This window comes from Cupriavidus sp. GW823-FHT07A04, from assembly GCF_058794615.1.
Window position 1 is genome coordinate 1 of record NZ_JBXAHA010000035.1, and the last position, 52,904, is coordinate 52,904.

Genomic DNA, 52,904 nt, shown 5'->3' on the forward strand with positions numbered 1-52,904 from the left:
CGATACTCAGACATGGGTCCCTCTTTTCCGCTCTTTTCGCCGAATCCCGAGGCGCCCCATACGGCCTTGGCACACCTACACGGCTCGCTTCGCATCGCGCAGGGGTGTTCCCCGCCTTGGCGGCGGGTCACACGGCTAAGACGTATGGGTGGGAGGCTTCATTGCCTGGCTGGTCAGATTTCCAGGTTGTCGATCAACCGGGTCGCGCCTAGCTTGGCTGCGGTCAGGATGACCAGCGGTTCGCCGGCTACATATTCTTCGCGGGTGGGGGCTTGCAGGTCCACGCGCTTGCGGATGGCGACGTAGTCGGGTTGCCAGCCGCGGGCTTGCAGGGCGGCCTTGGCGCTGGCTTCGATGGCGGCGAGGTCCGCGCTGGCGCTGTTGGCGGCCAGGACGGTGTCGCGCACTTCGTGCAGTGTCTTGTAGAGCACCGGGGCTTCGGTGCGCTCGTCGGGCGTCAGGTAGCGGTTGCGCGAGGACAAGGCCAGGCCGTCTTCAGCGCGCACGGTTTCGGCGGGGATGATGTCGATCGGCAGCGCGAACTGATGGACCATGCGGCGCACGATCATCAGTTGCTGGTAGTCCTTCTTGCCGAACACGGCCACGCGCGGCTGCGCGCAGGACAGCAGCTTCATCACTACGGTGCATACGCCCTTGAAGAAGCCGGGGCGGAACTCGCCTTCCAGGATGTCGCCCAGGTCGTGCGGCGGCTCCACGCGGTATTCCTGCGGCTCCGGGTACATGTCGCGCTCGGTGGGCGCAAACAGCACATAGACACCTTCCTTTTGCAGCTTCTCGATGTCGTCCTGCAGCGTGCGCGGGTACTTGTCGAAATCCTCATTGGGGCCGAACTGCAACCGGTTGACGAAGATCGACGCGACCACCGGGTCACCATGCTGGCGCGCCAGGCGCATCAGCGACAGGTGGCCTTCGTGCAGGTTGCCCATGGTCGGCACGAACGCCGCCCGGTTCTGCCCGCGCAACTGGTCCCGCAACTCGTGAATGGAGGAGATGACTTTCATGAAGTTGGTGTGCTGGTCGTGGTAGGAATGCCCTGGCGCGGGTGTGCGCCGGGAGGCCGGTCCGGTGCTCTAGGTGGCGCCGATTGTCGGCGGATTGTAGAGCATGTGGCCCGAGGCGGGCGGCGCTATTGGTGCGGCTTAGCTGGGAATGTACGCCAATCGCACATAAATCGGTGCGAAGGGTTCGGCCTGGGTGATCTCGACCAGGGCTTCGCGCGATAGCTCAAGCATGGCGATGAAGTTGACCACCACCACCGGCACGCCCTTGCCGGAACGCACCGCGTCTTCGAAGAGCTCGCTGAACTCCATGAAGCGGGCATGCTGCAGGCGGCGCAGGATGTGGCTCATGTGCTCGCGAACGGACAATTCCTCGCGCGAGATCTTGTGGTGCTGGTTGAGCCTGGCGCGCTTGATCACGTCGGCCCAGGCGGCCTGCAGGTCCACCACTTCCACATCGGGGAAGCGCGGCGCAATGCTCTGCTCGATGTAGACCTGCGAGTGCAGGAAATCGCGCCCGAGCTGCGGCACCTGGTCGATACGCATGGCCGCCAGCTTCATCTGCTCGTATTCGAGCAGGCGGCGGACCAGCTCGGCGCGCGGATCCTCTTCTTCGTCGTCGCTGTCGGACTTTTTCACCGGCAGCAGCATCCGCGACTTGATTTCGATCAGCATGGCGGCCATCAGCAGGTACTCGGCGGCCAGCTCAAGATTGCTCTTACGGATCTGCTCGATATACGTGAGGTACTGACGCGTCACTTGCGCCATCGGGATATCGAGGACGTTGAAGTTCTGCTTGCGGATCAGGTAAAGCAACAGATCCAGCGGCCCCTCGAACGCTTCCAGGAAGATTTCCAGCGCATCCGGCGGGATGTACAGGTCCTGCGGCAGCTTGAACAGGGGCTCGCCGTACAGGCGAGCGAACGCCATGCCGTCGACGGCGGCCGGCGTGGAATCCTGCTCGGGCGTCACGCTCGGCAGCTCGATCGCCGGCTTCAGCTTGTCCTGCTCGCTCTGGTTCATCTAGGGGCGCTCGCTCGGGGGTGGGGCGATGCGGCGGGTAAGGGCTTCAGTCCAGCGAGTAGACGTACGGCTTTTGCGCCACGCGCGAGGCGTCGGCACGGGCACGTTCTTCGAGGTTGATCGGGCTCTTGTCCCACAGCAGGGCGCGGCCCTGGCGTTGCTCCGCTTCCAGGGAAGGGCGCTCGTCCTTGAGCGACTTCAGGAACTGGGTGATATCCGATTCGTAGGCAGCCATGGCGGGAAACAGGGTGAAATTAACAAACAGCGGGGATTTTACCGTATCGGCGGGCCTGGCAACGGGATTGCGCGCGATTCTGCCGTTTTCATCCCGTGCTCTCGCCTTCGGCGACGGCTGTAGTGACGTTTGTGGCGGTCTTTTTGGCGGCGCCGGACAGGCCGGCCGCGCGGGTGTGGTCAAATATCGACTTTGCGTGACGTGCATCAATCGATGAGGATGGACCCAGGGAACCCGTGCACCATGCCCGCCGGCCTTGCCGCCCCTGCCGGCGGACGGCCGGTGGCGCCGGCCGTGCTGCGCCGCCTGATGCACCCGCTGCTGGTGGCCCTGACGCTATCCGCGGGGCCCGTTGCCGCCGCCTATAAAGTCGAGGTGGACGCGCCCAAGCCGATCAAGGAAATCCTGCAGGACCACCTGGACCTGTCGCGCTACCGCACCCGCGAGGATATCTCGCCCGACCAGTTCAACTATATGGTCGAGACCGTGGGCGAGCAGGTCCGCCAGTTCACTTCCACCGAAGGCTATTTCGATCCGCAGACCACCACCAAGGTGGACGGCAGCGGCGACGAGCGCACCGTGCGCATCACGGTGGAGCTGGGCGCACGCACGGTGATTCGCGCCGTCGACGTGAGCGTGACCGGCCCGGCCGCCAGCCAGTCGCCGGAGCGGATCGCCGAAATCAGGGCCAAGTGGGGCCTGCCGGTAGCCGCGCCGTTTCGCCAGGCGGACTGGGACAAGGCCAAGGAAGATGCCCTGGTGGCGCTGCAGAGCAACACCTACTACGGGGCCCGCCTGACCGGCTCGCAAGCCCGCATCGAGCCGGATGAGCACGCGGCTGACCTGAGCGCGCGCTTTGCCAGCGGCCCGGCCTACAGCATGGGGCCGCTGAAGATCAGTGGGCTGCGGCGCTATCCCGAGCAGATCATCCGCAACGTCAATCCGCTGTATGAGGGCGAGCCGTACCGCGTGGAGCGTTTGCTGGAATTCCAGCGCGCGATCCAGAACCAGCCGTATTTCTCCAATGTGCAGATCGACCTTGGCGAGCAGGAGACGACGGAGGACGGCAAGATTGTCGACACCAGTCCGGACCGGGCCGCCGAGCCCAAGGTTGACATGAGTGCCGACAAGGTCACCGTGCCGGTGTATGTCAGGGTGCGGGAGTATCCCGTCAATCGGCTGTCGTCCGGCGTGGGCTACACCACCGATACCGGCGCCCAGGTCGAAGGCCGATATTCGTACTACAACCTGTTCAACCGCGCCTGGGTGTTCGACTCGCAAGCGCGCATCGAGCAAAAGCGCCAGTACGCATTCGGCGAGATCGCGATGCCGCCGGACAGCAGGACGTACCGCAACAGTGCCTACGCCAGCTACGAACGCACCATCGACCTCGAAAGCACCGACCTGACCAGCCTGCGCACCGGCCTGAAACGATCCCGCTCGCGCGAGAAGTACGACACCACCATTTCGCTCGACTATTACTACGACAACCTGCAGCCCTTCGGCGAGGCGAACCAGCTCAGCCGGGCGCTGGTGCCTGCCTTTGCCTGGACGCGGCGCGACGTGGACAACCCGGTGTTCCCGCGCCGCGGCAACGTCATCAGCACGCAGGTGGGCGTGGCCGCCAAGCACATGCTGAGCGACGAAACCTTCTTCCGCCTGTACGGGCGTATCCGCCAGTATGTGCCCGTGGGCAAGCGCGACCTGGTGGTGGCCAGGCTGGAGCTCGGCGCGGATATCACCAACGGCGACGTGACCAAGATCCCCGCCTCGCTGCGTTTTCGGGCGGGCGGCACGGATTCGATCCGGGGCTACGGCTACCAGTCGATCGGTACCCGCAACGGCGCCAGCGTGCTGCCGGCCAAGTACCTCGGCACGGCGAGCCTGGAGTACCAGTACTGGTTCCTGCATGACTGGGGCGCCGCGATCTTCTGGGACGTGGGCACGGCCACCGACAACCTGACGGGCGTCAAGCTCTACAACGGCGTGGGCATCGGCGCGCGCTGGCGCAGCCCGGTGGGGCCGGTGCAGCTCGACGTGGGCTACGGCATCCAGGCAAAGCAGTTCCGCCCGCATATCTCGCTGGGAGTCGCGTTCTGATGATTGTTCTGACGATGACGATGCGGCCCGGCCGCCAGCACGGCGGCCTCCATGAACGCAGTTGCAGGGGTTTTGCCACATGAGCATTCCCGACATGCCTCCCGTGCCCGCCTCCGGCGATGTTCCGCCCGGGCCGGCACGGCCGCGCCGCACGCGCCTCGGGCGCTGGCTGGCCTGGTGCGTCGTGGTGCTGCTGTTGTTGGTGCTGGCGGCGCTCGCGGCGGTGGTGCAAGCCTTGCGTACGGAGGCCGGCACGCGCCAGCTGTGGTCGCTGGCCACGCGCCTGTCCTCAGGCGCGTTGTCTGGCAAGCTCGAAGGCGGCACGGTGGCGCATGGCCTGCGGTTGCGCGATGTGGTGTTTGCCAGCGGCGAGACACGGGTGACGATTGACCGTGTCGACGGCAGTTGGGCGCTTGGCTGGTCGCCGACCCGCTTGCATGTCAGCGCGCTGCGCGTGGGCGCCGTCACGCTGCACCTGCCGCCGTCGCAGCCTGACAGCGCGCCCGCCACCTTGCCAAAATCGCTCGAACTGCCATTGGCAGTGGACGTGGATACGCTCACGCTGGACCGCCTGACCTTGCTGCAAGGGCCGCCGGCCACGCCCAGCGAGATGGTGTTTAGCGACCTGGCGGGCTCGCTGCATTCCGACGGGCAACGCCACCGCATCAGCGTGGAACGGCTGGTCACGCCATACGGCAAGCTGGCCGCCAATGCGCAGATCGCCGGCCAGGCGCCGTTTGCGCTGAACGGCGCCGCGCTGCTGGAGGGCAGCTGGCAGAAGGAATCCTTTAGCATCAGCGCCAATGTGCGTGGCTCGCTTGCCATGCTGCACGCGCAAGCCGAGGCCAGCGGTGATCGCCTGCGCGGCCGCGCCGAGGCGGACCTGACGCCGTTTGGCAAGGTGCCGTTCACCCATGTGCTGGTCAATGGCGAGCACATCAATCCGCGCTTGTTCAGCCCCTCGGCACCGCGTGCCAATCTTTCCGTGCAGGCCGAGTTGCGCCCGGTGGATGGCGCGGCTACGCCGGTGCCGGGCGCAGCGGCCAGCGCCCCGGCGGCACCGCCGGCATCGGCATCGGCAGTTGCAACGCCGGCCTCCACGCCCGCCGCCAAGCCTGGCAGCGCCCACGACAGCGCGCCCCTGCGCGTGGCGGGCGACGTGCGCATCGTCAACCACGAGGCCGGCAAGCTCGACGCCGAGCGCCTGCCGGTGGAATCGGTGCAAGCGCATATCGAGGTCAGCGAGGCGGCGCAGATGGTGCGCGACCTGCACGTGGCGCTGGCCGGCGGCGGCGAGATCCGCGGCGGCGGTGCGCTGCGCGATGGCCGCGGCGGCTTCGACCTCGACGTGCGCGACCTCGACCCGCAGGCCCTCTATGGCAGCCTGAAGCGCGTGCGCTTGTCCGGGCCGGTGAGCTTGCGGATGGAGCCCGGCCGCCAGAGCGTGGCGCTGGACCTGGCCGGCGGCGAGTACAAGCTCTTTGCCGATGCGCATCTGGATGCCGAGGCAGTGACGTTGACCTCGCTGCGTGCCGGCATCGGCGCGGGCACGCTTAACGCCGATGGCAAGCTGTCGCTGAAGGACACGCAGCCCTTCAGCTTCAAGGGCAAGCTGATCAATTTCGACCCGGCCCGCGTGGCCGAGGTGGCGCCCGGGCGCATCAATGCGGACTTCACCGCCAGCGGCACGCTAGCGCCGGAGCACCGCGTGGCGCTGGACTTCGCGGTGCGCGACAGCGTCTATGCAGGGCTGCCGATGCGTGGCGAGGGCAAGCTGCGGCTGGCAGGCGAGCGCTTGCTGCCGAGCCAGGCCACGCTGGAGATGGCCGGCAACCAGGCCCAGATCAACGGCAGCTTTGGCGCGCGCGGCGACCGCCTGAAAGTGCATGTGGACGCGCCGCAGCTCGATCGGCTCAAGTTCGGCGTGGCCGGCGTGCTAAAGCTCGACGCGGACATCACCGGCACGCTGGCGCGGCCCGAGATCGTGGCCAGCTATGCCGCGCAGTCGCTGGTGGTGGGCCCGCACCACGTGGCCAGCGCCAGCGGCAGCGCCGAGTTGCGCGGGGGGCTGAACGGCACGCTCGCGCTGAAACTGAACGCCCGCGACTATCGCGGCCCGGTCGCCACGCTGCGCACGCTCGATGCCTCGCTCAGCGGCACCCAGGCCAGCCATGCCTTCGACCTGAAGGCGGCCGGCGCGTTGCACGACAAGCCGATGCAACTCGCCTTGTCGGGGCAGGGCGCCTGGCAGGGGGCGGCCGGCTGGAAGGGCACCATCGGCTCCTTGGAGGAGCGCGGCACGGTCAACGTGCGGCTGATCGCGCCGACGCAACTGCAGGTGGCGGACCAGCGCGTGCATCTCGGCGCGGCCAGCCTGCAGTTCGAGCGCGCCCGCGTGACTGTGGACAGCTTCGATTTCGACCACGGCCGCGTCCGCACCCAGGGCAACCTCGATGGCCTGCAGGTGGCCAACGTGCTGCGCCTGGCCGAGGCCTTGACGGGCGAGGCGCCGCCGGTGCGCTCGGACCTGGTCTTGGACGGCCGCTGGAACATCACGCTGGCCGAGTCTGCCTCCGGCTTTGCCGAGCTGCACCGGCGCAGCGGCGACGTCTCGGTGAGCGCCGGGCGGGGCTACACCGCGCTGGGCCTGGGAGAAACCGCGCTGCGCGCCGAGTTTGCCGGCAGCCGCGTCAACCTGAAAGGCGGCATCGAGGCCGCACGGGTCGGCAAGGTGGTGGTAGACGCCTCCGCCGGGCTGATCCAGGAGCAGGGCCTGATGACGGTGACGCCGGCTTCCACGCTGGCGGGCAAGGTCTCGCTGGATGTGCCGAAGATCAAGTCGCTGGAGGCGCTGAGCGGCCCGCAATACGCGTTCGATGGCAAGCTGGCGGCAGTCCTGCAACTGGCGGGCAGCGTCGGGCAGCCCCTCGTTACCGGCAACATCGACGGCACCGGCATCGCCATCTCGCTCTACGACCTGGGTATCCAGCTGACCGATGGCATCGTGCACGTGGTGCTCGACCAGAACACCATCGAGCTCAAGCAGGTGGAGTTCCGCGGCGGCGACGGCAAGATCGTGGCCACCGGCAACGTGAAACTGGGCGACACCGATCCCAACCTGACGGGCAAGATCGTGGCCGACAAGCTCCAGCTCTTTGCCAGCCCCGAGCGCACGCTGATCATTTCCGGTGATGCCAGCATCGCCAACGAGAATCGCCAGATCGTGATCCGCGGCAAGTTCCGCGTGGATCGCGGCTTGTTCGACCTGCCCAAGGCCGGCGCCCCGGAGCTGGGCGACGACGTAGTGGTGGTGCGCCGCCGCGACCAGCGCGAGATCAAGACCGCCGCCACGCCGGTGCCGGAGGCCAAGCCGGCCAGCCGCTTCAGCCCGCTGATCGACCTCACGCTCGACCTTGGCGACAATTTCCGCTTCCGCGGGGCCGGCGCGGACCTGCGCCTGGGCGGGCAGCTTGGCGTGCGCAGCGCCCCACTGACGCCGCTGCGCGCCACCGGCACCATCCGCGTGACCGACGGCACCTATGAAGCGTTCGGGCGCAAGCTCAACATCGAGCGCGGCATCGTCAATTTCAACGGGCCGGTGGACAATCCCAACCTCAATATCCGCGCCATGCGCCGCAACCAGGAAGTGGAGGCGGGGGTGGAGGTGACCGGCACGGTACGCCTGCCGCGCGTCAAGCTGGTGTCCGAGCCGAATGTGCCGGAGGAGGATAAGCTGTCATGGCTCATGTTCGGCTACGGCGCGGAAGGCGCCGCGGCCGGACAGCAGCAGCAACTGAGTGCGGGGGCCCTGGGCGGTGCCGCGCTGGGCATGCTGGGCGGGCGCGCGGGCAAGGGGATCGTGCAGCATCTGGGCATCGACGAGTTTTCGATCGGGCCAAGCACGGCCGGCCTCAACGACCAGCAGGTGGTCAGCGTGGGCAAGGCCGTGACCGAAAAGATCTCGGCGGGCTATGAGCAGAGCCTGACCAGTGCCAGCAACGTGGTCAAGCTGACCTGGGCATTCTCGCGGCGCTGGTCGCTGATTGCCAAGGGCGGCTCGATCAACGGGCTTTCGGTGCTGTTTAACCGCCGCTTCGACAGTTGGGGTAATTTGTTCACGGGCGCGTCCAGCCGCGCCGGAACCGCGAGGAGCCAGACCGATGCCAGCCAGGATGCCGACAGCAATGCAACGGACGCAGCCGCGCCCGCGCAGCCCTGAGACACGCGCCATGATCTGCGTGCCGCCCACCTCCGCCACCTCCGTCACTGCCGCGTCTTACCGACGCCTTGCCGCCATGGGACTGATTTCCTCCGTGCTTGCCCTGTTCGGGTGCGACCAGCAAAAGGTCGACGAAGCGATGAAGAAGGCGGGCGATACCGCGCACGCCACCTGGAACTCGGTCAAGCCCGACAGCCAGTTGTTCAAGGGCATCGTGGTGGGCGAATCCAGCGAGGACGACGTGCGCAAACAGGCCGGGCGCCCGGAGATCACCTGGGAAGAAGAGGACGGCGGCCGCCGGCTGGAATACCCGCGCGGCCCGGAAGGCGCCACCACCTGGATGGTGACGATCGGCGCCGATGGCAAGGTGCGCGCGATCGAGCAGGTGCTGACCGCGGAGAACTTCGCGCGCGTGCGCGCCGGCATGAGCCGCGACGATATCCGCCGCCTGGTCGGCAAGCCTACCAAGGTGGAAGCTTTCGCGCTCAAGAAGGAAGAGGTGTGGGGCTACCGCTGGTGGGAAAGCGCGCAGGAGAAGGCGTTCTTCAACGTGCATTTCAACGCTGACGGCAAGGTAACGCACACCTCGCGCAGCGACGAGAGGCTGCAGGGCGGTTAGCCTGCCGCGGGCCGCTCGGCCCGCTCTGCGAGCAAGACGCCGGCCCTGGCACAGGCTGCGGCCAGCGTGTCGCAATAGTTTGCCGTGCCCATCTGTTCCAGGAAGCCCGCGCGCCGCATCAGCGACATCACCTGTGCTGCCGCGGCGCACAGCACCAGCGTGCCGCCACGCCGCGCCAGCGTCTTGCGCAAGGCGTCCAGCGTGTCCAGGCCGGTGGTGTCCAGTGCCACCAGCTTGCCCACGTCCAGGATCAGCACCGCCGGTACCGGCTGCGTGCGGTCGCGGGGGTCGATCAGCGCTTCCACTTTGTTGACGGCGCCGAAGAAGAGCGCGCCGGTCATGTGATAGGCCGCCACCTCGCCGGCCGGCAGCGGCCTGCCGTCGGCCGCCGGGGGCAGCGCGGCTGGCGCGATCGCCTCGATCTGCGTGAGCGCGGCCATGCGGTAGATGAAGAACAGGCAGGCGAGCACCAGTCCCACCTGCACCGCCACGGTCAGGTCGAACACCACGGTCAGCACGAAGGTGCCGAGCAGGATGATGCGGTAGTTGTTGCTGTAGCGCTTCAGGTGCGTCAGCCCGAACACATGCCACTCGCCCATGTTCCACGCCACGTAGAGCAGGATGGCGGCCAGCGTGGCGAGCGGGATGGCGCTGGCCAGTGGCGCCGCCACCAGCACGATCAGCAGCAGTGTGGCGGCGTGGATCATGCCAGCCACCGGCGTGCGCCCACCGCTGCGTACGTTGGTGACGGTACGGGCGATGGTGCCCGTGGCCGGCAGGCCGCCGAAGAACGGCGTGACGATATTGGCGATGCCCTGCGCCATCAGTTCCTGGTTGGGATCGTGGCGGTCGTCGATCAGGCTGTCGGCCACGCGTGCGCAGAGCAGCGATTCGATGGCGCCGAGCAGGGCGATGGTCAGGGTGGGCGCCACCAGTTGCTGGACCAGTTGCCAGCTCAGTTGCGGCAGCGCAAACGGCGGCAGACCCTGCGGAATGCCGCCGAAGCGCGTGCCGATGGTCTCCACCGGCAAGTGCAGCAGGGCATTGGCCGCGGTGGCTAGCACCAGCGCTGTCACCGTGCCGGGAACGATGGCCAGCGCGCGGCCAAGGCGGCCGTGCGCATTGGGCGGGCTTGCCGGGTTTGCCGCAATCGTCGATACGGGGCGCCAGCGCTTGCCTGCCAGCAGGGCCAGGCGCGACCAGCCCGCCACCACCACCAGCGAGCTGACCGCCAGTGCCACCGTGGGCCAGGACACCGTGGGCAGGGCGCGTCCCAGCACACGCATCTGCGAAAGGAAGTTGCCAGGCAGCTTGCCGGTTTGCAGGCCAAGGAAATCGGCGATCTGCGAGACCATGATCAGCACGGCGATGCCGTTGGTGAAGCCGATCACGATGGCCACGGGGATAAAGCGGATCAGGGTGCCTAGCCGGAACAGCCCCATGGCGAACAGCAGGCCGCCCGCCAGGATGGTAGCGATCAGCAGGTTGGCCACGCCGTAGCGCGCCACGATGCCGTAGACGATGACGATGAAGGCGCCGGCGGGACCGCCGATCTGCACCGGCGAGCCGCCCAGCGCGGCGATCAGGAAGCCCGCGATGATGGCGGTGAACAGGCCGGCCTGCGGTGGCATCCCGCTGGCGATGGCAAAGGCCATCGCCAGCGGCAGCGCCACCACACCCACGGTGAGGCCGGCGGCGAGGTCCTTGAAGAAGAGGGCGCGGTTGTAGTCGCGCAGGCTGTCGAGCAGGCGCGGGTGGAAGGCGGCGAGGGGGAAGGGCTGGCGTAGGCGCGGCCTGCCGCCAGCGGGCGGCGCTGGCGTGCCAGCGGGGGCGGGGGCGTGGCCGGGAACGCTGTCGGGCATGCCAGGAAATCCCATCAACACCCTGTCGGGCATGGGTGCAGTATGGGCTTCCCGGGGGCGTGGCGTCAATCGGCGCCGGCGCCATGGCGCGTTGGCGGCTCAGCGCTGGCGCGCCTAACCGCCCCCGCGGGTCAGCCGATGCGCATGCCCGGCACAGCGCCTTCGTGCGGCTCCAGGATCCAGAGGCCCGGCGTGGCTTTCTCATCCGCTGCCGATGCGGCCAGCACCATGCCCTCGGACAGCCCGAACTTCATCTTGCGCGGAGCCAGGTTGGCCACCATCACGGTGAGCTTGCCCACCAGCTGCTCGGGCGTGTAGGCCGACTGGATGCCGGAGAAGACGTTGCGCGTCTTGCCTTCGCCCAGGTCCAGCGTGAGCTGCAGCAGCTTGCTCGATCCTTCCACCTTCTGGCAGTCCACGATCTTGGCCACGCGCAGGTCGATCTTGGCGAAGTCGTCGATTGTGATGGTGTCGGCGATGGGCTCGATCGACGCAGCGGCGGCATCCGCTTCACCGGCGGGCGCGGTGGCCTGCAGCGAGTCGCGGTTGGCGGCCAGCAGCGCGTCGACCTGCTTGGCATCCACGCGCGTCATCAGGTGCGAGTACGGCTGCACCGGGCGCGAAGCCGAGAGTTGCTTGTCGATGCCGCGCCAGTCCAGCGGCTCGATATTGAGGAATCGCTCCACGCCCGCGGCCATTTGCGGCACCACCGGCTTGAGGTAGACGGTGAGCAGGCGGAAGGCTTCCAGCGAGACCGAGCACGCAGCGTGCAGGGCCGCGCGCTTGCTTTCGTCGCGTGCCAGCTCCCACGGCTTCTCCGTGTCGACGAAGGCGTTCACCGAATCCGTGAGCTCCATCACCAGGCGCAGCGCCTTGCTGTACTCGCGGGCTTCATAGAACTGTGCCACTTGCGGCGCGGCTTCACGCAATTGCTTGAGCAGCGGGTTGGCCAGCGCGGCCTCGTCCACCACGCCGTCGAAACGCTTGACCAGGAAGCCGGCGGCGCGGCTGGCAATGTTGACGTACTTGCCGATCAGGTCGCTGTTCACGCGCGCAATGAAGTCATCGAGGTTCAAGTCGAGGTCTTCCATGCTGGCGTTGAGCTTGGCGGCGAAGTAGTAGCGCAGCCATTCCGGGTTCATGCCGGTGTCGATATAGCTCTGCGCGGTAATGAAGGTGCCGCGCGACTTGCTCATCTTGGCGCCGTCCACCGTCAGGAAGCCGTGGGCAAACACGTTGGTGGGCGTGCGGTAGCCCGAGAAGCGCAGCATGGCCGGCCAGAACAGCGTGTGGAAGTACAGGATGTCCTTGCCGATGAAATGATATTGCTCGGCGGTGGAGTGCGGGCCTACCCAGGCGTCGAAATCGATGCCCTTCTTTTCGGCCAGGTTCTTGAAGCTGGCGTAGTAGCCGATCGGCGCATCCAGCCACACGTAGAAATACTTGCCGGGAGCGCCGGGAATCTCAAAGCCGAAGTAGGGCGCATCGCGCGAGATGTCCCAGTCCGAGAGCGTGGAAGCCTCGCCTTCGGCGCCCAGCCATTCCTGCATCTTGTTGGCCGCTTCCGGCTGGGCCAGGTCGGCCACCCACTCGCGCAGGAAGGTTTCGCAGCGCGGGTCGGACAGCTTGAAGAAGTAATGCGCGGAGGACTTGCGCACCGGGGTGGCGCCCGACACCACCGAGTACGGGTTTTTCAGGTCGGTGGGCACGTAGGTCGTGCCGCAGACTTCGCATGAGTCGCCGTACTGGTCCTTGGCGCCGCACTTCGGACATTCGCCCTTGATGAAGCGGTCCGGCAGGAACATGTTCTTGACCGGGTCGTAGAACTGCTCGACCTCGCGCTCGGCGATCAGGTCCTCGGCCTTCAGCGCCAGGTAGATCTTCTCGGAGAGCTGCTTGTTCTCATCCGAGTCGGTGCTGTAGTAGTTGTCGAACGACACCATGAAGCTGTCGAAGTCGCGCTTGTGCTCGGTCCACACGCGATCGATCAGCTGCTTGGGCGTAATGCCTTCCTTCTCGGCCCGCAGCATCACCGGGGTGCCGTGCGTGTCGTCCGCGCCGACGTAGTAGACCTCGTTCGCCATCATGCGCTGGAAGCGCACCCAGATGTCGGTCTGGATGTATTCCACCAGGTGGCCGATATGGATCTGGCCGTTGGCGTAGGGCAGGGCAGAAGTAACGAGGATGCGACGTGCGGTCATGGAAAAATTGCCGGTCAGGAGGGGGGTGGACGGTAAGGCGGGGGGCGTCGCCACCAAAGTCGGGCGGGCACCGTGAGAGGGCTATTCTAACAAGCGGGGCGGGCAGCGCGTGCACTGCGGCAGCGCGCAGGCGGAAGAGAGGGCTTCGAGTGATATTTAGTGACGCAAGAGGCGCTCAATAAACTGAGGACAAAAAAAGCGCCGGTCAGAGCCGGCGCAGCTTTCCACAACGGAAAAGGAGGAGAAATCAGGTACCGCCCGGGAGGTCAGCCACCCATCGCGAGCCAGCAACGGTGACAAGCGGTACCTATTTCTATGACCGCATCATCTCTGAATTGGTTTCAAATAAATTTCGACCCGGCGATTTTGTGCGCGCCCGGCCTCGGTGGCGTTGTCCGCGACCGGCTGGGTCTGGCCCCGTCCTTCGGCTGCCAGGCGGGTCCGGGCAACGCCTCGGTCACCCAGGTAGGTTGCGACGCTCTGGGCGCGGCGCTGCGACAACTGCATGTTGTAGTTCGGGTTGCCGGTGCTGTCGGTATGGCCCACCACGGTGGCAGAGACGTCCTGTTGCTGGGCAAGGGTCTGCGAGACCTGGTCGAGCACCGATCGGAACGACGGCTTGATGGTGGCGCTGTCCGTATCGAAGGTCACCTGGCTCGGGATGTTCACCTTGAGCGAGCCGTCCGGCTGCTCGGTGATCTGCGTGCCCGTGCCCGCCGTGTCCTTGTTCAGCTTGCCGCGGATTGCGTTCCAGTTGTAACCCGTGGCCCCGCCCAGGGCCCCGCCGACCGCCGCGCCGACGAGCGTGCCGGTGGTATTGCCGCCGATCAGGTTGCCCAGGCCGGCGCCGACCGCAGCGCCCACGCCGGTGCCGACCGCGGTCTGGGTGCCTTGCTCTGTGGCGCAGCCCGCGGCAAGGGTGGCGACAATGGCAAGGCTGACGAGCTTGAGTTTCATGCTTTCTCCTTCAGGACGAAGCGTTTTGGCTGATTTTGAAGTGGTGCGCGCAACACCGCTAGAAATAACGCGGAAGACACCTGAATACAAGGGCCCGGACCGTATTCACCGGGCTCGCGTTCCTGGCGCACTACAATAAGGAGATGGTGCCGGGTGCACAAGCCTGTTGCTGTGACAGTTGTAAGTGCGTGTAATTCCACGTGTAGATCCTGGGCTTGCCGCTCTCGCATTACCCTCACGTTACCCTTGCGCCGCACTTCGCTCATACTTTGATAAAGTACGCGCCTTCCCCCATATTCCCATATTCAGTAGCGGAGATTGTCTTGAGCCTCACCGTCGACCAGGTTACCGAAGTCCTGCGCACCGTGATCGACCCCAACACGGGCCGGGATCTGGTGTCCACCCGTTCGGCTCGCAATGTGCGGGTCGAAGGCGGCGATGTGTCGCTGGAAGTGGAGCTGGGTTATCCCGGCAAGAGCCAGCTGGAACCGATCCGCAAACAAGTGGTGGATGCGCTGCGCCAGTTGCCTGGCGTGGCCAATGCCAACGTGGCCGTCAGCATGAAAATCGTGGCCCACGCGGTGCAGCGCGGCGTCAAGCTGCTGCCGGGCGTCAAGAACGTGATCGCCGTGGCGTCGGGCAAGGGCGGCGTGGGCAAGTCCACCACCGCCGTCAACCTGGCGCTGGCGCTGTCCGCCGAGGGTGCCCGCGTGGGCATGCTCGACGCCGACATCTACGGCCCGAGCCTGCCCATGATGCTGGGCATCGATGGCCGCCCGGAGTCGTCCGATGGCCAGACCATGGAACCGCTCGAAGGCCACGGCCTGCAGGCCAACTCGATCGGCTTCCTGATCGAGCAGGACAACCCGATGGTGTGGCGTGGCCCGATGGTGACCTCGGCGCTGGAGCAGTTGCTGCGCCAGACCAACTGGCACGATCTCGATTACCTGATCGTCGACATGCCGCCGGGCACCGGCGACATCCAGCTGACGCTGTCGCAGAAAGTGCCGGTGACGGGTGCCGTCATCGTCACCACCCCCCAGGATATCGCCCTGCTGGACGCCAAGAAGGGCCTGAAGATGTTCGAGAAGGTGGGCATCCCCATTCTCGGCATCGTCGAGAACATGGCTGTCTACTGCTGCCCGAACTGCGGCCACGTCGAGCATATCTTCGGCGAAGGCGGTGGCGAGAAGATGTGCGAGGACTACGGCGTGGACCTGCTGGGCAGCATGCCGCTTAACCGCTCGATCCGCGAGCAGACCGACACCGGCCGGCCCACCGTGGTGTCCGATCCTGATAGCCCGATCGCCGAGCTGTACCGCGCCATGGCGCGCAAGGTGGCTATCAAGGTGGCCGACCGCGCCCGCGATATGACCAGCAAGTTCCCCAGTATCGTGGTGCAGAACACCTGATCCCCATGGACACGCCAGCCGACTCCGCTGCAGGCAACCCGGCCCCCGACGCCGTGCCCGCTGGCCGGCCCGGCGTGACCATGGCCGTGGTGATGCGCCGCGTGCCGCTGGCCAGCCGCTGGCAGCCTTGGAAATGGGAACTCGGCGCCGTGCTGCCGGATCTTGGCGAGTTTGGCGCCGTGCCCCACTGCCTGGCGCAGGACGAACACGGCGCGCGCTGGCTGTACCCGGGCTACGCTGTCACGCTGTTCCGCGACGAGGCCGAGGGTTATTACCTCAACCTCACTTCCACCGCGCCCTGCTGGTTCGTGCTGTGGCGAATGGCAGAGGAGGGCGGGCAGACTGCCGTGCCGACATCGCGAGACGGCGAGCCGCTGCCGGTGCCGGTGACGGTGACACTGTCCTACAACGAGGCTGGACGCTGGCTCGACGCCGGCGAAACCGTCGAGAACGTGCCGCTGGCCCCTGAGCAGCTGGAGTGGCTGCAAGCCTACGTGGCCCAGTACTACCACCCCGAGCCCAAGAAACGCCGCCGCCCGGAATCATTCAAGGCGCCGGAGGACAGGGCGCGCTACTGATGCTGGCAGACCGCACATGAGCGATGCTTCCTTCCTGTCGCGCTGGTCCCGCCGCAAGGCCGCGGCGCGCGACGGCAAGCCGCTTGAGGCTGAGCCACCGCTGCCGGCGGAATCATCCGTGCCTCCCGGCAAGGATGCACCAGTAGCCCAGGCACTGCCAGACCCCGTTCCACCTACCCCACCCGCTGAACCGCTCCCCACGCTAGCCGATGCCGCCTTGCTGCAGCCGGGCGACAGCATCGCTCGCTTCGTCGCGCGCGGCGTGGACGAGAACGTGAAGCGCGCCGCGCTCAAGACGTTGTTCGCCGATCCGCATTTCAACGTGATGGACGGCCTCGATACCTATATCGACGACTACAGCCAGCCCGATCCGATTCCGCTTGATGTGCTGCGGCGTATGCGCCAGTCCGAGACGCTGGGGCTGTTCGCGCCCACCGATGAGGAACTGGCGGCGGCTCGCGCACAGCAAGAAGGGCCCGATGTGCAAGATGCCGCCCTGGTGACGCCCGAGCCGTTTGCTGCATTGCCGCAAACAGCCGGCGAGGCTGGGGAGGCCGGCATTGCCACCGCCACCGCAACTGCAACTGCAACTGCAACCGCCACCGATGCCGATGCCGATGCCGATACTGGCTTGCCTCCTGCCGCGTCCCCGGCCGGCACTTCCGCCCCAGGCAAACACGCGTAGTCGCTGCCCTTGGCGCGGCCTACAATAGGCTTCCCCCACATTCAGCTGGCGGCAAGACTCCCAACAAATGGAGCGGCCAGGCCGGCCAGCCGCACTCTCCATGCCGACGCTGATCTGCAATTGCAACGACACGATGCCGCTTGACGGGGCGGCATTGTCGGGCAATGTTCCCGCGCCCGCGGGTGGCGTGAAGACGCCACTCAAGGTCCATCATCTGCTGTGCCGCCGCGAGATTGGAGACTTCACCGCCGCGCTCGCCGGCACCGACGATGTCATCGTGGCTTGCACGCAGGAGCGCGCGCTGTTTACCGAGGTAGCCGCCCGGCGCCAGGCCGAGGGCACCATGACGGCGCCCGTGCGCTTCGTCAATATCCGCGAGACCGGTGGCTGGTCGCAGGGGGCGCGGCGCGACCCGAAAACCGCCAACGCCAAGATCGCTGCCTTGCTGGCCGCCGCCGCGCTGCCGGACCCGGATCCGGTGCCCGTGGTGGACTACCGCTCTGGCGGCGCTGTGCTGGTGCTAGGCCCCGCCGACCGTGCGATTCCCTGGGCCGGCAAGCTGGCCGAAGCCGGCATGGATGTTTCGGTGCTGCTCAGCGCCGCCGCCGCCGGGGCCATGGCCCCGGCCGGCCTGCCCGCCTCGCGGGCGTTCCCCGTGCACAGCGGCAAGCTGGTCAAGCTCGGCGGCTGGCTGGGCGCCTTCGAGGCCAGCTGGGAGACCGGCGCGGGACGCAGCAACCCGATCGACCTGGACCTGTGCACGCGCTGCAATGCCTGCATCGACGCTTGCCCGGAAGACGCCATCGATTTCAGCTACCAGGTGGACCTGGACCGCTGCCGCTCGCATCGCGCTTGCGTGAAGGCCTGCGGCGCCGCTGCCGCGATCGATTTCGAGCGCCCGGCCGCCACTGCCACGGAACGCTTCGACCTGGTGTTCGACCTGGCCGACACGCCGGCCTTCCTCATGCACGCGCCGCCGCAGGGCTACCTGTACGCCGGCGCGGATGCGCTGCGCCAGCAGGCGCAGGCATTGGCACTGGTCCAGTTGGTGGGCGAGTTCGAGAAGCCGAAGTTCTTCCAGTACAAGGAGAAACTCTGCGCGCATGGCCGCAACCAGACCACGGGTTGCACGGCCTGTATCGACATCTGCTCCACCGAAGCGATCCGCTCGCAATGGCACGACGGGCGCGGCCGCATTGAGGTCACGCCGAACCTGTGCATGGGCTGCGGCGCCTGCACCACGGTGTGCCCAACCGGCGCCATCAGCTATGCCTATCCCAAGCCGGATCACCTCGGCGAGCGCTTGCGCACCCTGATCTCGGCCTACCGCGCTGCGGGCGGGCGCGACGCTGTGCTGTTGCTGCATGGCGAGGAGTACGGCAATGCGCCCATCCTGGCGTTGGGCCGCGCTGCGCGCGCCGGACAGGCCAACGGCATGCCGCCCAATGTGATTCCGGTGGGGTTGTTCCACCCGGCCGCGTGCGGGCTTGAGCTGTGGCTGGCGGCCATCTGCTGGGGCGCTGGACGTGTCGCCGTGATGCTCACCGGTGACGAGGCCCCGCAATACCGCACGGCGCTGGCCGGGCAGGTAGCAGTGGGGCAGGCTATTCTGGCGGGCCTCGGCTATGACGGCGAATGCCTGTCGCTGGTCGATGGCCCGGATGCCGTCACGCTGGACGTGCAACTATCGGCCTTGGCCGCGCCGGGGAGCAGCCGACCGGCCGCGCCACCCGCCGTGTTCCACGCTGCGGCCGCCAAGCGCGAGACGCTGGATTTTGCGCTGGATCATCTCGTGCGCAATGCGCCGCGCCCGGCCGCCAGCGTTGCGCTGCCTGCCGGAGCGCCGCTGGGCGCGGTGGCGGTGGACACCGGGCGCTGCACGTTGTGCATGGCCTGCGTTGGCGCCTGTCCCTCGCAAGCCCTGCGCGATAATCCCGAGCAGCCGGTGCTGGGCTTCCTGGAGCGCAACTGCGTGCAGTGCGGCTTGTGCGAGAAGACCTGCCCGGAAGACGCCATCACCCTGGTGCCCCGCTTGCTCACCGGTGAGCAAGCGCGCCGCACCGTGACGTTGGCCGAGACCCAGCCCTTCCATTGCATTCGCTGCGCCAAGCCGTTCGGCACCGCCCAGATGGTGCATGCCATGCTGGCCCGGCTGGCGAGCCACCCGGCGTTTGCCGGCGAGGCCGCCGAGCGCCTGAAGATGTGCGGCGATTGCCGCGTTGTCGACATGATGGAAAAGAACAGCGGCGAGGCCAGCGGCAACGCCTTGCAGTAGCCAAGCAGGCCATCCTTGAGAATCATCACGACATGACAGATTTCCAGCCTATCCAGCTGATCCCTCCGGTCGCCCACGCGGCGCCCGACGCAGAAGACACCGCCCGGGCGGACCTGTACGGCCTGCTGGCCACGCTGCTGTATCGCGCGCCGGATGCCGCGCTGCTGCACCATATCGCCGCCAACCGCGCGCACGGCGAGGACGCCGCCACGCCGCTGGGCGACGCCTGGAACGATTTGTGCGACGCAGCATCGGTCACCACGGCCGAGCAAGCCAGCGACGAATACCAGCAATTGTTCGTCGGCGTGGGCAAGCCGGAAGTCCTGCTGTACGGCTCCTACTACCAGACCGGCTTCCTCAATGAGCGCCCGCTGGTGGCGCTGCGCGACGACCTGGCGCGCTATGGCCTGGTGCGCCAGGACAATGTCAGCGAAACCGAGGATCACATCGCCACATTGTGCGAGGTGATGCGCTTCCTGGTGGCGGGCGAGGACGGTGGCGTGGCAAACCTTGCCGAGCAGCAGCACTTTTTCTCGCGCCATCTGCAGTCATGGGTGGAAACCCTGTGCGACAGCGCGGCGGCGCATCCGCAAGCGCAGCTCTATGCCCGCGTGGCCGCGCTGCTGAAGGCCTTCATGGCGGTCGAGGCGATCGCGCTGGACATGCATTGATCGCACGCAAGTTCTTGATTGCCATCATGGAAATCCCGGGGAGTCATGGTCTTTCGACACATATCATTCTAAAATAGGCAGTAGTGTTCATAACAGGATTGGTAATCGGTCTGGACAGGCCGAGGAGCCCCCCAAAATGAAAGACAAGCAGCCGAAGGCCGCGCGCCGCGCCTTCCTTGCCGGCACCGGGGTTGTTGCCGCGGCCGGCGCCGCCGCCGCGCTGACTTCGCGCGGTCCGGCCATGCCCGCCGTGCCCAGCCTGGCGGCGGCCATTCCCGATGTCACGTCGACCGACGGCGACGGCTACCGGGTCACAGAGCATATTCGCAAGTACTACCGGACTACGCTGGTGTGAGTGGCCGCGCCTGGCGCACGCCTAGCTCTACCTCGTTTCCATCCTGGGGTGATACATGATCTTGACCCGCAAACGCGCGGCGCAGGGCAGCGCATCTTCGCAACTGGCTAGCGGCTCGGGCGAGCGCGCTGGTGGCCGGCTCTCCGAGCGTCTGGCTGCCGGGCTGGCGGGTGCCATGCCCACCATGGACCGGCGCAGCTTTCTCAAGCGCTCCGGCATCGGGGTGGGCGCGGGGCTGGCGGCTTCGCAGCTGACGCTGTTGCGTCGGGCCGATGCCGCGGATGCCTCAGGCGCGGCGGCCGGCGGCGAGGACAAGGGCAATATCGTGGTGCGCCGTACCGTGTGCGGCCACTGCTCGGTGGGGTGCGCGGTCGATGCCGTGGTGCACAACGGCGTGTGGGTGCGCCAGAACCCTGTCTTCGATTCGCCGATCAACATGGGCGCGCACTGCGCCAAGGGTGCCGCGCTGCGCGAGCACGGCCACGGCGAGTACCGGCTGAAGTACCCGATGAAGCTGGTGAACGGCAAATACCAGCGCGTCAGTTGGGATCAGGCGCTCGACGAGATCACCGCCAGGATGAAAGAGATCCGCCAGCAGACCGGGCCGGACTCGATGTTCTTCGTCGGCTCCTCCAAGCACAGCAATGAAGGGGCCTACCTGCTGCGCAAGTGGGTATCGTTCTTCGGCACCAACAACACCGACCACCAGGCACGCATCTGCCACTCCACCACGGTGGCCGGCGTGGCCAATACGTGGGGCTATGGTGCGATGACCAATTCGTACAACGATATGCAGAACGCCCGCGCGGCGCTGTATATCGGCTCCAACGCGGCCGAGGCGCACCCGGTGTCGATGCTGCACCTGCTGCACGCCAAGGAGAACGGCTGCAAGGTGATCGTGGTCGATCCGCGCTACACCCGTACGGCCGCGAAGTCCGATTACTACGTACGGGTCCGCTCGGGCACCGATATCGCTTTCCTGTTCGGCGTGCTGTACCACATCTTCCAGAACGGCTGGGAAGACCAGAAGTACATCAACGATCGCGTCTACGGCATGGACCGCGTCAAGGAGGAAGTCCTCGCCAAGTGGACGCCGGACAAGGTCGAGGAAGTCTGCGGCGTGCCCGAGGCGCAGGTCCACCAGGTTGCCGAGATCATGGCCAAGAACCGGCCCAGCACGCTGGTGTGGTGCATGGGCCAGACCCAGCACACCATCGGCAACGCCATCGTGCGCGCCTCCTGCATCGTGCAGCTGGCGCTGGGCAATATCGGCGTGTCGGGCGGCGGCGCCAACATCTTCCGCGGTCACGATAACGTGCAGGGCGCGACCGACGTGGGCCCCAACCCGGACTCGCTGCCGGGTTACTATGGCCTGGCCACTGGCGCCTGGAAGCACTATGCCGCGGTGTGGGGCGTCGACTACGAATGGATCAAGAAGCAGTACGCCTCGCAGGCGATGATGGAGAAGTCCGGGACCACGGTGTCGCGCTGGATCGATATCGTGACCGAGAAGCCAGAGCTGATCGACCAGGACAACAACGTCCGCGGGGTGTTTTTCTGGGGCCATGCACCCAACTCGCAGACGCGCGGGCTGGAGATGAAAAAGGCGCTCGACAAGCTCGACCTGCTGGTGGTGATCGACCCTTATCCGTCAGCCACCGCCGCGATGGCCAACATGCCGCCGGCGGAAGGCGACAAGGTCAACCCGAACCGCGCGGTCTACCTGCTGCCGGCCTGCACGCAGTTCGAGACAACCGGGTCCTGCACCGCCTCCAACCGCTCGCTGCAGTGGCGCGAGAAGGTGATCGAGCCGCTGTTCGAGTCGATGCCGGACCACACCATCATGCAGGCCTTCGCCGACCGGCTCGGCTTTGGCAAGGAGCTGTCGAAGAACTTCAAGCTCAACGAGGTCAAGCGCGCGGGCCGGACCTGGATGGAGCCCGAAGTCGAGTCCATCCTGCGCGAGATCAACGCCAGCAACTGGACCATCGGCTACACCGGGCAATCTCCCGAGCGGCTCAAGTCGCATATGCGCAATATGGAGAAGTTCGACGTGCGCACGCTGCGTTGCCTCGGCGGCAAGGATCCGCTGACCGGCTACGACCTGACCGGCGATTACTTTGGCCTGCCGTGGCCGTGCTATGGCACGCCGGAGCTCAAGCACCCCGGCTCGCCCAACCTGTATGACACCAGCCGCAACGTCATGGACGGCGGCGGCAACTTCCGCGCCAACTTCGGCGTGGAGCGCGACGGCGTCAGCCTGCTGGCCGAGGATGGCTCGTACTCGAGAGGCGCGGACATTACCACCGGCTATCCGGAGTTCGACCACGTGCTGCTGAAGAAGCTGGGATGGTGGGATGAGCTGACGGACGCCGAGAAGCAGAAGGCCGAGGGCAAGAACTGGAAGACGGATCTGTCCGGTGGCATCCAGCGCGTGGTGCTGAAGAACCATGGCTGCCACCCCTTTGGCAACGCCAAGGCGCGGGCCATCGTGTGGAACTTTCCCGACCCAATCCCGCAGCACCGCGAGCCGCTGTATTCCACCCGGCCCGACATGGTCGCCAAGTACCCCACGCACGACGACAAGATGGCGTTCTGGCGGCTGCCCACGCTGTACAAGTCGCTGCAGCAGCGCAACGTCGAGAACAAGCTCTACGAGAAGTTCCCGATCATTCTCACCTCCGGCCGCCTGGTCGAGTACGAGGGCGGGGGGGAGGAAACCCGGTCCAACCCGTGGCTGGCCGAGTTGCAGCAGGAGAACTTCGTCGAGATCAACCCGCGCGCGGCGTCCGATCGCGGCATCCGCAACGGTGACTTCTGCTGGGTCAGCACGCCCACCGGCGCGCACATCAAGGTGCGCGCGCTGGTGACCGAGCGCGTCGGCGTGGATACCGCCTTCATCCCGTTCCACTTCTCTGGCTGGTGGCAGGGCAAGGACCTGAAGGACTACTACCCGGAGGGCGCGATGCCGATCGTGCGCGGCGAGGCCATCAACACGGCCACCACCTACGGCTATGACTCGGTGACGATGATGCAGGAAACCAAGACCACGATCTGCCAGATCGCACGGTTCACGTGAATGCGGTTGTGATCGACATCGAGATAGCGACAGAGATGGCGGCAGAGTTGGCGATAGAGACCAAGGGCAAGGAACGACCATGGCACGCATGAAATTCATCTGTGACGCCGAGCGTTGCATCGAGTGCAACAGCTGCGTCACCGCCTGCAAGAACGAGCACGAGGTGCCGTGGGGCGTCAACCGGCGCCGCGTGGTGACCATCAACGACGGCATCGTCGGCGCCGAGAAATCGATCTCGGTCGCCTGCATGCACTGCTCGGATGCGCCTTGCATGGCGGTGTGCCCGGTCGACTGCTTCTACCGTACCGAAGACGGCGTGGTGCTGCACGACAAGGACGTCTGCATCGGCTGCGGCTACTGCTCCTACGCCTGCCCGTTCGGCGCTCCCCAGTTCCCCAGCGCCGGGACCTTCGGCGTGCGCGGCAAAATGGACAAGTGCACGTTCTGCGCCGGCGGGCCGGAGAAAAACGGCAGCGACGAAGAATTCGAGAAGTACGGACGCAACCGGCTGGCCGAAGGCAAGCTGCCGCTGTGTGCGGAAATGTGCTCGACCAAAGCGCTGCTGGGCGGCGACGGCGACGTCATTGCCGACATACTGCGCAACCGCGTGATCAAGCGCGGCAAGGGCGGCGATGTGTTCGGCTGGGGCACGGCCTACGGCAACAAGGGCGCCACGCAGGGTACCGCGGGCGCGGGCGCGGCGCCGCCCGCCGCGCCTCCCGCTTCAGGAGCGCAGCCATCATGACCCGCCTGTTGCTGATCCTGCTGGCCGCCGGCTGCACCGTGCTGGCCGCCTGTGGCGAGCGCGCGCAGACCGCCACGGCGGCGCACAAGAAATCCGACGCGCCGGCGTACGAGGGCGCGCCGGGCGACCCCTTCGTGGCCAAGGGCTGGACGCCGGGCGACAAGACCAGTTGGCAAAACCAGATCCGCGAGCGCAACCAGTACCAGAACGAATACAACCGCACGCCATGACAGCGGCGATGCGACGCCCGGGGCGCACCCTGGCCGACCCGATGGAGTGCATATGAAGCCGACGCTCAATCCTGGCTGGTTCCGCTACCTGGTGGGGGTGGCCTGCGCGCTGGCCTTGCTGGCGCCGCCCGGGGCCGCGCGGGCGCAAGCCCAAGCCCCGGCCCAGGGTGCTTCCGCGCCGCAGGCGGCCGGCGCGCCCGCCGAGGCCAACAACCCCGCCACGCATCCGGCCCAGCCCTTCGCGGGCATCGCTTCCGAGAACATCTTCAACGTGCCCCGCCGCGATCTCGCAGCCGAGGCGCAGGCCCAGCAGGCGCGTAGCAAGGATCAACCGGGCAACAACGCGCCGGTCTGGCGGGAGGCGAATTCCGACCAGGCGCACTACAGCAGCCTGCCAGCCAAGGAAGCCGGGGTGCTGATCCAGCGCACCGGGCAGAAGTGGCGCCTGTTCCGCAACGGGGTGATCACCGTCTGGGGCGGCTGGCTGATCGTGGTGGTGCCCGCCGCGATCCTGGCCTTTTTCTTCTGGCGCGGCGCGATCCCGCTCAAGACGCCGCGTACCGGCCGCATGATCCAGCGCTTTACGCCGCTGGAGCGCATGGTGCACTGGACCATGGCGATTTCATTCGTCACGCTGGCTGTCTCGGGCATCGTGATGCTGTTCGGCAAGCATTTCCTGCTGCCCCTGATGGGCCACACCTTGTTCGGCTGGCTCACCTACCTGCTGAAGAACGTCCATAACATCGTCGGCCCGGTCTTTACCTTGTCGGTGATCGTCGGCTTCGTGATCTTCGTGCGCGACAACTTCCCCGCCCGGGAGGACTGGCAGTGGCTCATCAAGCTCGGCGGGCTCGTGTCCGGCAAGCACGTGCCAAGCGGGCGCTTCAACGCTGGCGAGAAGGCCTGGTTCTGGGGCGGGCTGGTGGTCTTCGGCCTGATCCTGTCGGCCTCCGGCTGGGTGCTCGACATGATCGTGCCCGGCATGGATTTCTACCGCGCCACCATGCAGGTTGCCAACGTCATCCATGGCATCGCGGCGGTGCTGATGATGGCCATGGCCTGCGGCCATATCTACATGGGTACCATCGGCATGGAAGGGGCCTACCGCGCCATGCGCGACGGCTGGGTCGATGAAGCCTGGGCCAAGGAGCACCACGAGCTCTGGTACGACGATATCAAGGCAGGCAAGATCCCCGTGCAGCGCGCGGCCGAGCCAGAGCCGGGCGAGCGTGCCGGCGGCCGGGCCAGCCCGGGCGAAGTCTGAGCGCGCACGGCCGATCCCCAACGAGGAGCCCGATCCATGAACCGCATTCTGCTGGTGCTCGCCCTGGCCCTTGGCGGCACAGGCGCCCTGGCCAAACTGCCGCCGCCGACCGAGGCGCAAAAGCTCAAGGCCGACGAGGCCAAGGCGCGCGCCGGCTGGGCCGACAAGGTGGCCGCTTATCAGCTGTGCCGAGCGCAAGACAAGGCGGCGGCGCACTACTACAGCGACATGCAGGCCAAAGGCAAGGTGGTGGCGGCGGCTGCCACCGCCGCGCCGTGTGCCGATCCGGGCCCGTTCGTAGCGCAAGCGCCGGCTGCGCAAGCCGCAGCAAGCACTGCTGGAGGACCTTCCACCGCACCTGTCGCCACGCCTTCGGATCACAAACCGGCCGCAGCGCCGGGCACGGGAGCGGTACAATCGCCCCGGACATCACCGTGAGAGGAGGTTCGGCATGAAGCGTGTACGTGTACTTTTCGGTCTGGCTGTAGCGGGCACCCTGGCAGGCACTCTGGCCGGCTGCGGGGGCATGGGGATGAGCAGGTCCGATACCGCGGTCGCCGCGCTGGCGTCCAAGAGCGGTACCGCGACGCAGGGCAGCATCACCTTCACCCAGCGCGGTGACACGGTGCTGGTCAAGGCCGACGTAACCGGCCTGCCGCCCAATACCGAGCACGGCTTCCACGTGCACGAGAAGGGCGACTGCTCGGCCCCCGACGCCATGAGCGCGGGCGGCCACTTCAACCCGACGGCCAAGCCGCACGGTTCGATGTCGATGCCCGACCATCATGCTGGCGACATCAACAACCTCAAGGCCGACGCTACCGGCCGCGCCCAGGCCAGCTTCGAGCTGACCGGCGTGACCTTGGGCGCCGGCCCCACCAGCCTGGTGGGCCGCGCGGTGGTCGTCCACAAGGACCCGGACGACTACAAGACCCAGCCCACCGGCAACTCCGGCGGCCGCATCGCTTGCGGCGTGATCGCCAAGTCCTGACGGATGGGGGGCAGCGCGGGCCGGCGGTTCCCGGCGCGCGCCGCCCATCCCGCATCCCCAACGCCCATGCCCCTGCGCCCTGAAATGACCCACGCGTGCGTCCCCTTGATCGAAGAGGTCGAGGTGGTCGACGAGCAGGGGCGCGTGCGCCAGGCCTTCCTGCCCGGCGAGCGCCCGCTGACGGTCTACCTGGACAAACGCGAGCTGGTGACGCTGATGACGCTGGGCGGGGCGCCCGAGGCCCTGGTGCTGGGTTACCTGCGCAACCAGCGCCTGGTCGAATCGGTCGAGGATATTGCTGCCATCCAGGTCGACTGGGAGACCGAATCCGCCGCCGTCACGACCCGCACGGGCGTGGATCGCATCGAGGAGCGCACGGCGCGCCGGGTGGTGACCACCGGCTGTGGCCAGGGCACCGTGTTTGGCTCGTTGCTGGACGAAGTGGACAATATCCGGCTGCCGGACGACGCCACCCTGGACCAGGAAACGCTCTACGGCATCGTCGACACCATCCGGCTGCAGCAGTCGGTCTACAAACAGGCCGGCTCCGTGCATGGCTGCGCACTGTTCCGCGGGCGCGAGCTGCTGATGTTCATCGAGGATGTGGGCCGGCACAACGCCGTGGATGCCATCGCGGGGCTGATGTGGCTTGAAGGCATGAGCGGCGCTGACAAGGTGTTCTACACCACCGGGCGGCTGACCTCGGAGATGGTGATCAAGGGCGCCCAGATGGGCATTCCATTCCTGCTGTCGCGCTCGGGCGTCACGCAGATGGGCTACCAGATGGCCCGGCGCGTCAACCTGGCTCTCTTTGCCCGGTGCACGGGGCGCCACTTCCTGCTCTATACCGGCCGCGAACGCTTCCGGCACCAGTTGCCGGAACAAGCCACGGCCTGACGCCCGGGGGCGGACAGCCCGTTCCGGGGCCGGGGCGGCATTTAAGGCGGTGATGCCGGATTTTGGTTGTACAATGCGGCCCATCGCAAGGCCCCGGCAGGTCCGGCGCGCCTGTGAGCAAATGCGAGCAGTGTTCCCGGTCAGCATGGGCCGCGCCCGAGCCTGCCCTCATTTGTTCATCCCGATACCCCTATGAGCATCAAATCCGATAAGTGGATCCGCCGCATGGCGGAACAGCACGGCATGATCGAGCCCTTCGAGCCCGGCCAGGTACGGGAAGAAGACGGCCGCAAGATCGTTTCGTACGGCACCTCGAGCTACGGCTACGACATCCGCTGCGCCGACGAATTCAAGATCTTCACCAACATCAACAGCACCATCGTCGATCCGAAGAACTTCGACGAAAAGTCCTTTGTCGACTTCAAGGGCGATGTCTGCATCATCCCGCCGAACTCCTTCGCGCTGGCCCGCACGATGGAGTATTTCCGCATTCCGCGCAGCGTGCTGACCATCTGCCTGGGCAAGAGCACCTACGCGCGCTGCGGCATCATCGTCAACGTGACCCCGTTCGAGCCGGAATGGGAAGGCTATGTGACGCTGGAGTTCTCGAACACCACGCCGCTGCCTGCCAAGATCTACGCCGGTGAAGGCTGTGCCCAGGTGCTGTTCTTCGAGAGCGACGAGATCTGCGAGACTTCCTACCGCGATCGCGGTGGCAAGTACCAGGGTCAGCAAGGTGTCACACTGCCGAAGACCTGATCGCATACAATGCGCGCGTTGCGGTGTTACGGGAAACCCCGGGGCCGCGCGCCAAGCCTGAACGTCGAGCCACATGCCGACCCAGGGGGACGAATCCCCGGGCCATGTGGCTCAAGTCCTTCTTGCCGTCCAAGGATGCCAAATGAAATTCCGCTTCCCCGTCATCATCATCGATGAAGACTTCCGCTCCGAGAACATTTCCGGCTCGGGCATCCGCGCGCTGGCGCAGGCCATCGAGCAAGAAGGCATGGAGGTGATGGGCCTGACCAGCTATGGCGACCTGACCTCCTTCGCCCAGCAGTCCAGCCGTGCTTCTTCGTTCATCGTGTCGATCGACGACGACGAGTTCGTCAGCGAGGACGACCGGCCCGAAGCCGCGGCCATCGAGAAACTGCGCGCCTTCGTCAACGAAGTGCGCCGCCGCAACACCGACCTGCCCATCTTCCTGTACGGCGAGACCCGCACCTCGCGGCATATCCCCAACGATATCCTGCGCGAGTTGCACGGCTTCATCCACATGTTCGAGGACACGCCGGAATTCGTCGCGCGCCACATCATCCGCGAAGCCCGGGTCTACCTGGATTCGCTGGCGCCGCCGTTCTTCAAGGCGCTGATCGCCTACGCGCAGGACAGCTCCTACTCGTGGCACTGCCCGGGGCACTCCGGCGGCGTGGCGTTCCTCAAGAGCCCGGTCGGCCAGGTGTTCCACCAGTTCTTCGGCGAGAACATGCTGCGCGCCGACGTCTGCAATGCCGTCGATGAGCTCGGCCAGCTGCTCGACCACACCGGCCCGGTGGCGGCCTCGGAGCGCAATGCCGCGCGCATCTTCAACTCCGACCACATGTATTTCGTCACCAACGGCACATCCACCTCGAACAAGATGGTGTGGCATGCCAACGTGGCGCCGGGCGACATCGTGGTGGTGGACCGCAACTGCCACAAGTCGATCCTGCACGCGATCATGATGACAGGCGCGATTCCCGTGTTCCTGATGCCCACGCGCAATCACTACGGCATCATCGGCCCGATCCCGAAGAGCGAGTTCGATCCCGAGACCATTCGCCGCAAGATTGCCGCGCACCCGTTCGCCAGCCAGGCCAAGAACCAGAAGCCGCGCATCCTGACCATCACCCAGGGCACCTACGACGGCGTGCTGTACAACGCCGAACAGATCAAGGAAATGCTGGCCACGGAGATCGACACGCTGCATTTCGACGAAGCCTGGCTGCCGCATGCGGCATTCCACGACTTCTATCGCAACATGCACGCGATCGGCAAAGACCGCCCGCGCAGCAAGGACGCGCTGGTGTTCGCCACGCAGTCCACGCACAAGCTGCTGGCCGGCCTGTCGCAGGCCTCGCAGATCCTCGTGCAGGATTCGGATACGCGCAAGCTGGACCGCTACCGGTTCAACGAGGCGTACCTGATGCACACGTCCACCAGCCCGCAGTACTCGATCATTGCCTCGTGCGACGTGGCGGCGGCGATGATGGAAGCCCCGGGCGGCACCGCGCTGGTCGAAGAAAGCATCCAGGAAGCGATGGACTTTCGCCGCGCCATGCGCAAGGTCGAAGGCGACTACGATGCCGGCAACAACGGCGACTGGTGGTTCAAGGTGTGGGGCCCCGAGGCGCTGGTCGAGGACGACATCGGCGACCGCGAAGAGTGGATGCTCAAGGCCAACGAACGCTGGCACGGCTTCGGCGACCTGGCCGACGGCTTCAACCTGCTCGACCCGATCAAGGCCACCATCATCACCCCGGGCCTGGACGTGGACGGCGAGTTCAGCGACCGCGGCATCCCTGCGGCCATCGTCACCAAGTACCTGGCCGAGCACGGCATCATCATCGAGAAGACCGGGCTGTACTCGTTCTTCATCATGTTCACCATCGGCATCACCAAGGGCCGCTGGAACTCGCTGGTGACCGAGTTGCAGCAGTTCAAGGACGACTACGACCAGAACCAGCCGCTGTGGCGCGTGCTGCCGGAATTCGTCGGCAAGCATCCGCAGTACGAGAAGCTCGGCCTGCGCGACCTGTGCGACGCGATCCACAGCGTCTACAAGGCCAATGACGTGGCCCGCGTGACCACCGAGATGTACCTGTCGGACATGGAACCGGCAATGAAGCCGTCGGACGCATGGGCGATGATGGCCCACCGCGAGATCGAGCGCGTGGCCGTCGACGAACTGGAAGGCCGCGTCACCGCCATCCTGCTCACGCCTTACCCGCCGGGCATTCCGCTGCTGATCCCGGGCGAGCGCTTTAACCGCATCATCGTGCAGTACCTGAAGTTCGCGCGCGAGTTCAACAAGCTGTTTCCCGGCTTCGAGACCGACATCCACGGCCTGGTCGAGGAAGAGGTCGAGGGGGGTGGCAAGGCGTATTTCGTCGACTGCGTGAAGTAACGCAGGCTGGCGGCAAGAATGAAGGCCTCGCGTGTGCGAGGCCTTTTTTCTGCGCTCGCCGATGCCTTGCGCACGGCCGACGCGCCGCGCGAGATTGCGATAGAGTGGCGCTCACAAATCTATGCAACCTCGACGGAGTGGGAATGACATCAGCACGCGCGGTGGAATTGACGGAGTTCGGCGGCCCTGAAGTGATGCGCCTGGTGGATGCCGAGCTGCCCGCGCCGGCGGCCGGCCAGGTGCAGTTGCGCCAGACCGCCATCGGCTTCAACTATATCGACGTCTACCAGCGCTCGGGCAAGTACCCGCTGCCGTCGCCGACCGGGCTGGGCCATGAAGCCGCCGGCGTGGTCGAAGCGGTGGGCGAGGGCGTGACCGCCCTGCGCGAAGGCGACCGCGTGGTCTACATGCACGCTGGCATCGGTGCCTATGCCAGCCGGCGCAACGTGCCCGCCGACAAGCTGGTCAAGCTGCCCGGCAGCATCGACGACCTCACCGCCGCGGCGATCTTCTTCAAGGCCATGACCGCGCAATACCTCGTGCGCAAGACACATCCCGTGCAAGCCGGCGACATCGTGCTGGTGCATGCCGCCGCGGGCGGCGTAGGGCAGATCCTCAGCAGCTGGGCCAAGGCGCTCGGCGCCACCGTGATCGGCACCGCCGGCTCGGCCGAGAAGTGCGAAGTGGCCCGCGCGGCAGGGTGCGATGTCGCCATCAACTATTCGCAGGCGGACTGGGTGGAGCAGGTGATTGCCGCCACCAACGGGCGCAAGGCGCGCGTGGTCTATGACTCGGTGGGCAAGCATACCTTCATGGGCTCGCTGGACTGCGCGGCACCATTCGGGCTGGTGGCGCTCTATGGCGCCGCCTCGGGGCCCGTGCCGGCGTTCGAGCCGGAGCTGCTCAGCAAGAAGGGCTGCCTGTTCCTGACGCGACCATCGGTGTTCCCGCACAACGCCGATGCCCAGACGTTCCGTGCCAACGCGGCGGATGTGTTCCAGGCAATCGGGCAGGGTGCGATCCGGGCCGCCATTGGCGCGCGCTTCCCGCTTGAGCAGGTGGCCGAGGCGCATCGGGTGGCCGAGGCGCGCGCGACCACGGGCGCTATCCTGCTGCTGCCGTGACCTGACCATGTGACGGTCTCAGCGTGTAACCAGCCAAGGCCGTCACATGGCATTGCGCAGACGCTGACTGAAAGGAGACGGCGAGGCGCCGCGCAAGAGGTAGCATGCGCGGTATATTCGCATTGGTGCTTGGTCCCAGCTTGAGGACGGTCGCAGGTTGAGTTGTGGCAGAATCCCGGGGCGTCAAGGGTGTCCCGGCGCGTGGGCGTGTTTCAGCCGGCTTGCCGGCACTTGAAGCCCAACGTGGTGGGCGCCTGTTGTCCTGAAAATAGCACTGTCTCCGAATCCTGATTATCAATGCACTCTTCCGTCCCGAGCGCCACGTTGTCCCTACCTGTGTATCTTGTTTCTCGCAATGGTGTGCGAAACACGGGTGGTGTCGAGCGTGTTGTTCATCTCACGATGGATGACCTTATACGGCATGGATACGAGGTGACATTAGTGGACGAGATCCGGGTCGTGCCCAGCTTTTTGCGGGGTGGCCGGCTAGGCCAGTTCGTGTTTCCGATGCTTGCTTGCTTGTGGCTATGGCTAAAGCGAATGTCGGGGAATCGGTTTGTCACGATTTCAAACTCGTCATTTACCCCGTTTTATCCGTCGGACCTTCTTATAGTGCATGGCTCGGCGGCCGGATATATAAGAGCATTATCCGGTCTGCGAAAGCGATTTATCGGCATGAGGCTTCTCTCGGTTTTTGAGGGATTGTCGATGCGTACTGCCCGTTGCGTGGCTTGCGTGTCGGAGGATATACGGGATTTGTGCATTAAACTGCATGGAATCCCCTCGGAAAAGTGTGTTGTTGTGCATAATGGGATTAATGCCTCGATATTCAATCCGAAACCGAAATTCAACGGCGATACAGTCCGTATCGGATTCGCGGGCCGACTCGAATATGGCAAGGGTTTGCCATATCTGATTGAGGTGGCGCAATGGGTTGCAGCACAATCTAAGGTTTCCCTTGTGATAGCAACAATCAGCGAGATACCTGAAGCACTGCAGGGGCTACCCAATGTATCGATTATGCGCGGAGTTTCTCCTGAGAATATGGCAGCGTTTTACGATAAGATCGATATTTTCATCTTGCCTTCATTGTTCGAGGGTTTCGAGCTGGTCACCCTCGAGGCGTTGGCCTCCGGTGTCAGCGTACTTGGCACGGAGGTGGGCGCGTGCAAGGTCTTCATCAAGAGTGGTGTGCCGTGGGTGCGCAAGCTGCCTGCCAGTGCGGCAGAGCTCGCGACTGTCGGGGCGGCGTTGTTCGACACATTGCGACACAGCAGCGATCCTGACGCAATGAGGGCATTTATTGCCGAATTCTTTTCCACTCAGCGCTTCTGTGCCCAGATCCGCGCGCTTGCTCTGCGCCGAACCCCGTGAAAGTTCTCCTCGTGTCACCTAACGGCCTGCAGGAGCTCTCCGGCGGCGGGCTTTACCTGCGATCCATCGCGCAGTCCCTGTGCAATTCACCCACAATCACGGAGTTGACGATCCTTAGCAAGGACGTTGGCCGGCGGGATGCATTCGATGTTTCTGGCAAATGCAGGGCGGTTTATTTGCGCAAGAACGCCTGGCGGGATGTCCTTGCACGAGTGGCCTTGTGCCCAACTTATTTGCGGACTTACCAGTCGAATATTGCTGCCTATGCGACGAACGCCGATGTCATTATGTTCCACAATTCGCGCTGTGGCGGATTGATGCGGCATGTACGCCGCAAAGTGCCGGGCAGCACCTATGCGATCCTGAGCGACAACGTTGAAGCCGAGCTGAAGCGCCAGCATGTTGAGACGAATATGTTACGTAAGGTAACTAGCGGCCTCGAGACGTGGATTATCCGCCGCACTGAAGCATTGGCGCCGACAGCCGATCTTATGACGTTCATTACTGCAGCGGATCGAACACTTTTTACCGAAATTTATGGTGCGCCGCGTCGTGATGGGGTTCTTCCGATTGCGCTTTCTCGTGGCGATATCGGGGCCTCAGGCGGTGCCATTGAGCGGGGTGCCTCAGCAATAGTGCTGTTTACGGCTCACTTTGGCTTTGCACCGAATAAGAAGGCCTTGGAGAACTTTGCCGAGGTAGCGCGCAGGTTTCGACTGACCAGTCCGCTCCACGTTGAGTTTGTGGTGGCCGGTGCCAAAGCCGCCGAGGCCGCCGCGGGCTACCCGGATATCCGCGTCGTCGACAGCCCCAGCCCAGACCTCATGGCGGCAACATTGGCTTCGGCATCTGTTTATCTCGCGCCCGTCGATTGGGGTAGTGGCATGAAGACCAAGGTCGCCGAGGCGATGTCATATGGGCTGCCGGTGATTTGCATGCCCAATGCGGCGGTTGGCTACGAGGCAGTCTTATCGGACCCAAGATTCCGGGATACCGTTCGTGTGGTCGATGGCATTTCGTCGATGGTCGAGGTTCTTCACAATTTCTTACAGACCCCGGACTTGAGGCCCTCCCGCGAGAAGGTGCTTGACGCATTCGATACGCTATACTCTTACGCATCTCAAACGCGACGACTGGAAAATTTATTGTTAGCGCGATGATTACATCAAGTCCGAAGAAACTCGTGAGTATTGTCACGCCTGTTTACAATGATGGCAGGTATATTTCCGCCTGCGCGAACTCGGTTTTGCTGCAGAGTCTCCCGGATTTCGAGTGGCTATTGATAGATGATGGCTCGGATATCGAAACGGCTACGATCCTGGCGGATCTGGCTGCTTCGGATTCGCGCATAAGTATCCTGACAAACCCGGTAAGCCGTGGACCCGCATTCGCTCGGAATGTCGGCGTTGCGGCCGCGCGGGGCGATTTTATCGCCTTCCTAGATGCGGATGATATATGGGATTCAGGGAAGCTCGAGCGGCAGACAGCATTCATGCTGGAAAATAATCTCGATTTTAGTTATCACGATTATATTTCGTTCGAGGACGGTGGTGGAAGCCCGATAGCGAGGGTTTGCGGTCCTGACCGCCTTACCCTCTTTTCCCACAATGCCAGGCGCGGTGTGGGATGCTTGGCGGTGATGCTGAGGCGCCATATCGCGAAGGACGGTCTGTTTCCTAGCATGCCGTCAGGACTGGTTGCCGAGGATTTCGCCGCCTGGGCGATTCTCGTAAAAACCGGCTACAAGGGATGGCGGCTTCCAGAAACCCTTGCCTGGTATCGCGTGCGCAAGCGCTCATTCTCGTCCAACAAGCTCCGATCGGTACGATCGGTCTGGTTCATCATGAGAACACTGGAGGGGTTCAGCAAGGCGACTTCCGCCTTCTTCCTTGCTAGTTTCGCGTGCACTACGATTACCAGTCGTATTTTTTCGCGCCTCTCAGGCCCACGCCTCCTTTCGGCGCCTCCATGGTATTGAACGCGGTTTTTTCTGGTGTGGGCGTTCTCGTCAAGTTACTGTCAGGCCTTGCCACCAACAAGATTCTCTCCGTCCAGCTAGGGCCTGCCGCATTCGGCATCTGGGGGAACATCTTCAGTATCAGTTCGCTCTATTCGACCTTTTCCAATGGAGGAATCGGACAGGGCCTAGTGGCCAAACTGTCGGCCGAGAGGCAGGAGGCAGGGCAATCGCGTGACCGCTGGCTGGCCGGTGGCCTAATTTATGCCATTGGCTTGCCGCTCCTGATATGTGGCTTCCACGCGGCGTTTCGCGATCTGGGTATTGTGAATGGTGCACAACTCCTGAGTCCGGCCGCGGCATTGATGATTGCGCTGTGCGCCGGTTTAACATTGCACGTGCAGGCGGTCGCCTTATCCCTTGGCAAAACGGGCGCCAACGCGTTGGTCGTGGGCTTGAGCGGGCCCGCGGCTTTGCTGGCGTACTGGCTGATTGTCCGCCCAGGTTCCCCGGAAAGCGCCATTCTGGCTCTTATGACTGGCGGCGCAATGACGTTAGGCATGTGGTTGCTCGCGGCAAGACTGGCGGGCATGCGCTGGCACGCTGGCGTGCAAATGCCAAAGGCGAACTGGGTGGCGGTCAGAACGCTTGCTCCGTATGTCGCCATCGCGCTAGCTCCCGCGCTGGTCGGGACAAGCGCGGTGATCGCTGTACGCGCCACGATTTCGGCCCAGTTGGGGCCGGAAGCGGCGGGCCTATGGCAAGGCCTGTTTCGCATCTCCGATGCCGTCATGGCAATGACGCAGGCGGTGGTTGCTTACGTGTTGCTACCTGAAGTCTTTCGCAGCGGTTCGCCGCGAGAGGCGCTGAAGGGGCGTCTGCCGGGCTATGCGATCATGGTTGCGGCAGGGCTTGCTGTGGGCATGCTGATTGTCCTGCTGGCATCCGATGTGATTGTGAAACTGCTCTATTCCGAACAGTTCATGGCCATATCGAAGCTAATGTGGATTGAGTTGGCGGGGGATGCCTTGAAGGCCTTGGCCATGCCTTTAATCGCATTTTTTATCTATGAGCGGAAGTTGCGATTCTCCTGGGCTCTGGAGTTGGTGTTTTCGATTTCATTTGTGCTTGGTACACATTTATTGATCGGTGCTACGGGACTGGCAGGTGCGGCGATTGCTTATGTCGTGGCAAATCTGATTCTCTTGGTCGTCGCTTCGACAATTTTTTTTGGTACACGGAATGCGTAGTATCGCTTTGCCGGCGATTGCCGTGCTGATCCTCGCGAATCTTGTCTCAGGATCGTTCGGGGTGCTCAGCGTTCAGGCGCCAATCACCGGCCTGACTTTTGCCGTTTGTCTGGCGTTGACAAGCCTGGCCGCGCCCACTCGGACCAATCCTGCTAGTCTGCTCTGCCTGACCACGGGTATGTTCTTGCTTGGTCGTTTTTTTATCACGACTATCTTCGGCTGGGCGGATTACCGGTATGGCGATTGGTTTCTGATGGGTCCGATGGACCTCACGCTGGTAGCCAAGGCACTCGCCGCCATTTCACTTTTCCTGTGCGGCATCACGCTGGCTGTTGGCAAACTGGGCCAGTTGGAGGCGCGCGAGGATCCGGCGCTGGGACGTATAGCGCTGCGCGTTGGTATTGTCCTGATGCCATTTGCTCTCTATCGCCTCCACATCAACTTGGCGACCTGGAGCAGTGGCGACTATCTCGGCCTTTATAAGACCGGTGGCCCCGGCGGGATTCCGTACGCAATTGGAAGCTGGATGATCCTATGCGTCTTCGTATACATAGCATCCCGCCCCAAATGGAAGCCGGCCCTGCTTGCCTATGTCTTTGGGGTGATGCTGTGCTTGCTGGACACACTCAAGGGTGCACGCGGCATACCAATGGCTCAGATCATTGGACTCACATGGCTCTTCGTGACCAGCCAGGGGTTCAGGTTCTCAGTATGGAAGGCGCTGCTAGCGGGCATTGCGCTCGCGATCTTCGGTGAGTACCTGGGGCGGGCGCGAGTAGGTGTAGCGGGTTCAGGGTCCTTCTTTGCGAACCTGCCAGATACGCTGATGGGATTTGTTTACGGACAAGGCGTTTCCCTGATTTTCATCGTGTCGACTCTGAAGAATCTCGCGTCCTTTGTCATACCCATTGACGGCCTGCATTCCACGTTCGCTCTGTTTATCGACGGCTATGACCGGCTCTTCCAGCACTTGCCGACTGGCCAGAACCTGGACTTCGCGCACCATACGGCGAGCTTGGCGCACCGGGTGTCTTTCATCGTCGATGCTGAGATGTACCTCGATGGCAAGGGAATGGGGGGGTCAGCAGTGGCTGAAGCAATGCTTTACTCCCCGCTTTTTGGTCCGCTGTTCGCTGGCGCGTTCACCGGGCTGGTCCTGAAATGTCTGTTTCGGCTGGGCACCAAATCTCCGGTCGGGCTCTTCATCTTCGCAAGTGTATTCCCGTTTTTGCTATTGGTGCCACGAGAGACGCAGCTCTTCTTTTTCGTGCCACTGGTAAAGGCGGCGCTCTTTGCTGTTGTTGTCTGCGTGCTAGCGAGACGTTATGTCATACAGTCAAAATAAGGTCACGGTGGTCGTCCCCACCTACAAGCGTGCGCATTTGCTCCATACGACGATCCCATCGTATCTGCAGCCGGAAGTGGAACAGTTGATTCTGGTGGATGATTGTTCGCCCGATGATACCGGAGCCGTTGCGCAACAACTCATCCAGAAATATCCGCAGATCCAGTACATCCGCAATGCTGTCAACAGTAAGCAAACGGCTTCCAAGAATCGAGGCAAGGCGTTGGCACGCACGGAGTATCTCTACTTCGGAGATGACGATTCGATGTTGAGCGAGGGGGCGATTGGCTTGCTACTCCAGACCGCAAAAGAGCACGCGGCGGATATCGTGGGTGCCTCGGCGCTGTATCTTCGTGACAATGAGGATGATTTTTCCGGCGTGATGGGCAGGCGCAAGTTGATCAGGGATGCGAACGACGTCGCTGACCTTAGCAGGCTACAGTTTGATTTCTCGGCCGTCACCGATATGCCCATGGAGCTGCCTGTTTGTCACGCATCATTCCTGATTCGCGCCGAAGCCGCACAGTCAGTCGATTTTGATACCGGCTATATCGGGAATTGCTATCGCGAGGAAACCGATTATCTTGTCCGCTGCCGAGAGGCAGGAATGAAGGTTCTCTATGACTCGCGTGCGGTACAGATCAACTTGCCGCCTTCAAAAGCAACCGGTGGCGCGCGAGGACGGGGGCGACTGTCCTATGAAAGCTATGCGCTCTATAACACAATGCGCTTTGCGCTCAAAAACCGAAAGGCGCTGAAGCGAATTGACCCACGCTGCCACCCCGTCAGGATGACGGTGAGCTATATCGGGGGGCGGGTGCATGCTGTCATGCTCCGTATGAAAGGCACCTGACCGGACGAAGGCAGTGTGAGGTAGCCTGACAGTAGTGGACACACCTGATTCTTAGATAATGATCTGGTCAGGAGGTGTCAGAGATGAAGAGTGGAAGGCAGGCCTACTCGGAGGAGTTCCGGGCGGAAGCGGTAAACCTGGACCGCCTGTTCGACCTACTCATACGGCAAATGTTCACTGAGCCAGGAGAAGTCGGCGGGTTGCTGAGCTTCCAGCAGGTAGTTGAGGTGTGCGGATAACATTGCGCTGCAAAGCTAACACTGCGGCGCGGGGTTTGCAGCCGCGTTCACGGCCGCAATAGAAAATGCCGTTCGGTTCTTAACCGAACCTTAACCGAACGGCATTACAGCCGAGATAGCCCCTTTTGATTCCGTAGTGACCGCTGCAGGCTGGAGTTCCTGCTACTTCTTCTTGTCGAACTCGAACTGCGGCGTAGCGGGCTCGCTGTCGGCAGGCGCCGCCGGCAACTCCAGCGTGCCAGGCTCGCTACGGCCGCCCGGCGCAGGCGCCGGCACCGAGGCCGCACCGCCCGGGCTCTCGCCCCCCAGCGGAATCGTGACCTCCGCCGCATTGCTATGGTGCAACGACCCCTTGTCCAGGAACATCGTCACCAGGCCCGGCCAGAACATCACCAGCACGACCATGATCAGCTGCAGGCCGACCCAGGGCAGCGCGCCCCAGTAGATGTCGGAACTCTTCACTTCCTTGGGCGCAATGCCGCGCAGGTAGAACAGCGCGAAGCCGAAGGGCGGGTGCATGAAGGAGGTCTGCATGTTCACGCACAGCATCACGCCGAACCACACCAGCGCCGCGGTGGCTGCCGCTTCCGGGTTGCCGCCCATCGAATCGGCGACGACCGGCGCCAGCACCTTGACCGCAACCGGCGCCAGCATCGGCACCACGATGAACGCGATCTCGAAGAAGTCCAGGAAGAAGGCGAGGAAGAAGATGAACAGGTTGACCACCAGCAGGAAGCCGATCCAGCCGCCCGGCAGCGAGGTGAACATGTGCTCCACCCAGGCGCCGCCATCCACGCCCTGGAACACCACCGAGAAGCAGGTGGAGCCGATCAGGATGAACACCACCATGGCGGTGATGCGCGCCGTGGACTGGTAAGCCTCGATGATCAGCCCGCGCAGCGCGGTCAGTTGCCCGGCACGCAGCAGCAGCCACGTGATCACGAGGTAGACCACCGCCAGCGGAATGCGGAAGGCATGCGAGCCGAACGCGACGGTGCCGGCGATGATGGCCACGCCCGTGGCGGCAAGGCCGATACGATAGATATTGCGGTCGAGCTTGCCGAAGCCGGGGTCGCGCAGCACCGCCAGCACCAGCGCGCCGACCGCGCCCATGGCGCCGGATTCGGTCGGCGTGGCGATGCCGAGCATGATCGTGCCCAGCACCAGGAAGATCAGCACCGCGCAGGGAATGATGCCGCGCAGGCATTTGCGCCACAGCGCCCAGCCGCGCAGCGTGCGTTCTTCCACCGGCACCGGCGGCAGCCAGTCGGGCTTGATGCGGGCCAGCACGAAGGTATAAAGCGCGAACAGCGCGATCTGGATCACCGACGGGCCCCAGGCGCCCAGGTACATGCTGCCCACGTCGGCACTGCCCATCGGCGTCTTGAGCTGGTCGGCCAGCACTACCAGCACCAGCGACGGCGGTACCAGCTGCGTGATGGTGCCCGACGCCGCCAGCACGCCGGTGGCGTACTTCATGTTGTAGCGGTAGCGCATCATGACCGGCAGCGAGATCATCGCCATGGCGATCACCTGCGCCGCCACGGTGCCCGTGATGGCGCCGAGGATGAAGCCCACGATGATGACCGAGTAGCCCAGGCCGCCGCGCACCGGGCCGAACAATTGGCCCATGGAGTCCAGCATGTCCTCGGCCAGCCCGCACTTCTCCAGTATCGCCCCCATGAAGGTGAAGAAGGGGATGGCGAGCAGCAACTCGTTGGCCAGCACGCTGCCGAACACGCGGCTGGGCACCGCCTGCAGGAAACTGACCGGGAAGTAGCCAAACTGAATGGCCAGGATGCCGAAGGCAAGACCCACCGCCGACAGCGAAAATGCGACCGGGAAGCCGATCAGCATGAATACCACCAGGCCGCCGAACATCAGCGGCGGCATATATTCCAATGGAATCATTGCACCGGCCTCTCGTATTTCGATTCGATGCGCACGAGGCCCTTGAGGGCGGCGATGCGCTTGATCAGCTCGGACACGCCCTGCAAGGCAAGCAGGGCGAAGCCGAGGGGCACCACCAGCTTGATCGGGTAACGCGGCAGGCCGCCGGAATTACCGGATTGCTCGAGGATGTGCCACGAGGGCAGGAACAGCGATTCCCACGACAGCCAGGCAAACAGCACGCAGGATGGCAGCAGGAAAAAGACAATGCCGAAGATGTCGATCCAGTGTTGCGCGCGCTCCGATACGTTGCCGTAGATCAGGTCCACGCGCACGTGTTCGTTGCGCTGGAAAGTGTAGGAGGCGCCGAACATCACCGCGATGGCGAACATATACCATTGCAGCTCGAGCGGCCAGTTGTCGCTGAGGTTGAAGCCGTAACGCAGCAGGGCGTTGCCTGCGCTGATCAGGCACGACAGCAGGATCATGATGTTTGCAAGCCTGCCCGTGTGCTGATTCAACCTGTCGATCTGTCGTGACAGACCAAGCAAGTAATACATGGGTTGTCTCCCCTGTTTTTGCGGCGATTAGTTTATCTGTAACAAAATGCTTCGGCGCTTGGGGCTAATACCTACCGCTTCGCGCAAAAATCAAAAGAGCCGGGAAACAATAAAAAAAGCCGCCAGGGGTCTGCCCTGGCGGCTTTCTTTCAAAACAAAACTTACGTGAAACTTACATCGGCACGCTGCGCTGCATTGAATCCTCAGCCTGCGTTTAAAGCGTGGCGCGCGCCGCGGCAATGGCCGCGCGTACCTGTGCCGGCGCGGTGCCGCCGATGTGGTTACGCGCCGCGACCGAGCCTTCCAGCGTCAGCACCGCGTGCACGTCATCGCCGATCAGCGCGGCCTTGTCGCCCAGGCCGGTGACTTCGCGCAGCTCGGCCACGGTCAGGTCGGCCAGGTCGCAGCGGCGGTTGTCGCATGCGCGCACCGCGTGGGCCACGGCTTCGTGGGCATCGCGGAAGGGCAGGCCGTGCTTGACCAGGTAGTCGGCCAGGTCGGTGGCTGTGGCATAGCCTTGCAGCGCGGCGGCGCGCATGGCGTCCGGCTTGACCGAGATGCCCGGCACCATGTCGGCGAAGATGCGCAGCGTGTCGGCCACGGTGTCCACCGTGTCGAACAGCGGCTCTTTGTCTTCCTGGTTGTCCTTGTTGTACGCCAGGGGCTGGCCCTTCATCAGGGTCAAGAGGCCGATCAGGTGGCCGTTGACGCGACCGGTCTTGCCACGCGCCAGTTCGGGCACGTCCGGGTTCTTCTTCTGCGGCATGATCGAGCTACCGGTGCAGAAGCGGTCGGCGATATCGATAAAGCCCACGCGCGGGCTCATCCAGATCACCAGTTCTTCGGAGAAGCGCGAGATGTGGGTCATCACCAGCGCGGCGGCGGCGCAGAATTCGATGGCGAAGTCGCGGTCGGAGACGGCGTCCAGCGAGTTGCGGCACACGCCGTCGAAGCCCAGCTGCTGCGCCACGAACTCACGGTCGATCGGGTAGCTGGTGCCGGCCAGCGCGGCGGCGCCCAGCGGCAGGCGGTTCACGCGGCGGCGGCAGTCGGCCATGCGCTCGGCGTCGCGCGTGAACATTTCCACGTAGGCCAGCAGGTGGTGGCCGAAGGTGACCGGCTGGGCCACCTGCAGGTGGGTGAAGCCCGGCAGGATGGTGTCGGCGTTCTTCTCGGCCAGGTCCAGCAGCGCGCCACGCAGCGCGCCCAGCAGGCCGATGATGGTGTCGATCTCGCTGCGCAGCCACAGGCGGATATCGGTAGCGACCTGGTCGTTACGCGAGCGGCCGGTGTGCAGGCGCTTGCCGGCGTCGCCGACCAGCGCGGTCAGGCGCGCTTCGATATTCAGGTGGACGTCTTCCAGGTCGAGCTTCCACTCGAAGCCGCCGGCCTCGATCTCGCCACGGATCTGCGTCATGCCGCGCTCGATCTCGGCGCGGTCGGCCTCGGCGATGATTCCCTGCTTGGCCAGCATGGCGGCGTGCGCCAGCGAACCCTGGATGTCGAACAGAGCCAGGCGCTTGTCGAAGAACACCGAAGCGGTGTAGCGCTTCACCAGGTCGGACATCGGTTCGGAGAAGCGGGCGGACCAGGCTTCGCCTTTCTTGGCAAGTTGGGAGGTCATGGGCGGTAAGGCTGGGTTAGCTCGCAAGCCGGCGGCGGGCCGCGGGGCGAACGAGAGAATTCGGGGAAACCACGATTATATCGCTGCCGGGCCCCACGCAGACGGTAGCGGGTCCGGGAGGGCCTCCCGGACCGCCCTATAAGGTGTTGTCGATGACCTGGCCCTTGAACACCACCGGCCCGGTGGGGCCGTTGGGGTCGGGCGAGCCGCCGCGCGGCTCCACGCTGATCGCCAGCGCCGGCACCTTGCCCAGCGCCTGGGCGACCGCCAGGCGCAACTGGCGCTGGTGCCCGATCACGCCGAGCGACTGCGGCTTGCCGCTGGCGGGGAGGGCCCAAAGCTGCAGGGCCTGCGCATCGTTCAGTGGCAGGTGATCCAGGCGGCGCAAGGTAAGCGCTTGCGAACGTGCATCCCAGGTCACAAGTACGGCGGCCTGGGCGCGATCGTCGTTGAGCACGGCCACGGCATTGACCAGCGGGGCAGTGTCCAGCTGACGGACCATCCGCACGTTGAGGCCGATTGCCACGGCTGCCAGCGCGGCGGTCGCCATGGTGGCACCGCGCCAGAAGCCGGGGGCGGCCCACAGCCGTTGCCACCAGGCTGCGGGTGCCGCACCGGCCGGGGTGGCCGCGTCGGACGCCTTCATGGCTTGCCAGCCCAGCCGTTGTTCGATCCCGCACCACACCTTCTCCACCGGCGCCGAGGCAGGCTGGAGTTCGGCAAGGCCTGACAGCCTGGACTGCCAGTGGCTGATGGCAGCGCGGATCGCGGGTTCCTCGCGGGCGAGCGTCTCCAGCCGGCGGCGCGCGCCCCCGCGCAACACGCCCAGCGCGTACTGCGCGGCAAGGCGGTCGATCAGGTCGGGATGGCGGCTGAGGTTCATGACAGGCTTTCCAGGCACGTGCGCAGGCGCTCCAGGCCGCGCCGTATCCATGACTTGATGGTGCCAAGCGGCACCTGCAATTGTTCGGACAGCTCGCTATGGCTCATGTCCTTCAGGTAGGCCAGCGAGATAGCCTGCCGCTGTGGCTGTTCCAGCCGCTGCAGGCACTGGTTCAACGCCCGCGCTTGCTGGCTGGCGAGCGCAAGTTCCGCCGGGCCGGCCGCTTCGTCGGCCAGCCACTCGCCAAGGCTGTCGTCCAGCTCCACGGTCTGGCTGGTGCGGGCAGCTGCCTGGCGGCGCAGGCAATCCAGCGCCCGGTTGCGCACGATGGCTGTCATCCAGGTCATCGGGGCAGCCAGGTGCGGCCGGTAGTCGCCGGCGTGATGCCAGATGCTGACGAAACTCTCTTGCACCACATCCTCCGCCCAGTCGTGCCTGTTGGTTATACGCAGCGCGAGGCCAAACAGTTTCGTTGCGGTCTGGTCGTAGAGCTGCCGCAAGGCGTGCCGGTCTCCCATGGCCGCGCCTTGCAGCAACGCGGCAAGCAGGTCGGCGTCGGCCGGCCTGGGGGCAAAAGAGGAGTCGGCGGGGGAGGAGGGCACCGGGGGCGGATATCAGCAAGTGACGTTCCCGGATTATAGGCACGGCTCGCGCGCGGCATGCGAAGGATCGCTGCATCCGATGGCCAATTGCGCGCGTAGAAGAGACAGGCGCCGCCGTTGCAGCCGCGATGCAAGCCGCATCCGAGCGCATGCGACCCCATGAAGGCGCCGTCCACCCCTATACAGGAGAACACCATGGAACGCATGCAGTCGAGCACCGCGCAGCACGAACGCCAGGCCGGCGAGGACACGGACAGCCGCATCCTTGTTGCGCCGGATGCGCGCCGGCGCGGCTTGCTGAAAGTCCCCGGCCTATTCGCGCTGGGATCGCTGGCGGTGATGAGCCTGGGCGAGTCGATGCCAGCATGGGCGCAGGTTCAGTCCGGCAGCACCAAGGACGATATCGCGATTCTCAATGTTGCCCTCGGGCTGGAATACCAGGCCATCGCGGCCTATCAGGTTGGCGCGGAGAGCGGTTTGCTGCAAAAACCCGTGCTGGAAACAGCGGTCAAGTTCCAGACGCACCACAAGGCACACGCACAGGTGCTGGCGGGCACGGTGTCCAAGATGGGCGGCAGCCCCGTGATCACCAAAAAGCCGGGCGAATACGGCTTCCCGACCGATCAGCTGAAAACACAGGCCGACGTACTGCGCTTTGCCGCCGGCCTGGAGAAGGGGGCCACCGCGGCCTACCTGGGCGTATTGCCGAACTTCCACAATCGCGAGCTGACCAAGGCCGCCGGCAGCATCCTGGGTGACGAAGCGATGCATTGGGCCATCCTGCTCTCGGTGCTCGGCGAAGACCCGGTGCCGGGCGCGTTCGTCGGCTAAAAGCCTGGCCGCCAATATCGGATGGAGAGCCGCGCGCCCGGTCTGCCGTTTCTGCCCGGATAGCCAATACCCACGGTAGACGAGCCACACTCTGCGCCGTCCGGCCTACTGGCCGGACGGGTTCCCCGCCATGGTGGCTGGCACCATGGCGGCTTTTTTTGCGCAGTGTGCGCAGCCTCGCCTTAGCCGCTGTTGCGCAGGCCCGCCGCCACCCCGTTGATGGTCAGGTGAATGCCGCGCCGCACGCGGATGTCGTCACCGTCCTTGCCCGAGCGGTAGCGCTTGAGCAATTCCACCTGCAAGTGGTTGAGCGGGTCCAGGTAGGCGAAGCGGTTCTTGATCGAACGGGCCAGCAGCGGGTTGTCCGCAAGGCGTTCATGACGGCCGGTGATCAGCGCCAGCATCTCGCACGTCAGGTGCCACTCGGCGCTGATGCGCGCGAACACCGTCTTGCGCAGCGCGGCGTCTTCGCACAGCTGCGCGTAGCGCGAGGCCACGGCCAGGTCGGTCTTGGCCAGCACCATGTCCATATTGGACAGCAGCGTGGTGAAGAACGGCCAGGTCTTGACCATGCGGCGCAGCGTGGCTACGGCCGCCTTGTGCGCACGCTCGTCCGGCGCCTCGTCCAGCAGTGCCTTGACCGCGCTGCCAAAGCCGTACCAGCCCGGTAGCAGCAGCCGGCACTGGCCCCAGGAAAAGCCCCAGGGAATCGCGCGCAGGTCTTCGATGCGGCGCTGCTTCTTGTCCATCAGCTTGCGCGAGGCCGGGCGCGAACCCAGGTTGAGGTCGGCGATCTCGGTGATCGGCGTGGTGGCGAAGAAGTAGTCCTTGAAGCCGGGCGTGTCGTACACCAGGTGACGATACGACGTGAACGCGCGATCCGAGAGCTGCTGCATCACGGCCTCGAACGTCGCCAGGTCCTTCGGCGCGTTCTGCGTCGGCAGCAGCGAGGCTTCCAGCGTGGCGGCGATCACCGTTTCCAGGTTGCGCCGGCCGATCTCGGCGTTGGCGAACTTGCTGTTGATGATTTCGCCCTGCTCGGTCAGGCGGATCTGGCCGTTGACCGTGCCCGGCGGCTGCGACAGGATGGCCTGATAGGTCGGGCCGCCGCCGCGGCCAACGGTGCCGCCGCGGCCGTGGAATAGCCGCAGCTTCACGCGGCGCGCCTCGAACACCTGCACCAGTGCCAGCTCGGCCTTGTATAGCTCCCAGTTGGAGGTGAGGAAGCCGCCGTCCTTGTTGGAGTCGGAGTAGCCCAGCATCACTTCCTGCTCGCCGCCATGGTGGGCGATCACCGAGGCAAAGCCCGGCAGCTCCAGCAGCGATTGCATGATGCCGGCGGCGTTGCGCAAGTCCTCGATGGTCTCGAACAGCGGGATCACCATCAGTTCCGGGCGCGCCGGGTTGGTCTTGTTGCCCAGCGTGCCGTGCAGCATGCCGGTTTCCTTCTGCAGCAGCAGCACTTCGACCAGGTCGGACAGCGTCTCGGTGTGCGAGATGATGTAGTTGCGGGCCACGCGCGCGCCGTAGCGGGCGCGCAACTCGCGCGCCATGTTCAGGATGGCCAGCTCGCTGCGGGTCTGCTCGGAATAGGCATGCCAGGGCAGTGTCAGCAGGCGCGGCTGGCGCAGTTCGGCCAGCAGCAGTTCCAGCTTGCGGGCTTCCGTCAGGCCGGCATAGTCGGCCTCAACCCCGGCTGCGGCGAACAGTTCCGCGATCACCGCCTCGTGCACGTCGGACACCTGGCGCATGTCGATCGAGGCCAGGTGGAAGCCGAATACGGCGATGGCCTTGGCCAGCGCGTCGATGCGGGTGCGCGCCAGCGCCTCGCCGTGATGGGCGCGCAGCGAGTCGATCACGACCTGCACGTCGGCGGCAAAGGATTGCGCGTCGGCATAGGGCGCGGAGTCGGCCACCGGGTGGCGCGGCGCGGCCTGGCCGGTGACGGCCTGGCAGGTTGCCGCCAGGCGCGCATAGATGCCGATCAGTGCGCGGCGGTACGGCTCGTCGGCGCGATGCTCGGAGTGGTCGGGCGAGGCATCCGCCAGCGCCAGCAGTTCCGGGCTGGCCTCCACCATCAGGCTCGACATCGACAGTTCGGCGCCCAGCGCGTGGACTTCGTCCAGGTACCACTCCAGGATCAGCGACGATTGCTGGCTCGCGGCGTGTTGCAGCGTGTCGGCGGTGACGTTGGGGTTGCCGTCGCGGTCGCCGCCGATCCAGGAGCCCATCTGGAAGAAGGGCGCGAGCTGGGTAGAGGCGGCAGGCGCAGCCTTGCTCTTGCGCGCGGCGGGAAACACCGCGGCGATGTCCTCTTCCAGCTCGCTCATCAGTTGCGGGATGCCGCGCAGGAAGCAGGTGCGGTAGTAGGACAGCGCATTCTCGATTTCGTCCACCACCATCAGCCGCGTATTGCGCAGCATGCGGGTCTGCCACAGCGTGGTGACGCGCGCGCGCAACAGCGCGGTGTTGTGATCGCGCTCACGCGCGGTCATGGGCAGGTCGCGCTCGGCCAGCAGGCGGGCGATCTCGCGCTCGGCGTCGAGAATGCTCTTGCGCTGGACTTCGGTCGGGTGCGCGGTCAGTACCGGCACGATCAGCGCTTCGTCGAAGAACTTGCGCAGTGTCTTGCCGGTTACGCCGGCCGCGTCGATGGCCTGCAGCGCATGCGCCAGGCTGCCCGGCTGCGGCGGCGATCCGGCCAGCGCGTGCACGCGCCGGCGGCGGTTGTGGTGCTGGTCCTCGGCGATATTGGCCAGGTGCGAGAAATAGCTGAAGGCGCGCACCACCGAGTTGGTCTGGTCGCGCGACAGGCGCTTGAGCAGACGATCCAGCTCCGCGCCGGCGGCGCGGTCGTTCTCGCGGCGAAAGCGCACGGCGGTCTGGCGGATGGTCTCGACCAGCTCGAAGGCCGATTCGCCTTCCTGCTCGCGCACGCAATCTCCCAGCAAGCGGCCCAGGAAGCGGATGTCCTCGCGCAGGGGCACATCCTTGTCGCTGGCGCGGCGGGCCGGGGTCGCGGCGGGCGCGGCTTCAGGCTTCGCGGCGCTGGTGCGCCTGGCGCGGGTGGCCTTGGCGGATGGGGCAGATGGGGCGGTCGCGGGAATCGAGGCGGAAGCCAATGCGGTGTCGGGGGCGTCTGCCCGGCTGGCGGTTGGCTTGCGCCGGCCTGCGGGGCGCGCAGCTTGCTGCGTCATGCAATCTCCTGTCGTTTCTTATCTATTGTGTGTTGTCTGTTGGCCCGGAGCGGCTTGGGGTGCGTGCTAACATTCGCGGATGCAAGCATCCGTCTCCCCGTCTTCGTCCAGCGCTGCGCCGCGCAAGCTAGTCATCGCCTCCCGTGAAAGCCGTCTGGCTATGTGGCAGGCCGAGCATGTGCGTGCTGCGTTGCAACAATACTATCCCGCGTGCGATGTGTCCATTCTCGGAATGACGACGCGCGGAGATCAGATTCTAGACCGTACTTTGTCCAAGGTTGGCGGCAAGGGCCTGTTCGTCAAGGAACTCGAGATCGCGATGGCCGAAGGCCGCGCCGACCTCGCCGTGCACTCCCTCAAGGATGTGCCGATGGAGTTGCCTGAAGGGTTTGCCCTGACCGCCATCATGGAGCGCGAGGACCCGCGCGATGCGCTGGTCTCAAGCCGCTTCGCCTCGCTGGACGACATGCCCGCGGGCACCGTGGTAGGCACCTCCAGCCTGCGCCGCGAGGCCGCGTTGCGCACCCGCTACCCCCACCTGGTGATCCAGCCGCTGCGCGGCAACCTGGATACCCGCCTGGCCAAGCTCGACCGCGGCGACTACGGCGCCATCATCCTGGCCGCCGCCGGCCTCAAGCGACTTGGCCTGGCCGACCGTATCCGTGCCGTGCTGGATCCCGTCAGCTCGCTGCCGGCAGCCGGGCAGGGCGCGCTGGGTATCGAGATCCCGTCCGGCCGCCCCGAGCTGGCCGCGTGGCTGGCGCCGCTGAACCATGCGCCCAGCGCGCTGGCCGTGACCGCCGAGCGTGCCGTGTCGCGCATGCTGGGCGGTTCGTGCCAGGTGCCGCTTGCCGCGCATGCGCGCTGGGAGGGCACGCAACTGCACATCGACGCCTTCGTGGCGCTGCCCGACGGCAGCCGCAGCGTGCGGGCCCAGTCCGCGGCCGTGGTGGAAGGCGCCGATGCGTCCAGCCAGGCCGAAGCGCTTGGCAAGGCCGTTGCCCAGGACCTGTTGGGGCAGGGCGCGGCTGATATTCTCGCGGCGCTGGTGGATCCGGCGTCCCCTCAAGCCCCTGCCTGAGACCGGCCCATGCCCCGCCCGACCGTCGTTGTAACACGACCCGCCGGGCAGTCCCGGCAACTTACCGAGGCCTTGTCGGCCGCCGGCCTGGACGTGCTTGGCTTTCCCCTGCTGGCGATCGGCCCCGTGGCCGACGATGCCCCCTTGCGCGCGGCGCTGGCGCAACTGGCGGACTTCACGCTGGTGGTCTTCGTCAGTCCCAATGCCGTGGCCTTCGCACTCGATGCGCTGGCCCAGGTGCAGGACAAGCCCGCGCCGCAGTGGCCGGCATCCGTAGCGGTAGCCGTGGTTGGCCCCGCCAGCGTGGCTGCGCTGGCCGAGCGCGGGATTGCCGCGCCCAACTATCGCGTGATCGCCCCGGCGGGTTGCACGACCGGCCATGAGGCAGACAACGGCGACGCCGCCAACGGTGGCGACGGCGCCGCGGCGCGCTTCGATTCCGAGGCCCTGTGGCAACAGCTTGAAGCCCAGCTTGGTGCCGGGGCGCTTGCCGGACGTAAGGTCTTGATCATCCGTGGCAATGGCGGACGCGACTGGCTGGCCGAGCGCCTGCGCGCCGCCGGCGCCGAGGTGCAGGCGGTCGAGGCCTACCAGCGCTCGGTCCCCACGCCCGGCAGCATGCAATGGCAAGCCGTGCGCGACGCGCTCAAGCCGGGCGCGGCACCGCAGGCCTGGCTGCTGACCAGTTCCGAAGCCGTGCGCAATCTCGATGAGATGGCGCGCCAGGCCCTGAGCCCGCAAGAGCTCGCCTGCCTGCGCCAGGTGCAGTGCATCGCGCCCCATGCGAGAATCGCCGAACAGGCCTTGGCCCTCGGGTTCTCGCACTTGCTGCGCGCCGCACCCGGAGACGAAGGCCTGCTGGCGGCTTGCCGCCAGTGGGCGCAGGCGCATGCCGGCCCGCCGGCGCCGATGCCTGTCGCGGCGCCGCCGGCTGCCGCCGCGCCCGTCCCGCTCGCCACGGTGCCGCCACTCCCGGCACCACCACCAGTCAACCCACCGCCCGCAACGTCAACGAAGGTCGATCGCGTGACGCAAGACAATACCGCTCCTCCCGCTTCCAGCCCGCCTCCCGCGGCTGGCGCCTCGCTGCCCGCGCGCGGCGCACCCCGCGTCAATCCATGGTGGTTGCTGCTGTTCCTGCTGATCCTGGCCATCGGCGGCGGTTTCTGGTGGCTGCAGCAGCGCGTGGACCACCTGACCCAGGAACTGGCGCGGCGCCAGCAGAGCAACGATGCGCTGGTGCAGGAAACCCGGGTGCTCTCGCGCAACGCGCAGGACACCGTCAAGGAACTGCAGGCCAAGGTTGGCGCGCTGGACGGCCAGGTGGGCGAGGCCCGCGACAAGCAATCCGCGCTGGAGCAGGTCTACCAGGACCTGATGCGCAACCGCGACGACTGGGAGATTGCCGAGATCCAGCAACTGCTCACCAACGCCGGCCAGCAACTCCAGCTGACGGGCAATGTGCAGGTAGCACTGGCCGCGCTGCAAAGCGCCGACACGCGCCTTGCACGGACCGACAAGCCGCAGTACAACCTGCTGCGCCGTGCCATCGCCCGCGACGTGGCGCGCATGAAGGCCGTGCCGGATACGGACCTGACCGGTGCCGCCATCAAGCTCGATGAAGCCATCAACCAGATCGATACGCTGCCGTTGCTGTCGAGCGAGCGCATGCTCGAGCGCAGTGAAGCGGATGCGCGCAAGACGGACGGGAAGGCGGAGGCTGTCGACAAGCCCGCCAAGCCCGCCGGCGCCAAGGCTGGCAAGAATGCCGCCAAGGACGAGGCCGCGCCGGCCGGCAACGCGATCGGCAACTGGTTTGGCCGCCTGTGGGGCAGTGTGCGCGACGAGCTGATGCAGGTTATCCGCATCCGCCGCGTGGATGATGCCCAGGCACTGCTGCTGACCGGCGACCAGGGCTGGTTCCTGCGCGAGAACGTCAAGCTGCGGCTGCTCAATGCGCGCCTGGCGCTGCTGTCGCGCAACGAGCCGGTGTTCCGCAATGACCTGGCGGCCGCGCAAGCCATGATCGGACGCTATTGCGACACCAAGTCGCGCCGCGTGCAGGCCGTTCTGACCCTGCTCAAGCAGGCCCAGGCCGGCGCCGTGACGGTGCAGTTGCCCACCATGGCGGAAAGCCTCGGCGCGCTGCAAGCGCTCAAGAAGGAGTAGCGCATGCGGCTTCTTTTCTGGGTAGCTATCCTGTTTGGCGGCGCGGTCGGGCTCGCGCTGTTCACGCAATTCAACCAGAGCAACCTGGTTCTGTTCTACCCGCCTTACCGGGTTGAGCTGTCGCTGAACCTGGCGCTGGCCCTGCTGTTGCTGGCGTTCTTCGTGGTCTGGACCATCCTCAGCACTGCGCGCCATCTGTCCGAGATGCCGGCGCGTGCCGCGGCCTACCGCGAGCGCAGCCGCATGAACCGCGCGCAGGCGGCCTTGCGCGAGTCCATCGAGAACCTGTTCGCCGGCCGCTTTGCCCGTGCCGAGCGTACCGCGCGCGAGGCCCAGGCCTGGCCTGAGCAGGCCCAGACGGCAGCGCTGATCGGCGCCCGCGCGGCGCACCGCATGCAGGAAACCGAGCGGCGCGACGCCTGGATGGCGCAGGTGACCGATCCTGAGCGCGAGCAGGCCCGGCTGGTGTCGATGGCCGAGTTGCTGGTCGACGCGCGCGATGCGGAAGGCGCGCTGGAAACCATCGCGCAGCTGCAGGCCCAGGGCGCGCGTCAGATCCACGTGCAGCGCATCGCGCTGCGTGCCCACCAGCACCTGAAGAACTGGACCGAAGTCCTGCGCCTGGCGCGCTCGCTGGAAAAGCGCAATGCCCTGCATCCTGTGCTGGCGCTGCGCCTCAAGCAACTGGCCTGCGAGGCCCTGCTGGAGGAGCGCCGCCACGACGTGCAGGGCCTGCAGGATTTCTGGCGTTCGTTGTCCACCGACGAACGCCGCGCGGCCCGCATCGCCGAGCCCGCAGCGCGCTATTTCGCGGCGCTGGGCCGTCAGGATGAAGCGCGCAAGATCGTGGAGGACGCGCTCAAGGTCAACTGGGATAGCCGGCTGGTCTTGCGCTATGCCGAATGCGCGGAGCCGGGACGTGCGCTGCCGCAGATTCAGCAGGCGGAGAAATGGCTGACGCAGCATCCTGTGGACGCGGATCTCTACTTCACGCTAGGCGTGCTGTGCCTGGGCGAGAAGCTATGGGGCAAGGCGCAGTCCAGCTTTGAGCGGGCGTTGAAATATGCGGATGCTGACCTGCAGCGCAGGCTGCGGGTTCGGGCGCATCTGGCGTTGGCTAAGATGTTTGAGGAGACCGAGCGGCCTGAGGAGGCACAGCGGCATTATCGGGAGAGTGCGATTTTGGCGGCTTGAGGGGGTGGGTTGGGGTTGATGTCAACTGCAAAATTAGCTTCAACGTCAAGGGATTAACCGCAACTTCAACAGCAGTTTCACCACCCCTGCGGGGCGGCGACCTACTTTCTTGTCTTGCCAAGAAAGTAGGCAAAGAAGGCGCGCCGGA

41 protein-coding genes are annotated in these 52,904 nt (G+C 65.3%); 29 read left to right on the top strand and 12 right to left on the bottom strand.

Annotated features, from left to right (window positions below; translation table 11 throughout):
- Positions 1–173: 173 nt before the first annotated feature.
- The 3 genes from panC to AC1Q7Q_RS38575 all read right to left on the bottom strand — a co-directional run bounded on the left by panC (position 174) and on the right by AC1Q7Q_RS38575 (position 2,277).
- Positions 174–1,022 carry a pantoate--beta-alanine ligase gene (gene panC, locus AC1Q7Q_RS38565; protein WP_492374967.1) on the bottom strand — a complete coding sequence of 283 codons (849 nt, stop codon included), beginning with the start codon at positions 1,020–1,022 and terminating at the stop codon, positions 174–176.
- A gap of 138 nt (positions 1,023–1,160) precedes the next feature.
- On the bottom strand, positions 1,161–2,042 hold the full coding sequence (locus tag AC1Q7Q_RS38570) for a segregation and condensation protein A (RefSeq protein ID WP_174422669.1): 882 nt from the start codon (positions 2,040–2,042) through the stop codon (positions 1,161–1,163).
- Positions 2,043–2,088: 46 nt separating this feature from the next.
- Positions 2,089–2,277 (bottom strand): DUF3460 family protein, encoded by a 189-nt coding sequence (locus AC1Q7Q_RS38575; protein ID WP_006160566.1) that lies wholly within the window; start codon positions 2,275–2,277, stop codon positions 2,089–2,091.
- A 243-nt stretch (positions 2,278–2,520) separates the two neighbouring features.
- Between AC1Q7Q_RS38575 and AC1Q7Q_RS38580 the strand changes: the two genes are divergently transcribed.
- The 3 genes from AC1Q7Q_RS38580 to bamE all read left to right on the top strand — a co-directional run bounded on the left by AC1Q7Q_RS38580 (position 2,521) and on the right by bamE (position 9,215).
- Complete coding sequence (locus tag AC1Q7Q_RS38580; protein ID WP_492374968.1) at positions 2,521–4,377, top strand: autotransporter assembly complex protein TamA; 1,857 nt, start codon at positions 2,521–2,523, stop codon at positions 4,375–4,377.
- 79 nt (positions 4,378–4,456) lie between these two features.
- Positions 4,457–8,596, top strand: coding sequence for a translocation/assembly module TamB domain-containing protein (locus tag AC1Q7Q_RS38585; RefSeq protein ID WP_492374969.1), 4,140 nt, complete (start codon positions 4,457–4,459; stop codon positions 8,594–8,596).
- A gap of 76 nt (positions 8,597–8,672) precedes the next feature.
- On the top strand, positions 8,673–9,215 hold the full coding sequence (gene bamE, locus AC1Q7Q_RS38590) for an outer membrane protein assembly factor BamE domain-containing protein (protein WP_043352217.1): 543 nt from the start codon (positions 8,673–8,675) through the stop codon (positions 9,213–9,215).
- Here bamE and AC1Q7Q_RS38595 read toward each other — a convergent pair.
- The 3 genes from AC1Q7Q_RS38595 to AC1Q7Q_RS38605 all read right to left on the bottom strand — a co-directional run bounded on the left by AC1Q7Q_RS38595 (position 9,212) and on the right by AC1Q7Q_RS38605 (position 14,235).
- Positions 9,212–11,077: a SulP family inorganic anion transporter gene (locus AC1Q7Q_RS38595; protein WP_492387289.1), complete on the bottom strand. Its 1,866-nt coding sequence runs from the start codon at positions 11,075–11,077 to the stop codon at positions 9,212–9,214. The two genes, bamE and AC1Q7Q_RS38595, sit on opposite strands and share 4 nt — an antisense overlap.
- 131 nt (positions 11,078–11,208) lie before the next feature.
- Complete coding sequence (gene metG, locus AC1Q7Q_RS38600; RefSeq protein ID WP_492374971.1) at positions 11,209–13,278, bottom strand: methionine--tRNA ligase; 2,070 nt, start codon at positions 13,276–13,278, stop codon at positions 11,209–11,211.
- A gap of 324 nt (positions 13,279–13,602) precedes the next feature.
- The gene (locus AC1Q7Q_RS38605; protein ID WP_150984015.1) at positions 13,603–14,235 is read right to left on the bottom strand and encodes a YiaD family glycine zipper/OmpA-like lipoprotein; all 633 of its coding nucleotides are present in this window, start codon (positions 14,233–14,235) and stop codon (positions 13,603–13,605) included.
- 323 nt (positions 14,236–14,558) lie between these two features.
- On the opposite strand from AC1Q7Q_RS38605, the gene apbC reads away from it, so the two are divergent.
- From apbC to AC1Q7Q_RS38715, 22 genes are all read left to right on the top strand, one after another.
- The gene (apbC, locus tag AC1Q7Q_RS38610; protein WP_492374972.1) at positions 14,559–15,647 is read left to right on the top strand and encodes an iron-sulfur cluster carrier protein ApbC; all 1,089 of its coding nucleotides are present in this window, start codon (positions 14,559–14,561) and stop codon (positions 15,645–15,647) included.
- Positions 15,648–15,652: 5 nt separating this feature from the next.
- Positions 15,653–16,225, top strand: coding sequence for a DUF3305 domain-containing protein (locus tag AC1Q7Q_RS38615; protein WP_492374973.1), 573 nt, complete (start codon positions 15,653–15,655; stop codon positions 16,223–16,225).
- A 16-nt stretch (positions 16,226–16,241) separates the two neighbouring features.
- Positions 16,242–16,910: a DUF3306 domain-containing protein gene (locus tag AC1Q7Q_RS38620; protein WP_492374974.1), complete on the top strand. Its 669-nt coding sequence runs from the start codon at positions 16,242–16,244 to the stop codon at positions 16,908–16,910.
- Between the two features lie 100 nt (positions 16,911–17,010).
- Complete coding sequence (locus tag AC1Q7Q_RS38625; RefSeq protein ID WP_492374975.1) at positions 17,011–19,185, top strand: 4Fe-4S binding protein; 2,175 nt, start codon at positions 17,011–17,013, stop codon at positions 19,183–19,185.
- Between the two features lie 32 nt (positions 19,186–19,217).
- On the top strand, positions 19,218–19,856 hold the full coding sequence (locus AC1Q7Q_RS38630) for a TorD/DmsD family molecular chaperone (RefSeq protein WP_492374976.1): 639 nt from the start codon (positions 19,218–19,220) through the stop codon (positions 19,854–19,856).
- Between the two features lie 136 nt (positions 19,857–19,992).
- Complete coding sequence (locus AC1Q7Q_RS38635; protein WP_043348783.1) at positions 19,993–20,211, top strand: formate dehydrogenase; 219 nt, start codon at positions 19,993–19,995, stop codon at positions 20,209–20,211.
- 55 nt (positions 20,212–20,266) lie between these two features.
- Positions 20,267–23,290: a molybdopterin-dependent oxidoreductase gene (locus tag AC1Q7Q_RS38640; protein ID WP_492374977.1), complete on the top strand. Its 3,024-nt coding sequence runs from the start codon at positions 20,267–20,269 to the stop codon at positions 23,288–23,290.
- Between the two features lie 79 nt (positions 23,291–23,369).
- Complete coding sequence (gene fdh3B / locus AC1Q7Q_RS38645; protein WP_492374978.1) at positions 23,370–24,035, top strand: formate dehydrogenase FDH3 subunit beta; 666 nt, start codon at positions 23,370–23,372, stop codon at positions 24,033–24,035.
- Positions 24,032–24,265 (top strand): hypothetical protein, encoded by a 234-nt coding sequence (locus AC1Q7Q_RS38650; protein WP_492374979.1) that lies wholly within the window; start codon positions 24,032–24,034, stop codon positions 24,263–24,265. The genes fdh3B and AC1Q7Q_RS38650 overlap by 4 nt, the downstream gene beginning before the upstream one ends.
- 52 nt (positions 24,266–24,317) lie before the next feature.
- Entirely contained in the window at positions 24,318–25,529 is a 1,212-nt protein-coding gene (locus AC1Q7Q_RS38655; RefSeq protein WP_492374980.1) for a formate dehydrogenase subunit gamma, read from the top strand.
- A gap of 36 nt (positions 25,530–25,565) precedes the next feature.
- Entirely contained in the window at positions 25,566–25,967 is a 402-nt protein-coding gene (locus AC1Q7Q_RS38660) for a hypothetical protein (RefSeq protein WP_492374981.1), read from the top strand.
- 13 nt (positions 25,968–25,980) lie between these two features.
- Positions 25,981–26,520, top strand: a complete 540-nt coding sequence (locus AC1Q7Q_RS38665) for a superoxide dismutase family protein (protein WP_492374982.1) — start codon at positions 25,981–25,983, stop codon at positions 26,518–26,520.
- 66 nt (positions 26,521–26,586) lie between these two features.
- Positions 26,587–27,417 (top strand): formate dehydrogenase accessory sulfurtransferase FdhD, encoded by an 831-nt coding sequence (locus AC1Q7Q_RS38670; RefSeq protein ID WP_174422654.1) that lies wholly within the window; start codon positions 26,587–26,589, stop codon positions 27,415–27,417.
- 192 nt (positions 27,418–27,609) lie between these two features.
- Complete coding sequence (gene dcd, locus AC1Q7Q_RS38675; RefSeq protein ID WP_017230746.1) at positions 27,610–28,176, top strand: dCTP deaminase; 567 nt, start codon at positions 27,610–27,612, stop codon at positions 28,174–28,176.
- A gap of 142 nt (positions 28,177–28,318) precedes the next feature.
- Entirely contained in the window at positions 28,319–30,583 is a 2,265-nt protein-coding gene (locus tag AC1Q7Q_RS38680; protein WP_183036612.1) for an arginine/lysine/ornithine decarboxylase, read from the top strand.
- Positions 30,584–30,726: 143 nt separating this feature from the next.
- Positions 30,727–31,707: a quinone oxidoreductase family protein gene (locus tag AC1Q7Q_RS38685; RefSeq protein WP_492374983.1), complete on the top strand. Its 981-nt coding sequence runs from the start codon at positions 30,727–30,729 to the stop codon at positions 31,705–31,707.
- Positions 31,708–32,004: 297 nt separating this feature from the next.
- Complete coding sequence (locus AC1Q7Q_RS38690; protein WP_492374984.1) at positions 32,005–33,081, top strand: glycosyltransferase family 4 protein; 1,077 nt, start codon at positions 32,005–32,007, stop codon at positions 33,079–33,081.
- On the top strand, positions 33,078–34,241 hold the full coding sequence (locus AC1Q7Q_RS38695; RefSeq protein ID WP_492374985.1) for a glycosyltransferase: 1,164 nt from the start codon (positions 33,078–33,080) through the stop codon (positions 34,239–34,241). Before AC1Q7Q_RS38690 ends, AC1Q7Q_RS38695 begins: the two co-directional genes overlap by 4 nt.
- A gap of 23 nt (positions 34,242–34,264) precedes the next feature.
- Positions 34,265–35,059, top strand: coding sequence for a glycosyltransferase family 2 protein (locus AC1Q7Q_RS38700; RefSeq protein ID WP_492374986.1), 795 nt, complete (start codon positions 34,265–34,267; stop codon positions 35,057–35,059).
- Positions 35,050–36,288, top strand: a complete 1,239-nt coding sequence (locus AC1Q7Q_RS38705; RefSeq protein ID WP_492374987.1) for an MATE family efflux transporter — start codon at positions 35,050–35,052, stop codon at positions 36,286–36,288. The genes AC1Q7Q_RS38700 and AC1Q7Q_RS38705 overlap by 10 nt, the downstream gene beginning before the upstream one ends.
- Positions 36,281–37,633, top strand: a complete 1,353-nt coding sequence (gene wzy, locus AC1Q7Q_RS38710; protein ID WP_492374988.1) for an O-antigen polysaccharide polymerase Wzy — start codon at positions 36,281–36,283, stop codon at positions 37,631–37,633. Before AC1Q7Q_RS38705 ends, wzy begins: the two co-directional genes overlap by 8 nt.
- Positions 37,614–38,486: a glycosyltransferase family 2 protein gene (locus AC1Q7Q_RS38715; RefSeq protein WP_492374989.1), complete on the top strand. Its 873-nt coding sequence runs from the start codon at positions 37,614–37,616 to the stop codon at positions 38,484–38,486. The genes wzy and AC1Q7Q_RS38715 overlap by 20 nt, the downstream gene beginning before the upstream one ends.
- A 401-nt stretch (positions 38,487–38,887) precedes the next feature.
- On the opposite strand, the gene AC1Q7Q_RS38720 is transcribed toward AC1Q7Q_RS38715, so the two are convergent.
- From AC1Q7Q_RS38720 to AC1Q7Q_RS38740, 5 genes are all read right to left on the bottom strand, one after another.
- Complete coding sequence (locus AC1Q7Q_RS38720; RefSeq protein ID WP_492374990.1) at positions 38,888–40,636, bottom strand: TRAP transporter large permease; 1,749 nt, start codon at positions 40,634–40,636, stop codon at positions 38,888–38,890.
- Positions 40,633–41,175, bottom strand: a complete 543-nt coding sequence (locus AC1Q7Q_RS38725; protein ID WP_492374991.1) for a TRAP transporter small permease subunit — start codon at positions 41,173–41,175, stop codon at positions 40,633–40,635. Before AC1Q7Q_RS38725 ends, AC1Q7Q_RS38720 begins: the two co-directional genes overlap by 4 nt.
- A gap of 214 nt (positions 41,176–41,389) precedes the next feature.
- A complete protein-coding gene (gene argH, locus AC1Q7Q_RS38730) occupies positions 41,390–42,799 on the bottom strand; it encodes an argininosuccinate lyase (protein WP_492374992.1) in 1,410 nt (469 codons plus the stop codon).
- 136 nt (positions 42,800–42,935) lie between these two features.
- Positions 42,936–43,682, bottom strand: a complete 747-nt coding sequence (locus AC1Q7Q_RS38735; RefSeq protein WP_492374993.1) for an anti-sigma factor — start codon at positions 43,680–43,682, stop codon at positions 42,936–42,938.
- On the bottom strand, positions 43,679–44,284 hold the full coding sequence (locus tag AC1Q7Q_RS38740) for a sigma-70 family RNA polymerase sigma factor (RefSeq protein WP_416049442.1): 606 nt from the start codon (positions 44,282–44,284) through the stop codon (positions 43,679–43,681). The genes AC1Q7Q_RS38735 and AC1Q7Q_RS38740 overlap by 4 nt, the downstream gene beginning before the upstream one ends.
- Before the next feature lie 195 nt (positions 44,285–44,479).
- Here AC1Q7Q_RS38740 and AC1Q7Q_RS38745 point away from each other — a divergent pair, with 195 nt between their 5' ends.
- Positions 44,480–45,115 (top strand): ferritin-like domain-containing protein, encoded by a 636-nt coding sequence (locus AC1Q7Q_RS38745; protein WP_492376711.1) that lies wholly within the window; start codon positions 44,480–44,482, stop codon positions 45,113–45,115.
- 182 nt (positions 45,116–45,297) lie between these two features.
- Here AC1Q7Q_RS38745 and ppc read toward each other — a convergent pair whose 3' ends face one another.
- Positions 45,298–48,312: a phosphoenolpyruvate carboxylase gene (gene ppc, locus AC1Q7Q_RS38750; protein WP_492376710.1), complete on the bottom strand. Its 3,015-nt coding sequence runs from the start codon at positions 48,310–48,312 to the stop codon at positions 45,298–45,300.
- 79 nt (positions 48,313–48,391) lie between these two features.
- Between ppc and hemC the strand changes: the two genes are divergently transcribed.
- From hemC to AC1Q7Q_RS38765, 3 genes are read left to right on the top strand one after another with little or no spacing between them, the layout of a single operon-like run.
- A complete protein-coding gene (gene hemC / locus AC1Q7Q_RS38755) occupies positions 48,392–49,393 on the top strand; it encodes a hydroxymethylbilane synthase (RefSeq protein ID WP_492376709.1) in 1,002 nt (333 codons plus the stop codon).
- A 9-nt stretch (positions 49,394–49,402) separates the two neighbouring features.
- The gene (gene hemDX / locus AC1Q7Q_RS38760; RefSeq protein WP_492376708.1) at positions 49,403–51,562 is read left to right on the top strand and encodes a fused uroporphyrinogen-III synthase HemD/membrane protein HemX; all 2,160 of its coding nucleotides are present in this window, start codon (positions 49,403–49,405) and stop codon (positions 51,560–51,562) included.
- 3 nt (positions 51,563–51,565) lie between these two features.
- The gene (locus AC1Q7Q_RS38765; protein ID WP_174422644.1) at positions 51,566–52,756 is read left to right on the top strand and encodes a heme biosynthesis protein HemY; all 1,191 of its coding nucleotides are present in this window, start codon (positions 51,566–51,568) and stop codon (positions 52,754–52,756) included.
- Positions 52,757–52,904 lie beyond the last annotated feature (148 nt).

Coding starts and splice junctions, on each gene's coding strand:
- hemDX (WP_492376708.1), top strand. CDS start 49,403: ATGCCCCGCCCGACCGTCGTTGTAACACGACCCGCCGGGCAGTCCCGG.
- AC1Q7Q_RS38745 (WP_492376711.1), top strand. CDS start 44,480: ATGGAACGCATGCAGTCGAGCACCGCGCAGCACGAACGCCAGGCCGGC.
- AC1Q7Q_RS38660 (WP_492374981.1), top strand. CDS start 25,566: ATGAACCGCATTCTGCTGGTGCTCGCCCTGGCCCTTGGCGGCACAGGC.
- AC1Q7Q_RS38670 (WP_174422654.1), top strand. CDS start 26,587: ATGCCCCTGCGCCCTGAAATGACCCACGCGTGCGTCCCCTTGATCGAA.
- AC1Q7Q_RS38650 (WP_492374979.1), top strand. CDS start 24,032: ATGACCCGCCTGTTGCTGATCCTGCTGGCCGCCGGCTGCACCGTGCTG.
- hemC (WP_492376709.1), top strand. CDS start 48,392: ATGCAAGCATCCGTCTCCCCGTCTTCGTCCAGCGCTGCGCCGCGCAAG.
- AC1Q7Q_RS38705 (WP_492374987.1), top strand. CDS start 35,050: ATGGTATTGAACGCGGTTTTTTCTGGTGTGGGCGTTCTCGTCAAGTTA.
- AC1Q7Q_RS38570 (WP_174422669.1), bottom strand. CDS start 2,042: ATGAACCAGAGCGAGCAGGACAAGCTGAAGCCGGCGATCGAGCTGCCG.
- bamE (WP_043352217.1), top strand. CDS start 8,673: ATGGGACTGATTTCCTCCGTGCTTGCCCTGTTCGGGTGCGACCAGCAA.
- AC1Q7Q_RS38715 (WP_492374989.1), top strand. CDS start 37,614: ATGTCATACAGTCAAAATAAGGTCACGGTGGTCGTCCCCACCTACAAG.
- AC1Q7Q_RS38605 (WP_150984015.1), bottom strand. CDS start 14,235: ATGAAACTCAAGCTCGTCAGCCTTGCCATTGTCGCCACCCTTGCCGCG.
- fdh3B (WP_492374978.1), top strand. CDS start 23,370: ATGGCACGCATGAAATTCATCTGTGACGCCGAGCGTTGCATCGAGTGC.
- AC1Q7Q_RS38585 (WP_492374969.1), top strand. CDS start 4,457: ATGAGCATTCCCGACATGCCTCCCGTGCCCGCCTCCGGCGATGTTCCG.
- AC1Q7Q_RS38680 (WP_183036612.1), top strand. CDS start 28,319: ATGAAATTCCGCTTCCCCGTCATCATCATCGATGAAGACTTCCGCTCC.
- argH (WP_492374992.1), bottom strand. CDS start 42,799: ATGACCTCCCAACTTGCCAAGAAAGGCGAAGCCTGGTCCGCCCGCTTC.
- AC1Q7Q_RS38655 (WP_492374980.1), top strand. CDS start 24,318: ATGAAGCCGACGCTCAATCCTGGCTGGTTCCGCTACCTGGTGGGGGTG.
- panC (WP_492374967.1), bottom strand. CDS start 1,022: ATGAAAGTCATCTCCTCCATTCACGAGTTGCGGGACCAGTTGCGCGGG.
- AC1Q7Q_RS38665 (WP_492374982.1), top strand. CDS start 25,981: ATGAAGCGTGTACGTGTACTTTTCGGTCTGGCTGTAGCGGGCACCCTG.
- AC1Q7Q_RS38765 (WP_174422644.1), top strand. CDS start 51,566: ATGCGGCTTCTTTTCTGGGTAGCTATCCTGTTTGGCGGCGCGGTCGGG.
- dcd (WP_017230746.1), top strand. CDS start 27,610: ATGAGCATCAAATCCGATAAGTGGATCCGCCGCATGGCGGAACAGCAC.
- AC1Q7Q_RS38635 (WP_043348783.1), top strand. CDS start 19,993: ATGAAAGACAAGCAGCCGAAGGCCGCGCGCCGCGCCTTCCTTGCCGGC.
- AC1Q7Q_RS38725 (WP_492374991.1), bottom strand. CDS start 41,175: ATGTATTACTTGCTTGGTCTGTCACGACAGATCGACAGGTTGAATCAG.
- AC1Q7Q_RS38625 (WP_492374975.1), top strand. CDS start 17,011: ATGCCGACGCTGATCTGCAATTGCAACGACACGATGCCGCTTGACGGG.
- wzy (WP_492374988.1), top strand. CDS start 36,281: ATGCGTAGTATCGCTTTGCCGGCGATTGCCGTGCTGATCCTCGCGAAT.
- AC1Q7Q_RS38580 (WP_492374968.1), top strand. CDS start 2,521: ATGCCCGCCGGCCTTGCCGCCCCTGCCGGCGGACGGCCGGTGGCGCCG.
- AC1Q7Q_RS38615 (WP_492374973.1), top strand. CDS start 15,653: ATGGACACGCCAGCCGACTCCGCTGCAGGCAACCCGGCCCCCGACGCC.
- AC1Q7Q_RS38685 (WP_492374983.1), top strand. CDS start 30,727: ATGACATCAGCACGCGCGGTGGAATTGACGGAGTTCGGCGGCCCTGAA.
- AC1Q7Q_RS38595 (WP_492387289.1), bottom strand. CDS start 11,077: ATGCCCGACAGCGTTCCCGGCCACGCCCCCGCCCCCGCTGGCACGCCA.
- AC1Q7Q_RS38640 (WP_492374977.1), top strand. CDS start 20,267: ATGATCTTGACCCGCAAACGCGCGGCGCAGGGCAGCGCATCTTCGCAA.
- AC1Q7Q_RS38630 (WP_492374976.1), top strand. CDS start 19,218: ATGACAGATTTCCAGCCTATCCAGCTGATCCCTCCGGTCGCCCACGCG.
- AC1Q7Q_RS38620 (WP_492374974.1), top strand. CDS start 16,242: ATGAGCGATGCTTCCTTCCTGTCGCGCTGGTCCCGCCGCAAGGCCGCG.
- AC1Q7Q_RS38735 (WP_492374993.1), bottom strand. CDS start 43,682: ATGAACCTCAGCCGCCATCCCGACCTGATCGACCGCCTTGCCGCGCAG.
- AC1Q7Q_RS38690 (WP_492374984.1), top strand. CDS start 32,005: ATGCACTCTTCCGTCCCGAGCGCCACGTTGTCCCTACCTGTGTATCTT.
- AC1Q7Q_RS38575 (WP_006160566.1), bottom strand. CDS start 2,277: ATGGCTGCCTACGAATCGGATATCACCCAGTTCCTGAAGTCGCTCAAG.
- metG (WP_492374971.1), bottom strand. CDS start 13,278: ATGACCGCACGTCGCATCCTCGTTACTTCTGCCCTGCCCTACGCCAAC.
- AC1Q7Q_RS38720 (WP_492374990.1), bottom strand. CDS start 40,636: ATGATTCCATTGGAATATATGCCGCCGCTGATGTTCGGCGGCCTGGTG.
- ppc (WP_492376710.1), bottom strand. CDS start 48,312: ATGACGCAGCAAGCTGCGCGCCCCGCAGGCCGGCGCAAGCCAACCGCC.